General features: G+C 47.1%; 53 protein-coding genes and 3 pseudogenes (1 of these 56 running past the window's edge). 17 read left to right on the top strand and 39 right to left on the bottom strand.

The window, feature by feature from the left end:
- The 3 genes from HPY81_06895 to HPY81_06885 all read right to left on the bottom strand — a co-directional run.
- Positions 1 to 1,026: the 5' portion of a VWA domain-containing protein gene (locus HPY81_06895; protein NPV27166.1), read on the bottom strand. It extends 729 nt beyond the left edge of the window; the window shows 1,026 of its 1,755 coding nt (coding positions 1-1,026); the start codon lies at positions 1,024 to 1,026; the stop codon falls past the left edge of the window.
- A gap of 8 nt (positions 1,027 to 1,034) precedes the next feature.
- Positions 1,035 to 2,390, bottom strand: a complete 1,356-nt coding sequence (locus HPY81_06890) for a magnesium chelatase (protein ID NPV27165.1) — start codon at positions 2,388 to 2,390, stop codon at positions 1,035 to 1,037.
- 143 nt (positions 2,391 to 2,533) lie between these two features.
- Positions 2,534 to 3,082: an isochorismatase family protein gene (locus HPY81_06885; GenBank protein NPV27164.1), complete on the bottom strand. Its 549-nt coding sequence runs from the start codon at positions 3,080 to 3,082 to the stop codon at positions 2,534 to 2,536.
- Between the two features lie 181 nt (positions 3,083 to 3,263).
- On the opposite strand from HPY81_06885, the pseudogene HPY81_06880 reads away from it, so the two are divergent.
- A pseudogene (locus tag HPY81_06880) lies at positions 3,264 to 4,136 on the top strand (radical SAM protein).
- On the opposite strand, the gene HPY81_06875 reads toward HPY81_06880, so the two are convergent.
- The 7 genes from HPY81_06875 to HPY81_06845 form a co-directional block, all read right to left on the bottom strand.
- Positions 4,133 to 6,124, bottom strand: coding sequence for an FAD-dependent oxidoreductase (locus tag HPY81_06875; GenBank protein ID NPV27163.1), 1,992 nt, complete (start codon positions 6,122 to 6,124; stop codon positions 4,133 to 4,135). The pseudogene HPY81_06880 and the gene HPY81_06875 sit on opposite strands and share 4 nt — an antisense overlap.
- 106 nt (positions 6,125 to 6,230) lie before the next feature.
- A complete protein-coding gene (locus tag HPY81_06870; GenBank protein NPV27162.1) occupies positions 6,231 to 6,662 on the bottom strand; it encodes a DUF1285 domain-containing protein in 432 nt (143 codons plus the stop codon).
- 95 nt (positions 6,663 to 6,757) lie between these two features.
- Positions 6,758 to 8,122: a hypothetical protein gene (locus HPY81_06865; GenBank protein ID NPV27161.1), complete on the bottom strand. Its 1,365-nt coding sequence runs from the start codon at positions 8,120 to 8,122 to the stop codon at positions 6,758 to 6,760.
- A 24-nt stretch (positions 8,123 to 8,146) separates the two neighbouring features.
- Positions 8,147 to 8,923: a photosystem reaction center subunit H gene (locus HPY81_06860; GenBank protein ID NPV27160.1), complete on the bottom strand. Its 777-nt coding sequence runs from the start codon at positions 8,921 to 8,923 to the stop codon at positions 8,147 to 8,149.
- Positions 8,924 to 8,973: 50 nt separating this feature from the next.
- Complete coding sequence (locus HPY81_06855; protein NPV27159.1) at positions 8,974 to 9,948, bottom strand: hypothetical protein; 975 nt, start codon at positions 9,946 to 9,948, stop codon at positions 8,974 to 8,976.
- Positions 9,949 to 10,174: 226 nt separating this feature from the next.
- On the bottom strand, positions 10,175 to 11,152 hold the full coding sequence (locus HPY81_06850; protein NPV27158.1) for a L,D-transpeptidase family protein: 978 nt from the start codon (positions 11,150 to 11,152) through the stop codon (positions 10,175 to 10,177).
- 162 nt (positions 11,153 to 11,314) lie between these two features.
- On the bottom strand, positions 11,315 to 11,629 hold the full coding sequence (locus tag HPY81_06845; GenBank protein NPV27157.1) for a hypothetical protein: 315 nt from the start codon (positions 11,627 to 11,629) through the stop codon (positions 11,315 to 11,317).
- 250 nt (positions 11,630 to 11,879) lie between these two features.
- On the opposite strand from HPY81_06845, the gene HPY81_06840 reads away from it, so the two are divergent.
- From HPY81_06840 to HPY81_06830, 3 genes are all read left to right on the top strand, one after another.
- A complete protein-coding gene (locus HPY81_06840) occupies positions 11,880 to 12,158 on the top strand; it encodes a YqhV family protein (protein NPV27156.1) in 279 nt (92 codons plus the stop codon).
- 307 nt (positions 12,159 to 12,465) lie between these two features.
- Positions 12,466 to 13,776, top strand: a complete 1,311-nt coding sequence (locus HPY81_06835) for an HlyC/CorC family transporter (GenBank protein ID NPV27155.1) — start codon at positions 12,466 to 12,468, stop codon at positions 13,774 to 13,776.
- 174 nt (positions 13,777 to 13,950) lie between these two features.
- Positions 13,951 to 14,946: a sodium:calcium antiporter gene (locus HPY81_06830; GenBank protein NPV27154.1), complete on the top strand. Its 996-nt coding sequence runs from the start codon at positions 13,951 to 13,953 to the stop codon at positions 14,944 to 14,946.
- A gap of 9 nt (positions 14,947 to 14,955) precedes the next feature.
- Here the strand turns inward: HPY81_06830 and HPY81_06825 are convergent, their stop codons facing one another.
- Positions 14,956 to 15,663: a DegV family protein gene (locus HPY81_06825; GenBank protein ID NPV27153.1), complete on the bottom strand. Its 708-nt coding sequence runs from the start codon at positions 15,661 to 15,663 to the stop codon at positions 14,956 to 14,958.
- 108 nt (positions 15,664 to 15,771) lie between these two features.
- Between HPY81_06825 and HPY81_06820 the strand changes: the two genes are divergently transcribed.
- Positions 15,772 to 16,242 (top strand): NUDIX domain-containing protein, encoded by a 471-nt coding sequence (locus tag HPY81_06820; protein NPV27152.1) that lies wholly within the window; start codon positions 15,772 to 15,774, stop codon positions 16,240 to 16,242.
- 3 nt (positions 16,243 to 16,245) lie between these two features.
- Here the strand turns inward: HPY81_06820 and HPY81_06815 are convergent, their stop codons facing one another.
- The 3 genes from HPY81_06815 to HPY81_06805 all read right to left on the bottom strand — a co-directional run bounded on the left by HPY81_06815 (position 16,246) and on the right by HPY81_06805 (position 19,275).
- Positions 16,246 to 17,451 carry a DUF401 family protein gene (locus HPY81_06815; protein NPV27151.1) on the bottom strand — a complete coding sequence of 402 codons (1,206 nt, stop codon included), beginning with the start codon at positions 17,449 to 17,451 and terminating at the stop codon, positions 16,246 to 16,248.
- Positions 17,452 to 17,477: 26 nt separating this feature from the next.
- Entirely contained in the window at positions 17,478 to 18,557 is a 1,080-nt protein-coding gene (gene ytvI, locus HPY81_06810; GenBank protein NPV27150.1) for a sporulation integral membrane protein YtvI, read from the bottom strand.
- A 76-nt stretch (positions 18,558 to 18,633) separates the two neighbouring features.
- Complete coding sequence (locus HPY81_06805) at positions 18,634 to 19,275, bottom strand: peptide deformylase (protein ID NPV27149.1); 642 nt, start codon at positions 19,273 to 19,275, stop codon at positions 18,634 to 18,636.
- A gap of 140 nt (positions 19,276 to 19,415) precedes the next feature.
- Between HPY81_06805 and HPY81_06800 the strand changes: the two genes are divergently transcribed.
- Positions 19,416 to 20,324, top strand: coding sequence for a hypothetical protein (locus HPY81_06800; protein NPV27148.1), 909 nt, complete (start codon positions 19,416 to 19,418; stop codon positions 20,322 to 20,324).
- A 35-nt stretch (positions 20,325 to 20,359) separates the two neighbouring features.
- On the opposite strand, the gene HPY81_06795 is transcribed toward HPY81_06800, so the two are convergent.
- Positions 20,360 to 21,889: a phosphoenolpyruvate carboxykinase (ATP) gene (locus tag HPY81_06795; protein ID NPV27147.1), complete on the bottom strand. Its 1,530-nt coding sequence runs from the start codon at positions 21,887 to 21,889 to the stop codon at positions 20,360 to 20,362.
- Positions 21,890 to 22,099: 210 nt separating this feature from the next.
- A complete protein-coding gene (locus tag HPY81_06790) occupies positions 22,100 to 23,776 on the bottom strand; it encodes a nucleoside kinase (protein ID NPV27146.1) in 1,677 nt (558 codons plus the stop codon).
- Between the two features lie 247 nt (positions 23,777 to 24,023).
- On the opposite strand from HPY81_06790, the gene dat reads away from it, so the two are divergent.
- Positions 24,024 to 24,878 (top strand): D-amino-acid transaminase, encoded by an 855-nt coding sequence (gene dat, locus HPY81_06785; GenBank protein NPV27145.1) that lies wholly within the window; start codon positions 24,024 to 24,026, stop codon positions 24,876 to 24,878.
- A 16-nt stretch (positions 24,879 to 24,894) separates the two neighbouring features.
- Here the strand turns inward: dat and HPY81_06780 are convergent, their stop codons facing one another.
- Positions 24,895 to 25,350, bottom strand: a complete 456-nt coding sequence (locus tag HPY81_06780) for a hypothetical protein (protein NPV27144.1) — start codon at positions 25,348 to 25,350, stop codon at positions 24,895 to 24,897.
- A 130-nt stretch (positions 25,351 to 25,480) separates the two neighbouring features.
- Here HPY81_06780 and HPY81_06775 point away from each other — a divergent pair, with 130 nt between their 5' ends.
- Positions 25,481 to 25,678 carry a hypothetical protein gene (locus HPY81_06775; protein NPV27143.1) on the top strand — a complete coding sequence of 66 codons (198 nt, stop codon included), beginning with the start codon at positions 25,481 to 25,483 and terminating at the stop codon, positions 25,676 to 25,678.
- A gap of 153 nt (positions 25,679 to 25,831) precedes the next feature.
- Entirely contained in the window at positions 25,832 to 26,071 is a 240-nt protein-coding gene (locus HPY81_06770; protein ID NPV27142.1) for a zinc ribbon domain-containing protein, read from the top strand.
- 80 nt (positions 26,072 to 26,151) lie between these two features.
- On the opposite strand, the gene HPY81_06765 is transcribed toward HPY81_06770, so the two are convergent.
- The 3 genes from HPY81_06765 to HPY81_06755 are packed head-to-tail and all read right to left on the bottom strand — an operon-like array spanning position 26,152 to position 30,655.
- Positions 26,152 to 27,534 (bottom strand): SpoVR family protein, encoded by a 1,383-nt coding sequence (locus HPY81_06765; GenBank protein ID NPV27141.1) that lies wholly within the window; start codon positions 27,532 to 27,534, stop codon positions 26,152 to 26,154.
- Between the two features lie 15 nt (positions 27,535 to 27,549).
- The gene (yhbH, locus tag HPY81_06760) at positions 27,550 to 28,719 is read right to left on the bottom strand and encodes a sporulation protein YhbH (GenBank protein ID NPV27140.1); all 1,170 of its coding nucleotides are present in this window, start codon (positions 28,717 to 28,719) and stop codon (positions 27,550 to 27,552) included.
- A gap of 10 nt (positions 28,720 to 28,729) precedes the next feature.
- Complete coding sequence (locus HPY81_06755) at positions 28,730 to 30,655, bottom strand: PrkA family serine protein kinase (protein ID NPV27139.1); 1,926 nt, start codon at positions 30,653 to 30,655, stop codon at positions 28,730 to 28,732.
- 150 nt (positions 30,656 to 30,805) lie between these two features.
- On the opposite strand from HPY81_06755, the gene HPY81_06750 reads away from it, so the two are divergent.
- Positions 30,806 to 31,036, top strand: a complete 231-nt coding sequence (locus HPY81_06750) for a hypothetical protein (GenBank protein NPV27138.1) — start codon at positions 30,806 to 30,808, stop codon at positions 31,034 to 31,036.
- 44 nt (positions 31,037 to 31,080) lie between these two features.
- Here HPY81_06750 and HPY81_06745 read toward each other — a convergent pair whose 3' ends face one another.
- The 4 genes from HPY81_06745 to HPY81_06730 all read right to left on the bottom strand — a co-directional run bounded on the left by HPY81_06745 (position 31,081) and on the right by HPY81_06730 (position 34,128).
- Positions 31,081 to 32,133 carry a PAS domain-containing protein gene (locus tag HPY81_06745; protein NPV27137.1) on the bottom strand — a complete coding sequence of 351 codons (1,053 nt, stop codon included), beginning with the start codon at positions 32,131 to 32,133 and terminating at the stop codon, positions 31,081 to 31,083.
- Between the two features lie 322 nt (positions 32,134 to 32,455).
- Complete coding sequence (locus tag HPY81_06740; GenBank protein ID NPV27136.1) at positions 32,456 to 33,175, bottom strand: hypothetical protein; 720 nt, start codon at positions 33,173 to 33,175, stop codon at positions 32,456 to 32,458.
- 72 nt (positions 33,176 to 33,247) lie between these two features.
- A complete protein-coding gene (locus HPY81_06735) occupies positions 33,248 to 33,451 on the bottom strand; it encodes a hypothetical protein (protein NPV27135.1) in 204 nt (67 codons plus the stop codon).
- 62 nt (positions 33,452 to 33,513) lie between these two features.
- A complete protein-coding gene (locus HPY81_06730) occupies positions 33,514 to 34,128 on the bottom strand; it encodes a hypothetical protein (GenBank protein NPV27134.1) in 615 nt (204 codons plus the stop codon).
- Between the two features lie 207 nt (positions 34,129 to 34,335).
- Between HPY81_06730 and HPY81_06725 the strand changes: the two genes are divergently transcribed.
- Positions 34,336 to 36,195 carry a molecular chaperone Hsp70 gene (locus HPY81_06725; protein NPV27133.1) on the top strand — a complete coding sequence of 620 codons (1,860 nt, stop codon included), beginning with the start codon at positions 34,336 to 34,338 and terminating at the stop codon, positions 36,193 to 36,195.
- A gap of 4 nt (positions 36,196 to 36,199) precedes the next feature.
- Here the strand turns inward: HPY81_06725 and HPY81_06720 are convergent, their stop codons facing one another.
- The 3 genes from HPY81_06720 to HPY81_06710 all read right to left on the bottom strand — a co-directional run bounded on the left by HPY81_06720 (position 36,200) and on the right by HPY81_06710 (position 39,003).
- Entirely contained in the window at positions 36,200 to 37,405 is a 1,206-nt protein-coding gene (locus tag HPY81_06720; protein NPV27132.1) for a VWA domain-containing protein, read from the bottom strand.
- 13 nt (positions 37,406 to 37,418) lie between these two features.
- Positions 37,419 to 38,291: a MoxR family ATPase gene (locus tag HPY81_06715; GenBank protein NPV27131.1), complete on the bottom strand. Its 873-nt coding sequence runs from the start codon at positions 38,289 to 38,291 to the stop codon at positions 37,419 to 37,421.
- A gap of 178 nt (positions 38,292 to 38,469) precedes the next feature.
- On the bottom strand, positions 38,470 to 39,003 hold the full coding sequence (locus HPY81_06710; GenBank protein ID NPV27130.1) for a rubrerythrin family protein: 534 nt from the start codon (positions 39,001 to 39,003) through the stop codon (positions 38,470 to 38,472).
- A gap of 209 nt (positions 39,004 to 39,212) precedes the next feature.
- Between HPY81_06710 and HPY81_06705 the strand changes: the two genes are divergently transcribed.
- Positions 39,213 to 39,488: a hypothetical protein gene (locus tag HPY81_06705; GenBank protein ID NPV27129.1), complete on the top strand. Its 276-nt coding sequence runs from the start codon at positions 39,213 to 39,215 to the stop codon at positions 39,486 to 39,488.
- A 110-nt stretch (positions 39,489 to 39,598) separates the two neighbouring features.
- On the opposite strand, the gene HPY81_06700 is transcribed toward HPY81_06705, so the two are convergent.
- From HPY81_06700 to HPY81_06675, 6 genes and pseudogenes are all read right to left on the bottom strand, one after another.
- Complete coding sequence (locus HPY81_06700) at positions 39,599 to 40,591, bottom strand: hypothetical protein (protein ID NPV27128.1); 993 nt, start codon at positions 40,589 to 40,591, stop codon at positions 39,599 to 39,601.
- A gap of 63 nt (positions 40,592 to 40,654) precedes the next feature.
- On the bottom strand, positions 40,655 to 42,154 hold the full coding sequence (locus tag HPY81_06695) for a threonine synthase (GenBank protein NPV27127.1): 1,500 nt from the start codon (positions 42,152 to 42,154) through the stop codon (positions 40,655 to 40,657).
- 170 nt (positions 42,155 to 42,324) lie between these two features.
- Positions 42,325 to 42,900 (bottom strand): annotated as a pseudogene (locus HPY81_06690) (2-oxoacid:ferredoxin oxidoreductase subunit gamma).
- A 64-nt stretch (positions 42,901 to 42,964) separates the two neighbouring features.
- Positions 42,965 to 43,228: a hypothetical protein gene (locus HPY81_06685; protein NPV27126.1), complete on the bottom strand. Its 264-nt coding sequence runs from the start codon at positions 43,226 to 43,228 to the stop codon at positions 42,965 to 42,967.
- Positions 43,229 to 43,270: 42 nt separating this feature from the next.
- Positions 43,271 to 43,465, bottom strand: a complete 195-nt coding sequence (locus tag HPY81_06680; protein NPV27125.1) for a hypothetical protein — start codon at positions 43,463 to 43,465, stop codon at positions 43,271 to 43,273.
- A 202-nt stretch (positions 43,466 to 43,667) separates the two neighbouring features.
- Complete coding sequence (locus tag HPY81_06675) at positions 43,668 to 44,879, bottom strand: transposase (GenBank protein ID NPV27124.1); 1,212 nt, start codon at positions 44,877 to 44,879, stop codon at positions 43,668 to 43,670.
- A gap of 362 nt (positions 44,880 to 45,241) precedes the next feature.
- Between HPY81_06675 and HPY81_06670 the strand changes: the two genes are divergently transcribed.
- Positions 45,242 to 46,000 carry a tRNA threonylcarbamoyladenosine dehydratase gene (locus HPY81_06670; protein ID NPV27123.1) on the top strand — a complete coding sequence of 253 codons (759 nt, stop codon included), beginning with the start codon at positions 45,242 to 45,244 and terminating at the stop codon, positions 45,998 to 46,000.
- Here the strand turns inward: HPY81_06670 and HPY81_06665 are convergent.
- The 6 genes and pseudogenes from HPY81_06665 to HPY81_06640 all read right to left on the bottom strand — a co-directional run bounded on the left by HPY81_06665 (position 45,994) and on the right by HPY81_06640 (position 50,118).
- The gene (locus HPY81_06665; GenBank protein ID NPV27122.1) at positions 45,994 to 47,100 is read right to left on the bottom strand and encodes an NAD(P)/FAD-dependent oxidoreductase; all 1,107 of its coding nucleotides are present in this window, start codon (positions 47,098 to 47,100) and stop codon (positions 45,994 to 45,996) included. The two genes, HPY81_06670 and HPY81_06665, sit on opposite strands and share 7 nt — an antisense overlap.
- 18 nt (positions 47,101 to 47,118) lie before the next feature.
- Complete coding sequence (locus HPY81_06660; protein ID NPV27121.1) at positions 47,119 to 47,676, bottom strand: O-acetyl-ADP-ribose deacetylase; 558 nt, start codon at positions 47,674 to 47,676, stop codon at positions 47,119 to 47,121.
- A gap of 14 nt (positions 47,677 to 47,690) precedes the next feature.
- On the bottom strand, positions 47,691 to 48,017 hold the full coding sequence (locus tag HPY81_06655) for a hypothetical protein (GenBank protein NPV27120.1): 327 nt from the start codon (positions 48,015 to 48,017) through the stop codon (positions 47,691 to 47,693).
- 160 nt (positions 48,018 to 48,177) lie between these two features.
- Positions 48,178 to 49,019 (bottom strand): annotated as a pseudogene (locus HPY81_06650) (hypothetical protein).
- A gap of 261 nt (positions 49,020 to 49,280) precedes the next feature.
- A complete protein-coding gene (locus HPY81_06645) occupies positions 49,281 to 49,583 on the bottom strand; it encodes a hypothetical protein (GenBank protein ID NPV27119.1) in 303 nt (100 codons plus the stop codon).
- A complete protein-coding gene (locus HPY81_06640; GenBank protein ID NPV27118.1) occupies positions 49,519 to 50,118 on the bottom strand; it encodes a CBS domain-containing protein in 600 nt (199 codons plus the stop codon). The genes HPY81_06645 and HPY81_06640 overlap by 65 nt, the downstream gene beginning before the upstream one ends.
- Before the next feature lie 1,679 nt (positions 50,119 to 51,797).
- Between HPY81_06640 and HPY81_06635 the strand changes: the two genes are divergently transcribed.
- From HPY81_06635 to HPY81_06620, 4 genes are all read left to right on the top strand, one after another.
- Complete coding sequence (locus tag HPY81_06635; GenBank protein NPV27117.1) at positions 51,798 to 52,259, top strand: hypothetical protein; 462 nt, start codon at positions 51,798 to 51,800, stop codon at positions 52,257 to 52,259.
- Between the two features lie 65 nt (positions 52,260 to 52,324).
- Complete coding sequence (locus HPY81_06630) at positions 52,325 to 52,819, top strand: PadR family transcriptional regulator (GenBank protein NPV27116.1); 495 nt, start codon at positions 52,325 to 52,327, stop codon at positions 52,817 to 52,819.
- A gap of 223 nt (positions 52,820 to 53,042) precedes the next feature.
- Complete coding sequence (locus tag HPY81_06625) at positions 53,043 to 55,448, top strand: sodium-translocating pyrophosphatase (GenBank protein ID NPV27115.1); 2,406 nt, start codon at positions 53,043 to 53,045, stop codon at positions 55,446 to 55,448.
- A 382-nt stretch (positions 55,449 to 55,830) separates the two neighbouring features.
- Positions 55,831 to 57,012: a class I SAM-dependent rRNA methyltransferase gene (locus HPY81_06620; GenBank protein ID NPV27114.1), complete on the top strand. Its 1,182-nt coding sequence runs from the start codon at positions 55,831 to 55,833 to the stop codon at positions 57,010 to 57,012.
- Positions 57,013 to 57,671 lie beyond the last annotated feature (659 nt).

Here is a 57,671-nt window from a genome sequence, read left to right as displayed (position 1 = left end):
GCCGAACCGGGTGTAATAGCGGGAACTTACCGGGGTACGACGAATCAATTTTCTTAACTGCCCTTCTAATTCACGCTCGTGATTTACTAGGTAGGTGTTGAGTTCTTTCCCTAGCGGAGTGAGACTATACCCAAACCAGCTTTTTTTCACGACCCCTAATTCCTTTAACTGTTCCATGACCTCAGTCAGATCACCGTGTTTTTTACTCAGGAAACTCTGCGTAGATGCCTTCTTAAATAAGTTGGAATTGAGGGCCTGTAAAAACTCCTCCACCTCTTCAAGGCTCCCCAGTCGGCTGGCCAGATTAATCAACAACTGCCGCTGGTTCTGTTCGTAAACCATGTCCCGATCTACGCCCTCACAATGGGCCGGTAAAGCGAGAACGATTCCCGCCCCCAGTTTCTCCCTGGGGCCCTGTCCAAAACCATGGGTAACCCCAAGAATTTTGCGAATTTCTAGACCCTGAGCCTGAATGGCCTCTTCTACGGCTTCGACCAGGTAATAAATGAGCCCATAATCCTCTTCCCTTAATTCGGCCAGAATATGAACATGATCGCTACGGGACGGATTACCCTCCTTTATTTCCCGGTACTTCACCAGCCTGGCGATAGAACCTTCACCTAAGGTCGTCCCCAAAGTGATTTTTTCAAGCAAGAGATTGACCTCACGGGCTGGCTCCATCTGTCCTGGCAGAAGTGCATCCCGGTCCTGGAAATAATGGTGAACCGCTTCGAGAACCACGCTGGCTGCTCGCCGGGGATCAACCTGTCCCGGTTGATGATAGACATCAATATGGACAACTTGATTGGGTTCAAAATACTGCCAGTATGTCTGGCCGGCGTCCCGATCAATAACTATCTTAATCTCTCTGGAACGTCGGGATTTTTTTTCATGTACCTTCCGGCTGACCACTGCCGTCTCTCCCAGGCGAACACCTTGATTTTGATTAAAATAGGCCCGCAGGTAATTACAAATAGTGACCATCTTGGTATGCGGGCTTACTCCATCCTTTTCCAATACCTTCACATCCTAAATCACTGATTTTCCGTCCGTTTAAAATCATTTTCTGAGCGGATCAGTTCTTCTTTTCCAAGCGCCCCCAACCTTCTCGCCCTTGGCATTGGCAGCCCACTGTCCAGTTGTTGTGAAGCACCGCCCCCACCAGAAAAGAATGAGCGGATCGGTTCCAGGAGAGATCGATTTCTTTTAGGCGGCGTAGACTGGACCTGCTCACCAACCGTTGTCTTCACTCCTGTCTGGGATTCGTTTTCAAATTCAGAAACCGCGGGGTAACCCTGGGTAGCAGCAGCCAGCCCCGTTCCGGGAAAGCTGATTACCGTTTCTTCCCGGGCATCAACATTATTTAAGACCCGGGTCAGGGTATCTCCATCAACCCGGTGCTTGAGGGCCAGCGGGATCACGCGCAAAATATCACTGACCAGCACTTGTTTTCGTCGGCGGAGGGCACAGTGCAAAATCGCCCCTTGCTGAATCGCTTCGATTGCCCGCAGGCTTTCAATATTGTATTTAAGATAGAGACGGGAAATAAAGTTGCGGAGGTAATCAGGCATGGTCAACCCTTTAAATTCTTCAGCGATCTTGCTCAACTGCTGCCCATACTTGGTATCACCCTCCAGTGGCTGCTCAACCAATTCCAGGCGTTCCTGACGCGAAATTTCGCTCTGCAGCAGGATATTTGACACAACTTCTATGGAGGTCGGCCGTCCCATGTAGAGCACCAGATCAAACCTGTCGGACAATTGCTTGCGATTCTCCTCTAAAGGTCCTGGCTCCTCATCCGGGTTTGAAGCCGCCCAGACCGAAACCTGGACCGGTATTTCCACGTGGGAGAGACCGGCTTCCTCAATCTGGATCCGACCAGGTTTTGTTCCCATCACATCCAACAACACATCGGTAATCTCCGGGGAAGTATCAGCCAGCCGGTTGATCTCATCAATAAAAATTATCCCCCGGTGAGCCTGGGGGATAATACCGGGCAAAAGCGCAGCGGTAGGATTAGTAGGATCGGTAATTCTGGCCAGGTCAATGCTCCCGGCAACAGTTGCGATTTTAGCTGAGTGAGAAATCTCTAAAAATGGCATCGGGATCATCTCTGTTCCCAAAGCCTTTACTTCTTCAGGAGACAGGTGCCGGTGATTGGGGCAGTGGGGCCGTTTCGGATCACAGTTATAAAGACACCCCTTGATCCGCTGAATCGGCGGTAGGATATTTCTGGCTGTTCGCATAATGGTAGTTTTGCCTGTGCCCCTTAATCCTTCGGCATGAATATGCAAAGGTTCTCCCCATAGATTAGAGATGATTGACATTTCAACCATGTCAAACAGAGTGCTATTTCCGCTGTGTCTGGCTAACCGGTGGTATGGTTTCATACCTGCCTCACCTCAGTTTGTGAATTTTGGTACAACCCTTTTTCTATATTGGTTATATATTCGACACCTTATATGGGTTTCCCTGCATAAACCATTTCTAACAGCGATAAGTCCACCCTGTCCCCAGTTCCTATGTTGGGTATTTACTTCAAAAGTTTGGACAACTGCTTAAATTCAGGGGTGCCGGCCACCTGGAGGAAATCGAATAACGTGGTTTCTGTATTTGTGATCACTGCTCCCATTTCTTGCATGAGATTCAAACCATTGTAATAGTTCAGAGTAAAGCGAGAAGCTACAGCATCAGAACACACGAAAACAGTGTAACCGTTGTTCAACAGGTCCCGCACGGTCTGGTAGACACAGACGTGCGTTTCTGTCCCCGCCACGATGATTTGTCGGCGACCAGAGTCTTGCAAGAACTGAATCAATTCAGAGGTATAAGCGGAAAAACTCATTTTCTCGATAAGTCTGATGTCAGAACAATTTGTCCAGATTTCTTTTACGGTTCGACCCAGTCCCTGCGGGTACTGCTCCGTGACCACAATGGGTAATCCCAGGACGTGCGACATCTCGAGCAGGATTTTGGTATTCTTTACCACCTGGTCTTGATATTTCATGGCTGCTAAAAGTTTTTCCTGCATATCGATGATGAGCAGCAAAGCCTGCTCCCGCTGTAAATAATATTTGTTCAATTCCACTCGCTCCTTTCTATTTCTTGAGTCTGTTGAGCCTACGAAGCCTCTGGTCAAATGGCCAAATTTTTCGCTATAATGAGTACAGCAAATCACAAGAAAATCGACTTCGTCGACTATATATGGTTGTCGATTTTCTTGCAGAAAGTTATTATTTAATCGACGAAAAGGAGGGACCCGGTTGCGGTACGAAGGCACAGTTTATCGACCGCCCAGCGAAGCTAATAGTCTCTTGATCCAGGCCACGATCGGCTGTCCACACAACAAGTGTACTTTTTGCGGGATGTATAAGCAACAGAAATTTCGGATCCGCAAGGTTAATGAGATTAAAGAAGACCTCTGGATGGCCAGAGACTATTACGGTGACTGGATCAGGACCATCTTCTTCCCTGATGGGAATACGATCATCATGAAAACCAAAGACCTAGTGGAAATCTTTGAGTTTGCCCACCATCTGTTTCCCCGGCTTGAACGGATTACGGTTTACGGTTCAGCCCGGTTCATCGTCCTGAAAACACTGGTTGAACTCAAGCAACTTCGGGCGGCTGGCTTAAAACGGATTCACTCGGGTATGGAAACCGGCGACGATTACCTGCTGCAAAAAATTCAAAAAGGGACTACAGCTGAACAATTGATCCAGGCTGGCCGGCTGGTGAAAGAGGCAGGTATTGAATTAAGCGAATACATCCTGGTCGGAATCGGCGGCCGTCAGTACACGATCGAACACGCGGTTAATAGTGCTGTGGTGCTGAACGCGATTGACCCTGATTTCATCCGCCTGCGGACATAAGTGCCAGTCCCTAACACCCCCCTCTACGCGGAATATGAAAAAGGGGATTTTGTGCTGCTTTCACCCCACGAAGCCATTAAAGAAACCAGACTATTCATTGAAAACCTGCACGTAAACAGCTGGCTGCTTAGTGACCACATCTCCAACTATGTCAATGTTAATGGGAAACTTCCCGCCGACCAGACAAAAATGCTTGAACTCCTCGATTACGCTCTGCGTTTAGACGAGTCACATTTTTCACGAGCAGATCATCGACACCTTTAAATCTGCTGCCCAATCAGGAAGCCTTCGTGGATCGCCTCAAGGGCTTTACGCGGTTTCACCGCGTCCCCGATCAGGTAAACCTCAGGCACCAGGGTCTGCAATCTGGCAAACAGGGCATTTTCTGCTTGGGCCCCGACCGCCAGCACCACCGTATCCGCTGCTAATTCCTCCACCACATCGCCCCGGCGTATTTTCACTCCGCCGGGGGTGAGGGCTTCCGCCCGGGTGTTGGTTAACACCCGCACGTGATAACGGTGCAAATCTTGAAGCACAGTCCAGCGCGTCGAACTACCAATATCCAACCCCAGGGCTTTACCCATCTCGATGACTGTCACCTGCTTATTCCCTCGTGTGGCCAACAACATCAAGGTTTCCCAACTCTCAGCGCGGTTCATCGCCAGAAAATGGAAGGCGGCCGGGTCAATGGTTCCCTTCTGGGCCAGGTACAAAGCAGTCTCACAGCCTACCGCTCCCCCGCCAATTACTACCACCCGCCGGCCAACCGGTACTTGTCCAGAAAGCACCTCCCAGGCGGTAACCACGTGTTCGTGGTTACCGCTTAACCACTCGGGAACAAGCGGTTTAGCCCCGGTAGCCACCACCACCACGTCGGGCCGGAAACTCACTACTTTTTTTGGATCAGCACTTTGACCTAAAACGACCTCCACCCCTAATCGCTCTAACTGACCAACTAAAAAGTCAACCAGGCTAGTGAACTCAGCCCGGCCGGGGGGTACAGCCGCCAGAACAAGCTGACCGCCCAGAACGTTGGCCTGTTCCCACAAGGTTACCTGGTGTCCACGTAAAGCCGCCACCCGGGCTGCCTCCATCCCCGCCGGACCTCCACCGATTACCAGAACCCGTTTCCCCTGGTTCGCCGCCTTCAGCGTCCGTTCTTCTTCTTTACCTGCCTGGGCGTTAACTAAACAATGGACACTCTGCTGGGCAAAGATAGCGTCCAGACATCCCTGGTTACAACCGATGCACTTACGGATTTCGCGCAAACGTCCCTGGCGGGCTTTCCGGGGCAATTCAGGATCTGCGATCAACCCCCGGGCTATGCCGATCAGATCCGCCTGCCCGTCAATCAGTATTTGTTCCGCCAGGACCGGATCGTTGATACGGTTACAGGCCACCACCGGAATACCAACTGCTTCCTTGATCCCCTGAGCCAGGTAGACAAAGCCACCCCGCGGCAAATTCATTGTAATTTGGGGCACAGTTGTTTCGTGCCAACCGCCCGTAACGTTAATGGCATTTACGCCAACCTTTTCCAACTCCTGACAAAACACCCTGATCTCCTGATTGGTGTTGCCACCGGGCATGAACTCGTGGCCCGACACACGGTAAATCAAGGGATAGTCTGGCCCCGTCGCCAGCTTAATTCGTCTGGCTACCTCAAGGCCGAACTTCATCCGTCCGGTCAGGTCGCCCCCAAATTCATCCGTCCGCTTGTTAGTAACTGGCGAAAGAAACTGGCAGATCAAGTACCCTGCACTGGCAATGACCTCAACCCCATCAAAGCCCGCCGCTTGCGCTCGCCGGGCAGCCTGAGCGAAACGGTCAATAATGTCCTCAATCTCGGTCAGGGTTAATTCACGGGGAGTCTCACGGGTCAGTTTGGATGGAATTGGTGACGGGGCAACCGGCTGCCGTCCAGTATCTCGAGAGGAGGCATACCGCCCGGCCTGGAAAAGTTGAGCAACAATTCTCGCCCCGTGGCGCTTGACTTCAGTCGCCAGTCGGGTCAAACCAGGCAGATAACAGTCATCGTTGATTTTGATCATCCCACTATAACTAAATTCATCCACGCCACAGCCGCCCACAATAATTAAACCGACTTCTCCCTTAGCCCTTTCGACATAAAACCGAATTAGACGGTCATTGACAAAGCCATCAGGGCAAAAATGTAAATGCATGGCTGGCATTACCAGACGGTTCTTGAGTTCAAGCGTCCCGATCGCGATTGGCGAGAAAAGCAAACCCATTGAACCAACCTCCTCTTTCCAGTTTAGGTACTCCTTAAATCAGACAGAAAACTCAAGCCGCATTCTAAGTTAGAGTAAGCGGCTTGTTTGTTGAGCAGTTCACAGATTATTGTTGAAAAATTAACTTGATCTGGGTATCTCCAAACTTCACCAGATAGCCCTGGTCAGTTTCAACTATATATTTACTGAGCTGCCAGAAGGCGTGTCGGGCAAACTTAGCGTCCCGCTCCCAAAACAACGAAGTATAGGGAATGCTTTTGATAACAACGATGGGGTGGTCAGACAAGTCCAGCACTCGCTCATCATTTAATCGAACTTTTAATTTCCCCTCTTCTTCAATAACCTCGTTAATAATAAACGGGGTATCTTCAACCACAATAGGAAAAACCTGCTGATTCAAACAGATAAAGTACTGATTTTCTCCGTTACGCCAGAGATGGGTCGAAAACAAATTAACAATTTCCTTTCGTTCCATTTTCATCCCATCAGCGTACCAATTACCGTCACGATCTATTTTAATTTCGTTAACCAGCATCATCCATTCACCTTCTCCTGAAAAGATCTATTTGTATTTACCTTCGACAATTCAGCGAAAAATCCCTTCAGGGAAGCAGAGGAATCCTTCTTGATTCTTCACTTATTAAAATTTGGTGGTTTTGGTCCGACCACCACCACCGTCGGTTTTGCCGGATACAGGTCAGTCGAAATCAGTTGCCTGCTTAATTCTTGGCCCGATTGCTCCACCACCCGATACACTTTTACCTCATAACCAGGTTTACCTTCCGTTTTGATCCACATGCTCCCCGGCGTTAAGCTGGGGTCCGTTTCTACAACTACCTTCGGCTCGATCGTCTGTTTTTCAGTCAAGATTTTAACGTGTTGCTCTTTATTCTTATTAACTCCGAAGATCCTCACAATCAACTTATCATTGTCAACCGTAGCTGAAATAAAAATTGGGCCGTCAGTCGTGTTAGAAAATTTCAGGTCGACTTCCTCGCCAGCAATGGTTGCATCCTGACCAGGCGGCACATAGTTAACTGGCTGGGTATGCGGGAAGCGCTGCTGGACCTCAAGGTTAGCCTGCAGTACAGCATTATATAACGTTGTTGCCACCTGACAAACCCCACCTCCCTCAGCCAATATAACTTGGTCATGCCAAAACATTGGTGCTTTCTTGTATCCTCTTTCGGGGAAACGGGGTCCCAACTGTTTATTGAACGAAAATAACTGGCCAGGACCAAGCACTGTCCCATCCACAGCTTTAGCCGCTAATTTGATGTTTTCTGTCCGTTCCCGTTCATTTAAGTCTAAACGAGTTACACAGATTCCCAGCAGATCTGTAATCCCTGCCAGTTCGGCCTTGGTAATCACTGGCGCTATCTCCCGTTCCACCACGGGCACCGGGGAAAGGTCGCCTAAAGCCAGACGAGATTGGATTATGTTTATCGTTGCGTCCAGATCTAGTTCAGAGCCAACCTTTTCATCAGTAATTTCAATCTTATCGTTAATCAGGGTTGCACGGGCATTTATCGGGGGACGGTAGAAGTACTGTTTGGCCTGGGCAAGACTTTGCCAGAGCTGGGCCGGATCATAGCCAATTTTTAAAGGGATATCGATGGGCCTGAATAAAAGCTCTACCCGTGCAAGCATGTTTTGCCACCAGGTCTTTTGACGGCCAATCTGCCAAGCTGCCTCTATAGTCGCCTCAGCATCAACAAATGCCTGTAAGTCCCGGAGGTCGATCACCCAACGTTTTCCATCGGAAGCAACTAGCTCTAGCTTGGCATCGGTTAAACACTGATTGGCGTAAGTGGCGATAGTAGAAATCGCCTGCTGTTCAGTCAATTGCCCAACTTCCATCCCGGCAATGGTAATACCAGCCGCCAGTTTATCGGACCCTGACCATAACAAAAACCCGGCGGTGCCGACAAAACTAATCACCACCTGCAACAGGATCAAAAAGGTAATCGCCCCGGCCCTGTTGGTCTGTACTTGCATCAAAGACCTCCGCTATCTGGGTTACTATCCCTCGGTATTCATTGTTAATTCGGTGAATTTACCAGCTGCCTTGGCCCGGTTAATCAGTTCCTCAGAAATTACTTCGCCTTCTCGGGCGATTACTTCGCCGCTTTCGGCTGTAATTGTTCGACTCACCTTCTTACCCATGATATATTGTCGCTGTCTTTCTTCAAACAACTCGGCAGCCGTGAGTTGTCTGTTTATTGGTTCTGCTTGAACCTGGGATGTTTGAACAGCTTCATTTTCAAAGACAGCCGAGGAAGCAATCACCGGTTTCCCGCTAGTCATCCTGTCTGGATTGGGAGTATTCGCACTCTCTTCCGATATCACCAGGACATCCCGACCAAAAGTGACAACACGGTCAGCCGGAATGATATCTATCCCTTCGCCGTTACTGGGCATTAGTTCACAAGCTGTAATTTTGCCAGTATCTTCGTCGATCATAAATTCAGAGATTTTACCAATAAAACGGCCTTTTCTGGTCATCACCCTGGTACCAATAACTCTGACTCCCCGGGCCAGGAGAATGCTAGCTCCGTTCTGCTCAGTCAATGTTTTAACCTGCTCTGTGTTTTCCGTGGTCACTGCATCTTCACCAATACCCAGAACTGCATCAAAGGGTAAGACTTTTGGACCTTCATACCAACGTTCGCCGCTGATTAAAAGGTAATCAACGGTCCCTCGTTCAGGGTTAATAACCAATTCCTTTACCTGACCAATTTCGAGACCATCAGAGATGCTGATCAGAGGTAGCTCAAGAATATCCTTGGTTTTTTTCATGTCTTATCTGTTCCTCCCTTCATAGTAACCGTTATTTCAATTATCCCCGGTTAGGGGGCTTGGTTTGCCAACTGTTCCTCTGCTCTCATCTTGATCAGGCGCGGCACTTGTGCAATCGGCAGGCCGGGTGTGCCAACCTGTTGTAAGAGTCTATCCAAAATCTCCACGTAGGCCAGATCGTTGATCATCGCCCGTTGTCGTTGAACCGTGATCGTGTCCCTCTTGGCGATTAAATAATCGCGGATAGTTTTCGCCGCCGCCGTGTATTCCCCTAATTCTTTATATATTGACGCAACATCCAACACCAATAGCTCTTCCAGATCTTTTTCCGGTTGCTTGTTTAAAGCGGCTAAAAAGTAATCAATAGCTCTGCAGAGATGTCCTTCCTCTTTAGCCTTGAATCCTTCAGTTATGCACTGCTCGAGATTCATGTCAGTAGGGTTAATGTTAATATTCTCACCTCCGCGGTCACTCCATAGGATCGTATCTTCATTTATTTCTGTTTCTAGTTTAGCTTCATTTGTTACCGGCTTAAGACTCAGTTCTGATTCAACTCCCAGCACAGGTTCCTGTTCGGTTTTCTGTTCGGTTTTCTGTTCGGTTTTCTGTTCGGTTTTCTGTTCGGTTTTCTGTTCGGTTTTCTGTGCTATTTCTTGTATTGTTTCCACCTGGCCCGCTGGCAACTGCCCCACTAACGGCTCTGTTGCATACATGGCTGTCCCTGGAGTTTGAGCTTCAGTTAGTGAGACCTCACTCGGAGTAATAGCATTCGCCGCGATCGGGTAAGGGCAACAATAAACGGCTATGCTCCATCCACCCAGGAAAGCTAAAAACATAACAATTAAAGCGGTCAGGCTACGCCCAACGGTAGTCAAACCAATCGGGATAAGCAAGGCAATCAGAAGAGAAACTCCAGCCATGGCTAGAATAATGGGGCCCGTAAGTTTTAACCGATGTCTATGCCAGTAGATTACTCCAGTGGCCAGCGCATTCAGCAGCACAACCTCAACCACGTACAGGAGCATATTCCACCACCAATAATACATTTAAAAGTAATAGGAGTACTTTCGACAAATGGAATCAAATTCCTTCATATTCAACAAATATCCTAAAAAAGAAACTCTGACCAATGTTTTTAAGTGCTATAATAATCAAAAAACCGACTGCTTGACCCGGAAAAGGGTAAGAGTCGGAGGATTGAAAATCTTTATTATTGAAAATCTTTATTTATAACCCTCGTTGGCAAGACAATTAGCTTGAACTCGTTTCTGACGCTGGCTTCTCCGCCTTTACATATTCAAACAAGATTTGGCGAACCTGTGGGTCCACCTGGCCATCTACAGGCAAAAAGTGGATTGATTCCAGACGTCGCACCGCCATCTCAGTTTCTTGACCAAAGCGGCCGTCAGCATAACCCGCGAACACCCCCGCCTGCCGAAGAGCCAATTGCAGGGCAACAATGTCCTGTCCAATCTGGCCACGTTTAAGCTCTCTACCCAGCTGGACCGAAGGCAAATGGCCAATAATTCTCACCCGAGTTCCGACAGAAACCCACTGATATAATTGTTCAACATCGTGGTTCCGCATCCGAATACAACCATGGGAAGCTCTTCGGCCAATTGACCATGGTTTGTTGGTCCCGTGAATACCGTAGATTCCCCAGGGAACATTCAATCCCAGCCAACGGGTGCCAAAACCGCTCCCCCACTTGGCTCCCTTGTCAACAATTTTCCATTCACCGATTGGGGTCGGGGTTGATTGTTTACCAACGGCCACTGGGAAGGTTTTATATGGTTGTCGATCCACTTCCACCGTCAAGGTGAGCTTCCTGGTGTCAATAAGAACACTAACTTCGCCGGTGGGTTTAGGAATAACCGCATCCGGACCCGCAGCCAGATCGTAAGTTTTTACGAGGGCCGCCCAGGTCTTTACTCCAACCAAACCAGTCACAGGAAGATGATGAGATCGTTGAAAATGGCGGACTGCACGAACAGTCTGCTGATCATATTTCCCATTTAACGGTCCGGTATAATAACCCAATTTTTTGAGTCCTTGCTGTAAACCAATGATATCAGCACATTGCTGCGGTGGATCCTGGGGAACCAGCACAGGCAGTTTCTCATCGTCGCTGCATGCTGGCAGGCTGGCGCTGGCTGAGCTGGCTGAAAAAATAACCATGGTGTTAAATGCCAATAAATAGACTAGTATAATTCGCAGCAGCTTTTTCAAGCAACTTTCACCCCATTTCCACATATAATTTGATTTATTTAACAAATTTATTTTACCCCGGGTTCATCTCTTGATGAGATGAAAATAGTTCCTGTAATTCAGAAATAATATAAAAGCCCTTCCATTCAGTCGGATAGGGCTTTTTAATCTTGAACATCCGCCTTAGCAAATGTTACAAACAATCATCTGCTGCATATAAGCATAAGCTTCATCGGACATACCAGAAACAAATTCCTTAACTTCATCTAACGAAGGATACTCCTTACGTAGAGGCGCTCGTTCGAATATAAGCAAGTTTTCTCCCGTATCAATATAGGTTCTAACTATTACCTGCTTGATCCGGCACTCCTCATCCGGGTAGAGCTCAAGGACTGCCGTAAATTTATCAAGCAAGAGTTCCACCCCTTTTCCATCCTTTGTTTTAGTAAACTCAGTCTCAGTAGCAAAATAGCTTCGCACATCATCCAGGTGAAACATCTCCATCCCTCCCTTAGATGAATAGATGAAAAAATTTGGTAGCCGCAACTTGTCCGTACCTTCAGTAAAAATATTATATCTGATGATGTCCAAAAAGCAAACCTCCACTTCTTTTACCGAAATACTTTTAATAACAACAATTGAACCCAAAACCAGCCCAACGATGATTCGGGGATCGCCTTGGCACGTCTAAACCTAACCTCGGACGCATAAATTACAGTGACTCAGACTTTGGAAAGGAAGGTCGTCAATGATACTGGTAAAAGGAAAGATCGTTACTGCCATGGCTGTAACCCGTTGCTTATCCAGTATAATCGAACTAACCGCAGCTCTATTAATGTTAAAGTTCGACAGCGTGGAAACAGCGATGAAAATTAACGCCGCCCTTGCCTTGATCGGGCCAACCACAATGATTACCGTGACCACCCTTGGCCTGATTGGGTTGGCCGGCAAAATCTCGGTCAGTCGGATGTTACTCATTTTGATTGGGGTCTGCTGCATTTTTATCGGAGTGTCCAAACAAAGTTAACCTGAATAAATTTGCAGCTAAGTCTATCAAAAAAATTCTCGATATCCATGTTTACGAGTCATATCTGGTTTCAACGTATTGAACGCCTCTCTGGCTTGTTGCTCAACTCTATGAAACCTGACGAATAGATTTCACCCTTTAAATTATCTATATTTAAATGCTATACTAATGATATACCAGACAAAAAGGTTCCAAGGATTGGGGGTATAAAAAACGGGAATATTTAATTTTAATTTAACTCAGTAATTAACTTTCCAGGGGCCATAATCAGGCGAATTATCATTAGTAACTGGGAGTTGGTTCAAGCTTGGATTCGAGTTATTGGAACCAGATTATTTTGATCTTCGTGCTAATCTCGTTCAATGCCTTTTTCGCCGGCTCGGAAATCGCGATGATTTCTCTGCGCCAAAGTCGAATCAGACAATTAGTTGATCGGGGCAGTCGGTCGGCTCGAGTTATTGAAAAACTAATGGAAGACCCTAGCCGCTTTCTCGCAACTATTCAGGTAGGAGTCACCCTGACTGGCTTTTTAGCCAGTGCCACCGCTGCTGTCGGCTTAGCTAAATACTTGAGCGAACTAATTAAAATGATCCCGCTACCCTTCTTGACCAAAGCAAGTGATGGTCTGGCGCTGGTCCTCGTTACTCTCTTAGTTTCTTATATTTCGCTCGTGCTGGGCGAACTTGTGCCCAAACGGGTTGCCTTACAAAAAGCAGAAATGATTTCATTGTTTGTGGCTCGCCCAATTGAAATACTATCAACAATCGCCGCTCCTTTTGTTTTTGTCTTGACCAAGTCAACTAATTTCTTGGTCAAGCTCCTGGGCGGAGAAGAAGATCAGACTCCACCAAGGATTTCTGAAGAAGAGATCCGGATGATGGTCGCCGAACAGCCAAATATAATGGAAGTTGAAAAGGAAATGATTGAGGGCGTGTTTGAGTTTGGTGACACAGTAGCCCGTGAGATCATGATTCCGCGGACCGACATTCGGGCAATCCACAGGACAGCCACAATCGGTGAGGCTATCCAGATTATGGCAACAACAGGCTATTCACGGCTACCGGTGTATGAAGAAAATATCGACGACATCATCGGGATAATTACCCTGAAGGACCTCATTCCGTTTATCGTTGATACCCACCGGGACCAGCCAATCACCGAACATATTCGCCCGGTTTATGTAATTCCAGAATCAAAAAACGTGGTTGAATTATTAAAAGAACTCCAACGCAGCAAACAGCACATGGCTATTGTTTTGGATGAATACGGCGGAACTGCGGGTTTGATCACTATCGAGGATTTACTGGAAGAAATCGTCGGTGATATCATGGATGAACATGACGAGTTGGAAGAACATTTCGAAATGATTGGTGACCATCAATACGTGGTTGATGCTCGTCTAAATGTAGAAGAAGCCAACGAAATCCTTGCCATGGATTTACCGCTGGAAGAACACTATGAGACGATTGGGGGACTGGTGCTTCACTACCTGGGAAAAATTCCCCAGGTGGGAGATGAAGTCAAACTTGAACAAACAACAATTTCCGTCACTGATATGGATGGAAACCGAATTACCCGGGTCAAGATCACCAAAGACCAGGTGAATAAAAGCGAGTAGTTATAAAGGATAACAACAAAATTAAACTAAGCCCTGACCGGTGCAAGTTTTGATGACCGATGAGGGTTTTTTATTTTATTTCCCAAATGATTATCTCCAATGATGTCATATTTGCGCCGGGCTTACCTATATTTAGAATAGGCCCTTTGCCTAAAACAACGATTTGAGGGTGGACTGATGTTAATCTTAAGTTTAATAATTAGCCTGGTTATCATCTTATTGGGTGCGGAACTCTTTACCAATAGCGTCGAGTGGTTAGGCCAAAAGTGGCATCTCTCCGAAGGAGCAGTCGGCAGTCTACTCGCCGCGGTGGGAACCGCCCTCCCCGAGACCACGATTCCCCTAATTGGCATTATCTTGGAAAAGGAACCAGCGGCATCAGAAATTGGCATCGGCGCTATTTTAGGGGCCCCATTTATGCTAACCACCCTGGCCCTGGCGCTCACCGGTTTAGCTGCCTTAATCTGCAAATACAAAAGAAAAGGTAAAATCATGATGTTAATTAACCAGAATATTATTCAGCGTGATCTTAGTTTTTTTCTTTTTTTGTACAGTATATCCATCCTGGCAGCCCTACTCGAAAGTCCGGCTTGGCGGCAACTCATTACTGTCACACTCGTAGGTGTTTATTTGTTTTATGTCTGGCTTACTCTAAAATCAAAAAGCACCTCCCCAGCAGTAAATCTGCGCCCCCTCTATTTTCAGCACCGGGCCATAAATCCTCAATTGCTCAGCATCTTAACGCAACTTGCTTTCGGTCTGACGGTCCTGATTGTCGGCGCGCACTTGTTTGTCAAAGAAATCGAAAAACTAGCTGAATTGCTGAACTTACCTCCCCTGATCCTGTCGTTGATCGTAGCCCCGGTGGCGACCGAATTACCGGAAAAACTGAATAGTCTGATTTGGGTCTACCAGGGCAAAGATACCTTGGCCCTGGGTAACATCACCGGCGCGATGGTTTTTCAAAGTTCGCTCATCCCGGCCTTGGGCATTGCCCTGACACCCTGGAAACTTTCACCGCTCGCCCTGTTAAGTGCAGGGCTGACTCTACTTTCCGCCGGTCAAATTTACTACCAAATTCGGGTGAAAAGGCTCCTTCATCCATCCGTGCTTTTGCTTGGAGGCTTTTTTTACCTGATCTTTATAACAACAGTCTTGCTGACAATCTAACTTTGACCCCTACAGCTCCTGGACCGCAACCCCCAGCAAACCGGGACCGGTATGCACTACCATCGCTGGCCCAATCTGCCCAAAAAACACTTCTTCTATCTGAAAATCAGACATCTTAAGCAGCCGTTCAAGAAGCTGTTTTGCTTCATCAAAGGCATTTCCATGCATGACGGCAATTCTGAACCTCTTACCAGTCATCAGCCCTTGAACTATTTCGGCGATTTTATCGATCGACTTTTTTCGACCACGGACTTTGCATAAACTGAAGTATTTCCCTTCTGAATTGATAGAAATAATTGGTTTAAAATCAAATATTGCGCCTAATGTTGCTTCAACTAACCCGATCCGCCCTCCTTTTTTCAGGTATTCCAAAGTCTTCAATACAAAGAAAACCTTGATCTTTGCCTGCGCGCTATGTATTTTCTGCACGATATCTTCAAAGTGTAGCCCGGACCCTACCAGTCTGGCCGCCTCCTGCACCAACCAACCCAGAGCCAGTGATAATGCTTTTGAGTCAATTACCTCAATCTTCAGGTTGTTTATTTGCTCGCTCATCATTTTCACCATTCCATATGTCCCGCTCAGACCACTGGGGTCAGCATATTCTCGGTCGTGGTAAATCACCCGTAACGGTAAGACCCGGATACCGAATCGTTCGATCACCTCTGCTGGCAGATCACAAGTGCTGTCAGTTACCACCGCTATTTTTTGCTCCATTCATTTTCCTCCATAATTTACCAAAATATTGTAATAAACACGAAACCTTAAACAACTTAATTATATTTCCACCCAAGGCATGCTATACTGATAGGAGAGGTGGTCATAATGGAAACCGGATTCGAGATTGGTGTTGGCGGACTGGTCGTAAATGAAAACGGAGAGGTCTTAATGGTCCGGCATACCTACGGTGAACTTAAAGGTTATTGGCTGCTGCCAGGTGGCCACCCAGAACTGAACGAGCCCCTGGACGAAGCAGTCTTGCGCGAAGTACTGGAGGAGACCGGTATAATAGCCAGAGTTCAAGGAATAGTGGCTATTCGGCAGAGAATACTTACCCCCGAACACCAGGAGATTTATATTGTCTTCCTCCTTGAGCACCTAACTGGACAACCGCAATCCGACGGTCGAGAAAACGACGCAGTTAAATACTTTTCACTCCAGGAGGTACTCGCGAACCCAAAGGCAACCCCATTAGCCAAATCAATTATCCACCGAGCGCTGGTCGAGAAATCGCCCCGGCTGCAATTAGCTGAATCTTCTCCCCTGGTCAATTTTACCTATCGATTGTTTTATTAAAAGTTATTTCAGCAAATGGCGCCCTACAGCCAGACCGATTAAAATAAGTTCTGGGCCGACTAACAAACCTAAAACTCTGGCTAAATTAGCCTTAAAAACTTGAACGGTTAGAACCAGGCAAAGATGAACCGGTGACAACATCACCCCGGCAAAGCCGCTGACAAAGGCAAGAGTAACCAGAGAAAGATCCGAGGGATCAAATAGCATGCCCAGCAAGGGAAAAGTTGCGGCAACAAATCCCTGAGTAACACCAGTGGCAAACCCAACAACAAATGGCAACAATGCGGCAATTAAAGTGATAGGTAGACCCCATTGAGCAAATAGACCCGGTAATTCTTGGAAGACACTCGCCTGGTTTAACATTTCATTAAAGATCATCACGCTAACAACCATCAAAATAAGGCCTGGGGAGAAAGCCTCCCGCAGAGTACTACCAATCTGACCGATCGTATAACGAAAAATCAGCCAGAGAACACCGATCACTACCGCCAGCGCACTTACCAGATTAATCCCCCAACCTAATACCGCAACGATCACCACAGCGATCGGGGCTAATCCCTTGACCAGCATACTCAACTGGTTAACCTTTTGTGAGTTGTTTGATGTTTCTCTTGGGCAACGAGTTAGTCCGCGGAAGCCAGCCGGAAATCCAAGCACTACCGCCATCAGGGTATAAATCATCTGGTTGGCAACCAACTGGGTCATTGAAAGGTGAAGAAGTTCTGCCGTTAGCAAGATTCCAGGATAAAGCGGAAAAAAATATTCCCAAATGTGCCGATACCAGTAATTGACAAAGGCCTGCTTTTCCACCGATAACCTGGTATCTCGCCCAACTTCGGCCACTAAAGGTGCAGAAAAAACCGCTCCCCCGGGCGAAGGCAAAAAGCCAATAATCGCCGGTAACAAACCCATCACGATTCGCTGGTCGGGGATCAATTCCCGCAAAGAGTCAACCATTTCCTGAAGTAAACCGCTTTTTCGTAAAGTATTTTCCAAGACCATGACCAGCAGCAGAGCTAAAGTCACCTTGATTGTTGCTGGACTTATTAAAGCTGTCTTTACTCCAGCCCATACTTGGAAGACGGTCAAATGAAATAATAGGGCCACTAAAAGAGTGGCTACGATCATCGCGGCACCAAGACTGTGCTTCTTTCTGAGCAACAGGACGATTGACGCGAAAATAATAATCATTTTTATCGCGATTGTCACGTTGTTTCTTGCCTCACTTTCGTGAACTATGACTTCAACTGTCGAAACATTTCCTTGAGCAGCTGGCGGTTCTGGCGATAAAACATTAACACCAGCATCAAAAATACAGGTCCAAAGATCAGACCCCAGAATCCGGCCGAACGCCAACCAATATAAATGGCCAGCAGAGCCACCAGCGGATCTAGACCGAAGCTATCGGCATAGAGTTTGGGTTGAAGAAACTGACGCGTGACGACACAAACTACATAAATCACGATCAGACCCAGGGTAAATGTTCTTGTCGAGGCGATAAAAGACCAGATAATCCAGGGGACAAAGACTAATCCTAACCCAACAATCGGCATAATATCAATAAAAGTAATGAATAACGCCACCATAATGTAATGCTCAATCCCTAATAACCAAAAACCGACGGTCATCTGCAAAAAACTGGTGCTGAACAGGAGCGCGTTCACCTTGATCACTTTGATTAGGGCAATATTGACATTACTCAGGGCCTGAAGTATGGGTTGCTGCCATTGGTCGGGAATAACACTAATCATTTTGGCCTTCAACTGCTCGTAGTCACGAGAAATGAAAAACGTGGCCACGATCGAAATAATAGAAATGATCAGAGCATCCGGCAGGCCAAAAGACAACTGGACAAAGTACTCCAGAATTTTAGAGAACAAAGTGTTTAATAAGCCACCCAAGTTTTCAATCCCTTTTTGGACGATCCGGGAATATTCGGGCGATATTCCACCGATCCACTGGTTTAACACAAAATTAAAGTGGCTGAACTCTATTTTTGCCAGCTGCGTGTAAATTGGCAGCAACAGAGAAAGTCGCTTCAACTGAAAAAACAGGTAGGAGAACAGGTAAAACAATAACAACGATCCCACCCCGAGCACCAGAAGCATCGCGGCCCAGACACTAAGCGTTTGACCAAAGTAGAATTTGCGTCGAAAAAGCTCGGCCACTGGCCGAACCACCGCACTCAAGATAAAGGCAATAACAAACGGCATCAGCAGCCGCAGGGAAAAGCCAATAACGTAAAGCAAGGTGATGGAGGCGACAATCAGCAGCACCAGCTTGACCAGACTACTGTACTGGTTAAGATTCAACATATTTAAACCTCTTTCTGTTTAAGAATCTCCATATCCTAATTGTTAACTAAAAAACCCGCGTTATAAAGTATCCGCCTCATTCCAGCGGTTTAAGCAACTCGGGTTGTTGTGGAACTACGCGTTCTAGAATGGTAATGCCTTGCAGGTGGTCAATTTCGTGTTGAATAATTCTGGCCTGTAAACCAGCAGCTTCAATCGTGACTGGTTGAAAATCCTCATTCAGGCCGGTGACTGTAACCTCAGTATACCGCGGGATTACTCCTTTGACCGTAAAAGGGATGCTCAAACATTTTTCCGGCAACCACTCAACCGTCTGGCTGTGGTTGACAATACGTGGATTGAAAAGGGCATAAACATGCGCTCCGTCTTTTATCACAAAAAACTGTCGGCTCAGTCCGACCTGAGGAGCAGCAACAGCTAAACCCAGCGGCTTTTTTTCCAGGTATGTCTTAATCAATTTTATTGCTTCTCGGTCAGATGGTTCAGGGTAATCAACCTTAGCCGCTACCTGATGCAAAATCGGATCATCTACCTCCAAAATAGTCAATCCGACCCGCTTAGCTGTTAATTCTTGCTGATAATAATTGGCTAAGATTACGACAGCAGCGATGAGCCCAAACAACAGCTTGATTCGGCGTAGCCGGACCATCTGCCTGGCTATCTCCATCAAGCTCCACACCTTTCGATACATTTTAATCCGTAATTCGCTTTTTTCCAAAAAGAATCCTGCTCATCGCCTGACGTTAGTCCAAATATAACTTCTGACAGCAATAGTTTCTGTCAAGATTAACCATATAATTGCAGGATTTTACTTTTTTTAGTCGAAATATTCCTACTAGTCATTATTTTATCAAGGGGATGAATAACATGAACAAAAATGAGGCAGCAATTCCTGATTTCGGGAACGCAAAAAAATACGGTAAAGATCTTCTGGAATGTTTTGTTGCTATCGCACCTTATATTCCGATAATGTCAACCGCCGACCTGGGAATCTTTGTCTTCGAAGGAGAGACAATCAGGGTCTACTGTCCCTCTAAGACGCTCGACCTGAAACGGAAGCCGGGTCAGCGCGTCTTAAAAGGGACAGCCAGCTACGAATGTATGCAGAAGAACACACGGGTCGTGCAAGAATTCACCCGGGAAAACTCCCTCTTTGGTATCCCCTACTTGGCGACTGCCATCCCCATCTGTGACGAAAATAACAAACCAATTGGTTGTTTGACGATTACCGAAACCGTTGAACGAGAAGTCGCGATCCGGGAATCAGCCGAGAACCTGAGTGCCGTCTCTCAGCAACTGGCCGCCAGCATTGCCCAAATCGCCACCCAGGCCGAACACCTCGCCGAGGTCGCCCAACAACTGGCCACATTTTCCGCTACCGCGGTGCAGCAGGTTAAAGAAACCGATCAGGTCGTTAAGTTTATTCAAAACGTAGCCAGTCAGACCAACCTGCTGGGCTTAAATGCCGCTATTGAGGCCGCCCGAGTCGGCGAACAGGGGCGGGGGTTCGGGGTGGTGGCTGATGAAGTCCGTAAGCTGGCCGTACATAGCGCCGATTCAGCCAAACAGATTACCACAATTCTGCGGACGGTACAACAAACCATCGATTCCATGCGGGACAAAATTGAAGACGCTAAACGGCTTATTGTGGAACAAGCGAACACCATCCGCGAAATTTCTGCGACCAGCCAACATGTCGCTGGCATGTCTACCCAGCTCGGTGAACTTTCTAATAAACTGATGAAGGGAAAAATGGAAACCCGCTAGGGTCTCCATTTTTAACTTTATTTTTTTATTATTTTTTATTGCTTTATTGCCGCCACAATTTCTGGTTCCAAGCCGGGAAACTGGGCCAGCCATTCGATCCGCTCTCGCCGCAAATTGTTTACCAGTTCCTGATATTCTGCCTCGCTGTAGTACTGCCGTGGATCGTACTTAGTAAGATCCAGTCCTGCAACGGCACTTGGCACCAAGTAGCCCCAGTCCGGGTCAGTCTGCCAATAAATGCCTCCTTTAGCAATCTGCTTCATGATCTCCGTCGAAACTTTGATCGTGATTTTCTCTCCCTCGAAACCGTCTTTCGCCCCCACGCTCCCGGTATTGAGCAGGAAACATTCAATATCAGGGTTGGCCTTCAGAATAGACAGGAAGCGGTTTCCCTCTTCAAACTCGGGTCCGACAATAAATGGATTGGTACCGACTTCACGTTTCGACTGACCTGCCTTGGTCGGATCTCCTGCTGAGGTCTCAATAGATTCGCCGAGCATGAAAAAAGCAGCCGCCTGGGCCGGGTTTAGTTTGGCCACTACTGGTACCGTGTCTTTGCGCCGGGTGATAAAAATAATCTTATGGGCCTTCGGTAAATCTATGGTGTCATCCGTATTTTTTACGGAAGAACGCAAGAGCATACCGCGTCCATTGGAGGTCAATTCAGAATTAGCGAAGTCGATCCGGCCATCCGGCTCTACCTTCACGTTCTCAAAAATAGCCGTCGGACTTGTCGCCGCCTCGTAAAGCACCTTTTGCGATTCATCTAATCCTTCGGTCTTGATATAGAAACCATTTTCCGTACCGTAACAGAAGCCGGCCTCATTCATCAGGACTACATCATCTTGCCTGATGACTACCCCCTCTTCTCCAGATAAGCCATGGTTGTGAATCGTTAGGGTAGTCTTTCCCGTGCCGCTTAAGCCAAACATGATAAACCCAACATCTTCTAATTGTCCGGCTGAGTTCTTGATCCGGAGCAGTTTACTGCCAGCGTTAAAACCCAGCCAGCCGCGTTTCTTGGCCACATACATCGCCATCCGCAAAAACGACTTCTTGCATTCACCGAAATAATCCGTTCCCAGGATATAGGTCACCCCAGCCTCAGGATTAGTAAAGATGATCCGTTCCGGCCATTCTGGCACGTAAACACTAATCAGGTCAGGCTCCTTTCCAGGAAGCGGTGGAAATAGGCTATTGTACCACATAAAAGGAATGCGGGCGTATTCCTTCGTGATGTACAGGCGACATGCCAATTGGCTCTGGGGATTTTGCCCCAGGGTGCGGTCCAAACAGATCACTTCTCTATCTTTCAGGTAATCTACAACTTGGCCAATTAGTTCCAGGGCCCTGGCTGGGCTGATCGGCGACTGTTTGACCCCCAGCTTCACGCCATCTTCAATGATATACGTTAACTTGGCACTTCGATTTCTGACCTTGGTCACATAACTGGCACTGCCGTACTGGGTGGTGCGCTCTTCATGGCTTGCCCACTGTCGAAGTTGTTCATACGACGGATTTGTCCACATCTGCTTCGCTCTGATCTCTGGCCGATATTTGTTCATTGGTAATACCTCCAAATATGTTTAATGCTGAAACCACGATAAGAAATTTCCAACCGCCAGGAAATTTCCTACCCACTACCATATACGCATTTTCCAGTAAAAATCCTTCCAGCAGTTAAACTAAAAATAGAAATTTTTTGCCTTTCGATTATTTTATAACTGAACCGGCCAGCTTTTTGAACTTTTATGGACAATTTTTGCTTTTCCTTTTCATACTTGATAAAAACAGCTTCCGCCAATAAATTCACGCAGGATTGAATTAGACGGAACCTCTTCATCCGATACCGGCAGGAAATAACTCAAGAACTTGAGCAGACGTCTAGCCTCCACAAACTCTGGCACCGTAGGCTCGATCTCCCGCAAAAGCGGTTCAGCATATTTTCGCAGTACAGCTAACTCGTAAATCAAAGACGAGTTAAACATTACATCGGCCTCTTCCTGGAAGGGAAAGATATTTCGCTCTTCCCCCCGTCGGACTGAAGGCCACTGCCAGATCGTTTTCAGGGCGCTGTGCCCGCGAAACTGGTGGTCACGGACAATCCGTCTAATAATTCGCGTATCCGTGGTAGGAATACGGTTATGACTATCAATATTTAGTTGGGTCAGGGCACTTACATAAATTTTAAACTTGTTATCCCGAGAGATGGCTTCTGTCAAGCGGTCGTTCAATCCATGAATCCCTTCGATAATAATGGGCTGTTTAGAACTAATGCGAATTCGCCGTCCGTTGTACTCGCGCCGTCCAGTCCGAAAATTATAGACCGGTAGTTCCACTTCCTCACCCTGGATTAATTTTGTTAATTGTTGATTAAATAGGGGAATATCGATGGCATCAAGGGCTTCAAAATCATAGTTGCCATTTTCATCCTTGGGTGTCAATTCACGGTTAACAAAATAGTCATCCAGCGAAATTGAAACCGGCCGGAGCCCGTTGACCCTCAGTTGGATAGATAGCCGCTGAGCAAAGGTTGTTTTGCCGGACGAAGATGGCCCAGCGATGAGGATGAGCCGAAGTTGGGCTTCTCGCGCGGTAATCTCATCGGCGATCTGGGCTAATTTTTTTTCGTGGAGCGCCTCCGCGATGCGGATCAGCTCGCCGATTTTACCCGCAGCGATCACGTCGTTCAGGGCACCCACATCTGTTACCTCAAGAATATCCGCCCACTGTTCCGCTTCCCGAAAAACCTTGGACAACTTCGGCTGCTCAACGTATGGTCTCACTTTATTCGGGTTTTCTTTTTCCGGTGTCTGCAAGATCATCCCGGGCGGATAAAACAGGAGAGCGAACTTTTGCAGATAACCAGTACTCGGGACCATGTGTCCGTAGAAATAGTCATGTAAACCCGCCAGACTGTAGACATTGACCGTATCTACCTCCCGGTACTTAAGCAGGCGGGCCTTATCTGGCTGTCCTTCCCGCTCGAACAGCTCGATTGCTGTCTGTTTAGGGAGAGTCTGTTTAATAAATGGAAGGTCAGCCGCTACAATTTCGCGCATCTGCGCCTCAATCCGCCGAACCACTGCCTCATCGGTCGGGTAATCGCGCCGCAGTTCGCAATAAAGCCCATTACCGAGCGAGTGATGGATGTTCAAACAGCCATCAGGGAACAAGTCCCGACAAGCCTTGATCAAGACAAAGGACAGGCTGCGACGGTAAACCCGCAGCCCATCTTCCGTGCTCAAGTCCAGCCACTCGACTTGACAGTCTTGGTTGAGCGAATATGACAATTCTCGGATATGGTTATCAACAATCGCCGCCACGATCGGAGAAGAATACGCAGGTTGAAACTGTCGGCTGAGTTCGAGCAGCGAAGTTCCCTTGGGTACTTCTACCGTCGTATCCCTCAGGCCGGTAATCTTAATAGTCGCCATGTTTTCGGTCAACATTCTCCCCCCTGTCTATCTTTAAGTAACTTCAATTTCCTCCACATATAACTGTATGAATAACTTAGACGTTAATGATTGAATTCCTGTTTCACCGACACCTTTCTCCTTATCAGGCTAGCAGTTTCTCTTAAAATCCCGGGTGGGACCGGCAGATTATCATTATCAACCTTAACTTTGCGTTGAGGAAAATTTTCGGTTATAATCACTGTTAAGAGGAAGTCAACAAGCATAAGGGAGAGTGACTGGGTTGCCAGAACTAGTTTATTTTAACGGTGAAGTAACAGACTTTACTTCCGCTCGGGTTTCAATTGATGACCGCGGCTATCAGTTCGGGGATGGTATCTACGAAGTAATTCGTGCCTACCAGGGGAAACTTTTTGCCCTCCATCAGCACCTGGAACGTTTATTTCGGAGCGCAAAAGAGGTGTATATTCCCCTCCCCTATCAGCCCGCAGAACTGGAACAACTCTTGCTCGACATTTACCGGCAGAGCGCTCTCTCCGAAGCCATGATGTATATCCAGATCACCCGAGGAACGTTACCGCGCAAGCATATCTTCCCGCTGGATTTAAAACCTAATCTGCTGGTTACAATCCGCCACTTACCGGATTTGCCCTCCAGTCTGTGGGACGACGGCATCTCCGTTATCACCGTACCCGACGGACGCTGGGACAAGTGCCATATTAAAACTATTTCTTTAATAGCTAACATCCTGGCCAAGCACCAGGCCAGAGAAGCTGGTGCCGACGAAGCCATTTTCGTTCGTAACAACGGGATTGTCACCGAAGCGGCATCCAGTAATGTGTTCGCGGTGATCGACGGGACCATCTTTACTCACCCCGCCGATCACCACATTTTGGCTGGGATAACCCGTCAATATGTTCTGGACATTGCCAGGGAGCAAAACCTGGCTGTCCGTGAAGACTTTTTTACCATTGACGACTTGCGTTGTGCTGAAGAGGTCTTTATCACCAGTTCGATCCAAGAGATTGTGCCCGTAGTCAGAATTGACAATCGGGCAGTCGCTGATGGTCGACCAGGAAAGGTCACCCGAAAACTGCTAGCGTATTATCGAAAACGCGTAGCTGCAGAACTTTCGTAGGCAAAAAACAAGAGCATTAAACCCACATCGCCAGGGTCTTCGGATAAACATAAATCTGATTCGGCACTGGCGAAAAATTGTATAGGAACATTTCAGCTAGCAGATCAGTTATCGCCCCTTTATCTGGCCCCGGCTCATCGTTTTCCTCTCCCGAGGAATTCACCACCAGTTCAAAAACAAAAACTGGCACTTCTACCCAGCCCATTAACTCCAGTTCCTTACAGCCCTCTTCCAGATAAGCAAGCTCCGCCAAAGGAACGGAGAAAGGCCCATTTCCGTAAATACCATCTTCAGTGTTCCGGATACGGTCGATAAACTCCTTTAACCGTACCTCTTCCGCTTCATCCTTGGTATACTGGAACAGGACATCAAACAACATCTGGGACTGGACCCGCACAGACAACTTTGGTTTAATCAGGTGTTTTTCTTCTCTGAGAAACTTCAACTGAAACGGGGTTTCATAGTTGGGCACTAAACATCAGCTCCTCAAGTTTTTATTTAAACTTAATGAATCGAAAACATGACTTAAGGGCAGCAGGTTTTGCGCCAAGTTTGCCGAAGCTATAATAAGGAAATAATACACTTCAGGAGGCGAATCAGGCATGGACAGCCTGGATGAGGTTTTCGTGATTGGAGTCATAATCAACAAGGCTAACAACAGATATTATCTGCAATTAGCTGGAGGGAAAGAAATCGAAACCGATGCTCAGACCGCCAAAGACCTCATCGCCAAAGCAAAAGCTGAAGAAATTCCCATCAGCGTGATGTGTCTCATCCCTTTGTCCGAGGCCAGCAGGTGAAGCTAGCCATATATGTAATTTTACACGATCTAAGACAAAAATCCCAGGGATTTATAAACTGTGCGATTATAGCAAACCACCACAGATTTCTCCCGGTAGTTGACAACGTCCAGGATCTGAAGTTTATAATTTGGGTGAAGGGAGGGATCAGACTTGCCAACATACACCTATGAGTGTCCAAAGTGTGGCCGCTTTGAAAAATTTCAGCGGATTAGTGATCCCGTTCTCCAGGAATGTCCTACTTGCTCTGGCCACATAAAACGCCTCATCACAGGGGGCTCGGTTCTACTCAAGGGAGCCGGGGAATTAAAAGGTGGCGACTGGAGCGGGAAAAAGATGGTTGAAGATTATTACAAGCGCAAAGATAAGGAAAAGAGCGAAGGACTTGCCTAATGAAAAGGAAACAAATAGCATAGAAGGGGTGGCCATTAAGCTGCCCCTTCTGATACTTATTGGGCCTGTTGATAACGACTTCAATTCCGCTGACCGACCGTCACCAAGTCTTCGTTGCAGACGAGCATCTTTTCGGACTGACCCAGCCGGGTATACAGGGTCACCCTAGCCCCCCATAGATTAACCAAATACTTCAGGGTTTCACTGGCATACGTGAGTTCTAATTCCCGCCCATCATATTCGTGCTGGAGAATTAACGACCGGTCTTTATTCGATACATCTACCACTTTAATCACCGGCACATTGCCTAGCCCGACTGCCTGAGCCAGACTGTCACGGATTTTTTTCCACCCCTCTTCATCAGCTATTTCCGTAATCAGATAATCTCGACCCTTTTTGCGAAACTCGAACAGATTTAACTCCTGACAGAGTTCATGGGTTAGGTAACGGCGTAAAAAAGACTGATCCCGTTCCAGGGTGCGGACCTCGAAGATTTTCTTGGGGTCATCAGAGAATCGCCTGACCAGGTCCTCGAAGATCTTGAAGCCAATTTGATAAGGATTGACCGCGCCGGTGACTGGCCGAATGATCAGGTTGTGACGGGTAAGAAATTCCAGGTGCAGGCCAGGTGGTAACCCAAGCTGGTTCAAGATCCGGTGGTGCCAGTAACTGGCCCAACCTTCGTTCATGATTTTGGTTTCTACCTGCGGTAGAAAGTATTTAGTCTCTTCAATCACAATATTGATCAAATCTTTTTCCCATGCCTGTAATTGACCAAACTCAACGATAAAAGACAGCAAGTCCTCATCAGGCTCCAGGGGAATCTTGTTCAGATCGGGTAGCAGCTCCTCCTGGTCTGGAAATAACCACTCGTGTTCTTTCCTGGTCTGGTTGTAACGCTCCAGGATTCTTTTTTTCTTTTCCTCGTGGCTGATTCTCTTTTCGCCAATCACCCGGGTGGTCTGCCAGCGCAAAGCATGGGCTGCGTCCAGCACCCTTTCTACCCGCTGGTAGCCAATACTGGGGTCATAAATGTAGCTGCGAACCCGGTCGGCGTGATTCTTGAACATTTCCACGGTGTATTCCGCCCGGGTACCCTGCTTGAACAGCCGGTTGTTCTTGAAAAAGTCGTTGTGTCCGTACACGTGGGCCATGGTTAAGATTTGCAGCAACAGACTGTTGTCCTTCATCAGATAGGCCAGACAGGGGTTCGAATTGATCACCATTTCGTAAGGTAAACCGACCAGATTGTACTTATAAAAGGTACTCAAACGGTCATAGGCTTTCCCAAAACTCCAGTGGGGATAGCGCGAAGGCATTCCAACATAGGCTTCATAACAGAGCATATCCTCATAATCACAAATCTCAAATTCCTGCTCGTAGTAGTCCAGACCGGCAGCCCGGGCGATGGCTTCGATTCGCTCGTTCCACTCGACCAGATCTTTTAAGGTATAATCATTCATGCTTCCACCCCCAGTTCACTCCTGGTCTGCTTCCACCTTGAGCAACTGTCGAAAAGCCGGCCAGACATCTTCCTTGGCGGAAAAAGTTACACAACAGTAATTCCGGTGCTTGACCTTAGTTTCAAACTCGCTCCGCATGGTATTCTGAGGGCTCCAGGATGTCACAATTTCTCCATAACCAAACAGATTACAAACTTCGCAAAGGTGATTGGCCAACCGGACCGCCTTTTCGTTATCTTCTGGCCAGTTCTCCCCATCGCTGCAGTGGAAGGCGTAAATGTTCCAGATTTCCGGGTTATATCTCTCTTCAATAATATCCAAAGCTTTTTGATAACCGCTGCTGATCATTGTTCCGCCTGACTCTCCCCGATGGAAAAATTCATCCTCGTTGACCTCTTTGGCTTCCGTCGAGTGCGCCACAAAGACAACCTCCACGTGCTGGTACCGAAGGCGGACGAATTGATACAATAAGAAGAAAAAGCTTCTGGCCAGATATTTCTTGGTTTGATCCATTGAGCCAGAAGTATCCATGATACATAGTACGACCGCGTTAGATTCCTTTCTGAATTCCGCCTTCATCCGGTGAAAGCGCAGATCATCCTCCTTAAACGGGAACCGGCGCTCTTCCCACTCTTCTCCATGCTCATCTAAAAGACGTTTAGTGGCCTGTTTTCTTTTTATTTTTTCTACCACCGTACGGCGTTTAGCCAGACGGGGTAGGATTCCTTTACGCTGGTAACCCGACCGTTTAAAACTGGTCACTGCCACGATCTCCGCTAGTTTCTTGCGTTCCATGTAAGGTAGCTGCAGGTCTTCAAATAGATAGTTGATCAGTTCCTCGATAGTGACCTCGGTTTCGTAGATGTCTTCTCCCTCTTCTTTTCCCGGCTGGGAACCGGTTTGCCCTTCTTGCACCCGGTCACGACCAATTCGTTGACCTCGCTGTTCGTCACCCGCCCCTGTTCCTACGCCAGGCTTATTGTCTCCGTAGATAAACTGGTATTCTTTCAGCCCCCGGATCGGGATCTTGATCTTCTTATCTTTACTCTGGCCGATAATGCTCTCTTCGGCAATGATCTGGCCAATGTTCTTCTTGATCGAGTCTTCCACCAACTGCCTGTGCCGCCGTCGATCTTCAGCCGACCGGTCACGTCCTTGACCTGAAAATTCTCGAAAAACAGTCATCTCATCCACCCTAATCCTTCCAGAGGTTATTGGCCGCATATTTCAGAACCACATTACAGCAGTGGTCACAGTACCCGTTACGCTTCATTTCCTCCACCATCGCTTCGTACTTCTTGCTCTGCTCTTTATCCCGGACCTTGGCCTGGGTAATCACGCGGGACAGTTCTTTTACCGAAGCAGTAAGTTTTTTCTCGATCGCCTCTTTCAGTGGTTCATAACTGGTGTAGTCAATCATCGCGCCATTACGCAGCATGGCAAACATGTATGCGGTCACATCCTGGCGGAAACCCTTGGCCGCCGTGCCGGTGATGCCGATCTGTTCTTCAATAGACTGCAAGAACTTTTCATCTGGTTCCAGTTCTTCGCCGGTATTGCGGTCCTTGATTTTGGTCTTATTCACAAAGGCTTCCGCATGGTCCAGATAGTTATTAAACAGGGTCTCTGCTTGTTCCTTGTACCCGTGTATAAAAGCCCGGGTAACCTCCTTCTCCAGAATCCGGTTATATTCCTTACGAATCGTATCCTGGAGGAATCCCAGATAACATTTCTTTTCATCATCGGAAACAGTTAAGCCCCGGACTGACTTAATCAGAGACTCGAGCACGAGGATCGGGCTAATGCAATCGTTTTCTGATTCGGAAAAAGCGTTATCGATCGCCTTCATCACAAAACGGGTGGAGATGCCGGTCATGCCCTCACGGGGAGCTTCCTGCCGCAGTTCGTGAATGTCGATCTTTTTGGTGGCCCCCTTCTCCACAATCTCTTCGCCATTATAGATCTTCAGCTTGGTTAATGGGTCTGCCTTATTTGAAGGTGCCAGGCGGGTTAAAATAGCAAACATTGAAGCCACTTCAATGGTATGGGGAGCAATATGGGCAGCAAATTTACTCTGCCGCAAGATCTTCTCGTAGATCTTGATCTCTTCATTCAGTTCCAGGCAGTAGGGCACTTCAATCTTCACAATCCGGTCAAGAATGGCTTCATTGGTATGGTCGGCCTTAAACTTGTTCCATTCCGCTTCATTGGAGTGAGCAAGAATCACGCCATCAAAATAAATCATCGGCCCTTTACCTGGCGAAGGAATCGACTTCTCCTGGGTCGCAGTGATAATCGCGTGCAGGTATTCCACATCGTTCTTAAACACTTCAATGAACTCCACAATTCCCCGGTTACCAACGTTAAAAGCACCATTAAGCGACAGCACCCGGGGATCATGTTCGGGATAGAGATCCATCTTTGAGATGTCCACCGAACCAATCAGCACCGAAGTGTCCTGGTTATTCGGGTCAACGGGCGGCACGACCGCGATCCCCTTCCGGGAACGAATTGAAAAATCGACCGTCTCCACGGGGAAGTTTTCGTACTCGCCGCGGTAATCATTAACCAAACGGTAACGACAGTGCGGGCACAGATCACCCTCAATTTTTACTTTAAGCAGATCTTCAAACTCTTTTCTTAGGTGTTTCGGTACTAAATGGAGTGGCTCTTCCCGCATCGGACAACCCTTGAGCGCAAAGATTGGGGGGCTGGCTTCGAGAGCTCTTTTCAGGCTTTCCATGAGGGAAGATTTCCCTGAGCCCACTGGTCCCACCAGGTACAGCACCTGGCGGGACTCTTCTCCCTTCATTGCCGCCGAATGGAAGTACCGGACAATCTCCATGATGGTTCTGTCAATCCCGAAAAAGTCATCCTGGAAGAATTTATAACGACGAATTACCTCGTTGCCGAAAATTCTTCTCAGACGAGGGTTTTCCTCAGTTCTGATCACCTCGACACCCGGTCGGGTAATCAGTTCATAAATACGCTGGTGGGCCAACATCGTTACACTGGGATTTTCCTTGACTATCACCAGATAATCAAGAAAAGTCCCCTCCCAATGCTCATGTTTTCGTTGGGCCCGATCACCCTTGATCAATTTTGTAAAATCAGCTGCCATTAGATAGCCTCCCCTCTCCTCACCAATCCAGGGTCGAGATTAGGCTGACAATCTCGATAGAAGATTCCTACAAATTGTAGTTATCTATTTATATGCTCCTATACCCAATTTTTGCACCTGGCTACTGGTTTGAATTAAGAGGTGACATTATTGGAAAACTTTTCATATAATGCACCGGGGGTGATTAAGTTGGAATTAGAAGAAATGAAAATAAAACTGGCCGTGATGGATGAAAAAATCTGTGAACTTGAGGAAGGGCAGAAACGGCAGAATATTGCGATTGAGCGAGTTGAAAAAAAGCTGGAAAACATCCAGCATTGGATTTTGGCTGTTCTGACCGGTGTAATTATCAATCTCGCGATTCGCTTCTTCGCGATGTGAAAATAAAAAGGCAGCCACCACTGGCCACCTTATTCTTGCTTCCTTTAAGAAATTACGGGAAGCTTAATCACAAAACACGTCCCCTGATTTATTTCGCTGGTGACTTCAATTCTTCCTCCCAGATCCCGAACAATCCGACAGGCGATCGTCAACCCAAGACCAGTACCGTTTGGTTTTGTACTGAAGAAAGGCATAAAAAGCTTACCCAGGTTTTCTGTTGGAATACCGACGCCAGTGTCTTTGATCATAATCTCCACAAAATTTTCCGTTGGTGAGAGCCGGCTGCTGAGCGAGAGCTTACCGCCATCTGGCATGGCCTGGAGCGCATTGTTCACGAGGTTTAATATAACCTGTTTGATCTGGTTGGCATCACCCTCAACCAGGGCCGGCTGAAGCATGATCTCGGTCTCAAGGCTAATGTCCATAAGCAAACACTGGTTGGTAACCAGCGGTAAAAGATCCCGGAGCAACAAATTTAGATCCAACACCTTGATTTCTTGGGGTTTCGGTTTCGACAGAAGCAAGAAATTGCTGATCACACTGTTAACATGGTCAACCTCTTGAATCATGAGCTTAATCCACTCCAGCTCATCGGGATCGCGGTCTGGCTTAGCTGCCATAAGCTGGAGAAATCCTTTGACCGTGGTTAATGGATTTCTGATTTCGTGCGCGGTGCCGGCCGCCAGTTCACTTACTGTCGCTAGCAATTTCGCCTGTTCAATCGAGTCCTCGTATTTACGCTGCAGGGTCAAATCTTGTAGCAAAATGATCGCGCCAATCAGTTTCCCCTGAACGTCGAATATTCGTGATGTGCTGCACAGAAAATACACTTCTTTCTGTAAAAAAGAACTCCAAGTCAGTTCTTTTCTGCGCAGTTCTTCACCCGCATAAAGAGTTCGTAGCAGCAATGAATCCTCCAGACGAGAAAAATGAAAAACATCACTGTACCGTCGGCCAATTACTTCAGCCGCGGATTTTCCGTAGAGCTGTTCCGCCGCTTTATTAAAAATGATAATATTCTCGTGAACATCTATCCCTACCACAGCTTCGGGGATAGACTCCAAAACAAAGGCGCTCTGGTTAAGGAGATTTTGCAAAGTTATACCCCTGCTCTCCATGGCAGCCACCATTGACTGGCATAACCGGGTGTCCTGCGGCTGCGCTTCCTGAAATAATGTATTGGGAGCCCGCTTTCTCCTGGGAATTAAAGGCACAGATGCTGCTCCATTTCCATCCATAGTCATCATACCTGTCACGTACCTTTCTGCAAAAAAATCTTCGACTAGTTTTACAAAGAAACGGTCAATATATTTTGCTTAACATAGTATTCTTTTATATATGTATATATGATTATTCGACATTTTTCTGTTTTTCCTGCTAAGATTCCTACATAATAAAAAATTTTTATGGATCGCCAGGTTAAAAATTACCCGGGCTGTTGGCCGAATTGTCCAAACTAACTGGTCGGAAGTCCGTGAAGTCACAGGCTACCAGTTTATAGTCAATCCCGTTGATATGGCCAGTGATTGCTTTAGCCTGGCCTTCTGCATGTAAATGTCCGTAGACACAAGTAGTCACCCGGTAAGTCTGCATGAGATCCACAAACCCACTGGGCTGCCCCAGATTGTTAAACGGAGGGTAGTGGAGCATGACCACCGGCGCAGAGTAGCCGGCCCGATGCGCCTGGCTCAAGGACATCTCCAAGCGGAGAAGTTCGCGTCGGTATATTTTTTCGTCATGGGGGGTGAACAGGTCATCGCCAGGAGTAACCCAGCCACGCGTCCCACAGACCGCCACTCCCTCGACCACTACATAATCATTATGGATCGCGACAATCGAAGGTGGAAGTTGAGCCCGCAGCCGATTGATGCTGTCCGGCCACCAGTAATCATGGTTGCCCTTGATCAGCACTTTCAAGCCATTAAGTTCAGCCAACCACTGCAGGTCAACCATTGCTTCCGGTAACTTCATGGCCCAGGAGAGATCGCCACAAACCAGGACAACGTCCGCTGGCCGAACAACTTGATTCCAGTTATTTTTAATCCGCTGTTCGTGGTCCTTCCAGTGTCCCCCGAAGAGATCCATTGGCTTGGGATTAGCGAATGACAAATGGAGATCGGCAATAGCAAACAGCGACATCTTTCCTCTCCTTCTCGTAACACCTTCCCTCACTAGTGTTGACGGCAAAGTCAAACTTCAATCCTCAACTACCTAAAGACCACCGCTTCCAAGTAGGCAGCGCGAAAGTAAGCCAACTTGGTTAAACTGGTTAGCAGTAACGTAAAACAGCAGTTGGCGGGACCCCTGACTGGTAACGTAAATCGGCGTAGCCGTAACGTGAATCAGAATCACGCACAGGCACGCCAGTGCCCGTAAAAATTTCACTTCTGGGATCACCGCCCGGCCGGCCTGCACAGTAAAACACCTCCACCATCTCAGCAACTCGTACTATTTTCCACCCACCAATTCGATTAATACTAGACCACCCATTTTTCAGATAAACTGATTTCCCGTTCGAGAATAACCTGCTCCTGCCGGGGATATCCGGCAAACCGCTCTTCTTCAATCTTTTTTAAGACCTCTTTATACTCCTTCACCAGGACTGCGGTGGCTTTCAGAAAAGATGACCGCAAGTCGACGCCGGCCTGCTTAAGCTTTTCGCGCAGGTGCTGGTTAAACTCCGCCTCGGTGGTCTCAAGTTCTTGGATGAAGCCCGCCCACTGGCTTATGGATTCCTCCTCCCACATTTTGATTCCTGGACAAATAAAGTGCCGGCAAACTGATTCTCTGAACTCTACTGGCAGTGAACAGCCGGTATCAGTATTAAACTGACAGCGATGACCGACCATTGGATCATCCAGGTAGTTTACCGAAATCCAGGTAGTTTCGACTAAAACCCGCGGTCGATTGATAATGAGTAGCAACAAGTCAGGCCGTTTAGCTCCGATATACGCGATATCTACCACATGGAAAGTGGGATTATATGTACAACAGCCTTTAGCCCGACTGAGCGGGCAGTTATAACACAGATCGCACTCGATCCAGCTCCGCAAACCCAGGTTGTGGAAAGTAAGTTTTATTTTCGTTAACAAATTTGTTCACTCCTCAGTTTTTTAAAGATACATTCGCTGGCAACCGCCGATATTCCTGCGCGCTTTCGACACAACACGACTGATTTGCTGGCTGTCCGTTGCGTGTGTTGAACACTCCGTCGATTTAAGCTATACTGAAGTAAAAGTTGTCTAATTAGGCAGTTACTGACATTCCTTGGAAATGGGGAATATTGAGTGCTTGATTCTATCCCACTTGTTTCCGAACAAAACTCAATCTTCGCGCTGGACATCGGCACCCGGACGGTGATCGGCATTGTGGGCGTGCCGCATGAACAGAGCCTGCGCGTCATCGCCCAGGACATAACGGAACACGAGAGTCGGACCATGATTGATGGCCAGATTCATGACGTGGTTAAGGTGGCCGCCGCGGTCTCTAAAGTTAAGGCTAACCTGGAGCAGAAAGTGGGGTTTCCGCTCCAAAAAGTAGCCATTGCCGCCGCGGGTCGGACGTTGCGAACCAAGCACACACAAGTCACCATGGAAATCAACGAAGACATTGAAATCGATCCTCTGCTGGTTAACAGCCTGGAATTGGCTGGGATCCGTCAGGCGCACCAGGAACTCGAAGCCGAACTGGCTGGACCAACCTCAGAACGCTTTTATTGTGTTGGCTATACGGTCGTGACCTACTCCCTGGATAACTGGACAATGACCAGCCTGATCGGGCACCGGGGCAGAGTCATCGGGGCCAACATCCTGGCCACTTTTCTGCCGCAGTCGGTCGTCAATGGCCTCTATTCTGTGCTGAAGCGATGCAACCTCGAACCAATCAGCCTCACTCTAGAACCAATTGCCGCTATCGATGTAGCCATCCCGGAAAACCTCCGCTTGTTGAACCTGGCCCTGGTCGACATCGGCGCCGGGACATCGGATATCGCGCTTACCAGCAAAGGCGCTATCACTGCTTACGGTATGGTACCGATAGCCGGTGACGAAATCACCGAAGTAATCGCCGAGGCCCTGCTCGTGGATTTTCAAACCGCGGAATTCATTAAACGCAGTTTGGGACAACAGCGCGACATCACGTACCGGGATGTTCTGGAATTGGAACAAACCATCTCCTCTCAGGATGTCATGGCCATCATCGACCCGGTGGTCAACAAGTTAGCGGACGAGATCGCGCAAGCAATAATTAATCTTAACGGGGGACAACCCCCTAGTGCTGTTTTCTGTGTCGGAGGAGGTTCCCAGTTGCCTACACTGACCGACAAACTGGCTGAACGTCTGCAGTTACCCCCTCGGCGCGTGGGGATTCGGGGAAGACAGTCCATACCTGGCCTGGTGGTTGATGATCCCGGGATCGCTGGCCCGGAAGGGGTCACTGTGGTCGGAATTGCAACGGTAGCCCTGAAAAAAATAGGACATGATTTTATTAACATCAAGGTCAACGGAGAAGAATTTCGGTTGTTTAACTCCAAGGAGATTAACGTCGCCAATGCCATCGCGCTGATCGGGTTTAACCCCAGAAGATTAATCGGGCATAACGGGCGCAGCGTTGAATTCTTTTTAAATGGTCAGTTGGAAGTTGTTCCCGGTGAGATGGCCAAACCAGCCCAGATCTCAGTCAACGGACACCCGGCTAATCTGTCCACCCCCGTAGCCAGCGGAGACAGCATTGTGATTAAACCGGCTGAAGATGGTCGGGACGCACAACCGCTGATCAGGGATTATTTAGCTTACAAAAATATTGACCTGGCTGAAGTGACCATCCTGGTGAATCAGGTTGAAGTCACTCCCGACTATGTCATTCAAGATGGCGATTGTATTGAACTAAAAAATAAGAGAGAGGTCGAAGACACCTCCCCCAGTGCTGCCAAACATCCACATGTTCCACCTGCTCATAACTCCATCAAGGTCCAGGTCAATGGTCAGGAAGTCACCCTGACTGATCAGGCGAACTACATCTTTGTCGATATCTTCACTGTCATTCAGTTCGATCTTTCTCAACCAAAAGGAAAAATCTATCTCCGGCTTAACGGGCAAGAGGCCCAGTATACCGATCCATTAAAGGACGGAGACATAATCGAGGTAGGCTGGGAAAGTTAACGCTTCAGGCCGACTGCGGGCGGCCGCGTAGTCGGCGCACGGCCTGTTCCAAACCCTCCACGGTCAGTTCGTACATCGGGAAAATCTGTTTGATCAACTTGATCGTGTAAGCCCCCGCGGTCCAGGTCCACTCATCGGCAGGAATCGGATTCAGCCAAACACTGTGTTCAAAATGCTCCGCTAAACGCTTCAACCAGACAATCCCCGGTTGATCGTTATGGAGGCCCCACTCGATAATGCCGCCCACCATGGTCAGTTCACTTGGGGCCATGCTGGCGTCTCCTACCACCAGCAAGCGGTAATTGCTGTCCAGAGTGCGTAAAACATGTTCGGTCTGCACCGAGTTATAGCGGCTGCAGCTTGGGTCCAGATACAGCCAATCATAGACACAGTTGTGGAAATAGTAGATCTGCAAATCCTTGAAGTGGGTTGACTTGTTGACCGCTGTAAACAGTTGGTTGCACAGCCGAATGTAGGGAAACATCGAACCGCCGGAATCCATCAACAAAATAACCTTCACAGTGTTGCTGCGTGGTCTGGTCCAGACCAGTTCCAGTCGGCCCGCATTTTTGCAGGTCGCGGTAATGGTTTCCTCGATGTCCAGTTCGGTCTTTGCCCCATCAAGCCGGGTGGTAAACTGGCGCAGCTTGCGCAGGGCGAGTTGAAACTGACGAATGCTTAAAGTTTCGTCAGTCCTGAACTCTTGAAAACGTCGCTCCCCCGCTACTTTGACGGCAGAACGGTTACGCGACGCCCCACCAATCCGCATCCCGCCAGGATGATATCCCGAATGTCCAAAGGGTGACGTTCCCCCAGTGCCGATCCAGTACGAACCCCCGTGATGCTCTTCATGCTGTTCCGCCAGGCGTTTTTCCAATTCGCGCTTCAGACTTTCCAAATCGAGTTGTTTGGGTAATGGCAGCAGTTGTTGTCTTTCCTGGGGATTAGGCAGTTCCCGGTCCAACCACTTCCAGATCCGGTCCGGTAAACCTTCGGCTGTCTCCACATCGCCAAAATATTGACTGAACGCCAGGTCAAAGCGATCGTAGTGCGCCTCCGTCTTAACCAGGACCGCCCGACATAAATAATAAAAACCAGTCAGGCTGGCCCCGGCCAAGCCCTGGTCAAGAGCCTCCATCAAGGTCATCCACTCGTTGATGGAAACAGGAATCCCGTATTCCCGGAGTAGAAAGAAAAAGTCACTGAACATTTCTTCTCTCTCCCTACCGAGGATTGAAAAAGGAACTGCGCTGACCGCCCGGCACGGACCGACGTCCTTTCACCCGGCGCAGCAAGGCGTCCAGGTCCTGATTTTTTTTAAGCAATACGCCCAGGAAGGGGACTTCTTCGCCGATCTGTTCCGGCCGGATACCACCGATCACCAAGGCTTGGAGCCAATCCAACAGTTCACTGGTGCTCGGCTTCTTTTGCAAATCAGGCAAACTGCGAATCCAATAGAAAGCTTCCAGACACTGTTCCAATAGCCGTTTCTCGATGTGGGGCAAGTGGACCTTGACGATCTCTGTCATCATATCCTGGTCGGGAAAAGCTATGTAGTGGAAAATACACCGCCTTAAGAAAGCATCAGGCAGCTCCTTTTCGGCATTGCTGGTGATGACCACCACTGGCCGGTGTTTAGCCGTAATCGTTTCTTTCGTTTCCGGGATGTAAAAACTCATCTGATCGAGTTCCCACAGGAGATCATTGGGGAATTCCAGGTCAGCTTTGTCAATCTCATCGATGAGCAAAACCACCGGTTCATCAGACACAAAGGCTTCGCCGAGTTTGCCCAGTTTAATGTACTGCCGGATATTTTTCACATCGCCATCACCGAACTGACTATCGTACAGACGTTGGACGGTATCATAATCATACAAACCCTCCTGGGCTTTAGTTGTCGATTTAATGTTCCAGATCAGCAGCTTCAAGCCCAGTGAAGTCGCGATACTTTCCGCCAGCATCGTCTTGCCGGTGCCGGGTTCCCCCTTAATCAACAATGGCTTGCCCAGGGCAATCGCGATGTTAACACTATTGCGTAGTTCATCAGACACGATATATTTGGCAGATCCGTTAAATCGACCAAACTTGTTCTTCATTTCACATTTTGCCTCCGATCATTCCGCATCTTTCATTGGTGAAAGAATAACAAAAAGTTTATCTATAGTCAATCCAAAAAAATCAGCAGTCCCTGGAGATAACCTTCAGATAAAAAGCCACGGACCAATTACGGCCGTGACTCTTTTGCTAATTTCATTAACCGATATTCGCCTGGCTTTAATAATTCTCACACATCGGCTGATAATAAGCCCGAGGATGAGCACACGCCGGACACACTTCCGGTGGTTCAGTCCCCATGTGGACATAACCGCAATTGCGGCACTGCCACCGGATCGGTTCCGTCCTTTTAAACACAGTACCCTCCTGAACCCGCTTCAACAAAGCCAGGTATCTCTTTTCATGCTCCTCTTCCACTTCGGCCACTTCCCGGAAAAAGTCAGCAATGTTGGCAAATCCTTCCTCTCGAGCCACCTGTTCAAATTCCTTATACATGTTTGTCCACTCGTGATGTTCCCCGGCAGCCGCTGCCGTTAAATTCTCGACAGTTGTGCCGATTCCCTGAAGAAAATTGAGAATCCGTTTGGCGTGCTCCTTTTCCTGGTCCGCCGTCTCCAGAAAAATCCCGGCGATCTGTTCAAACCCTTCTTTCTTGGCCTGGCTGGCAAAATAGGTGTACTTGTTACGGGCCTGGGATTCCCCCGCAAAGGCAGCCAGCAGATTCGCTTCAGTCCGAGAACCTTTTAATTGCATTTCTTGCTTACCTCCTTGATTATTAAAGTATAATTAATTTAATTGATTTTAATTATACTTGTTTTTTCGGCATGAAACAGCCCAATGCCTGCTGAAAATGAAAGATTTTAACAAATTCAACCAAAATTAAAGGAAAATCAATATTTGAACAAGAATATAAGTACAGTTATTCCATAGACTACAAGCAGAATGAAAGGAAGATTCTCCACGTGCAAGAATTGATCAAGGCAATCGAACTCGCCATTGAAGAAGAGAGAGCGGGAAAAGAAAGATACCGTCAATATGCTTTGAGCGCCACTATGCCGGAAATAAAATTAATGTTCGAGCAGTTGGCGCAGGAAGAAGCGGCACACGAAAAGCGCCTGGTAGAAAAACTTCAGGCATTGAAGCTGATCTATCTAGAAAATTACCCCGGCGCTCAAGACGGTCATCAGAATGATGGTGGCAAGCAAACTAACCGCGGTGATGACCAAACGCTGGTTTAAGCGACGGTTATGCGCTAGTAGATGGGTAAAGTAGACCGCGTCCCCGGCAAAGGCCACCGCGAGTAGCAGGGTTAACCAGGCGGGGATCCGGTGAAAGACCTCCGGCTCACTCAAGTATTTCCACAGAGAAGCAGTTCTACACTCTCCTTGCTGCGTAAGAGGTCAACCTGGGTGCGGGCCACCTCGATTCCAGCCTTAACATCGCCCATGGTTAACGTCACCTGCTCATTGACCTGCTGCACCAGATTAGCGGTACGCTGGCACAATGACAGGTACCCCGCCAGGTCGCTTTCCGTCGCTGGACCCATGAGTCGGCGAGCAGCCTGAAGCAACTCGGTAAACGAATTATCCAGGATAGTCTGGCTTTCGCGTAAAAGCCGGTAATAACCTGCCAGAGTCCCATACTGTTTCGACAGCTGGCCGATCCCAGCTTCCAGCTCTTCAGCTGTTGGCAACTCATGACCAGTTCCAAAACGCTGGTGCAGGCCGGCTGAGACAGCTTGTTCAATTTCATCGGCAATGGCTGAAATGATGCGGGTGCGCTCGCCAAGATAACGCATCCGGGCATTATGGGTAAAGATCGCTTTTTCCAGCAACGGAAGCCAACTTCTCAGGCCATTTAACCCTTCCTCCGTCAAGTCAGTGGGATTGACCCGATACAAATGCCGTTGCTCCTCAGCAGCTGTTTTAATGTAGGTCAATTGACCAAACCGCGTCGAAAAACTGACCTCCTCGATAGGTACAAGCCAGCCGGTCATCTCTTCAGCCTCAGCCACTACTAAGGTAGTCTCCCCAATTCTCAACGGAAGCTCGTCAAGCTTATTCACCACTGCGAAAAACTCGGCCCTTAGCCAGCCCAGAGTTGAATCAAGACCATCCTGCACCGCTGACGCCAGTTCCAGGATCAAAAAATTCCCCTGACTGAACAGGGTAAGCCATCCCCAGGTAATATCCGCCCGGTCAATCACCATCGGTGAGCTCTGTAGCTTGAAATCAGCAGAACTTACCTTAATTGTCCTTCCCGTCAATTCAGACCAAATCTGCCAGACAATCTGCCGGTCGGTCAGTAAATAATACAGGTAATGGCCCACAAATCTGCTCAACTGTACGCTCACCTACTTCGAATTTGATTTATCCACCCCTATTTTTTAGTGGTAAACTAAAAACTACATACCCAGAAATTCCTCAACAGCCCTTTTCAATCCGTCTTTCTCCACCTGCTTCGTGTGCCAGATCGGCCGGGTTGTCAGACCTCTTAACCCATCGGGAATTGTAAGCCGACAGGACTCTGCCAGCAGTTCTAGCAGTTCAAACTCGTCCCGGCTGCGGGCCGCTCCCTCACCCAAGATGGCCTTAACCACACTGACCGCAAATTTAAAAGGACTGGCCGTGGAGGCGATAATAGTTGGTGTATTGTCCTCCGTCGCCTGGCGATATTTGATGTAGACGTTTTGACCAACCGCGGTATGGGTGTCTACCACGTAGCCATACAGAGCATAGATTTCCTTGATCGTCGCCAAGGTTTCCGCATCGGTAGCAAAATCCGACCAGAATACATCCTGCACCTGCGCCCGGGTAGCCGCGTCCACTGCGTAACGACCGGTTTCTTTTAACTCGATCATCCACTGGCGGACCTGCGCGGCGTTATGGTCGGTCAGTTCATACAGCAGCCGCTCCAGGTTACTCGAAATCAGGATATCCATTGAAGGTGAGATCGTTTTCGCCAAAGGACGGTTGCGGTCGTAGACGCCGGTCCGGATAAAGTCAGTCAACACATTGTTGGCGTTAGCCGCGCAGATCAACTTATTTACAGGCAGTCCCATCCGCCGCGCATAAAAAGCGGCCAGGATATTACCAAAATTACCGGTTGGTACCACCACATTGATCGGGTCACCTTCATTCAGTTCTCCCTGTTTCACCAGGTCCAAGTAGGCAGAAACATAATAAACAATTTGGGGAACCAGGCGGCCCCAGTTAATCGAATTGGCCGAGGATAATTTCAGCCCGTGTCCTGCCAATAAGTCGTTGAAAGCCTGATCGCCAAACAAATTTTTAACTCCGCTTTGGGCGTCATCAAAGTTCCCTTTCACGGCTACCACACTTACGTTATTACCTTCCTGAGTAACCATCTGTCTTTTCTGGACTTCGCTTACCCCCTCGTCCGGGTAAAAAACGATGATTTTGGTCTGTGGAACATCGCGAAATCCTTCTAGAGCCGCTTTCCCGGTATCTCCCGACGTGGCGACCAGAATGACGATCTCCGCGTCCTCACCCGTCTTCCTGACGCTGGTGGTTAACAAGTAAGGTAGAATCTGCAAGGCCATATCCTTAAACGCACAGGTTGGTCCGTGCCAGAGTTCCAAAATATAAGTAGTCTCACTTAACTTAACCACCGGGGCGATGGCCAGGGCATCAAATTTTTGTCGGTTGTAAGCTCCATTGACACACCTAGCAAGTTCCTCCGGAGTAAAATCAGTCAAATAAAGGCTCAACAGGGACAGGGCCCGCTCCTGGTAGGTCGCCCCCAATAAGTCTCGCCACTGGTCAGACGTTAATTTCACCGGGTTACTGGGAACATACAAGCCACCATCCAGGGCTAAACCCGTCTTAATTGCTTCCGCGGAAGTAATTGCCGAACACTGTCCCCGGGTACTTTCATATAACACTGATTACAGCCCCCTCTAAGCAATTAATCTTTTACCGACCATAGTTAAATCAATTATACTATTTTACCCCAGTTTCTTCTAGAGGAACTCGCTCACCTGAATTTCCACCCGGTATACAAACAGCCCCGCCGAAAAGACGGGTCTTGGCTTGCTTAATAGTTCTAAATTAGCTAAGCTAACGCGGCATTTTGTTCTTTTTTTAGCTCGCGAATAAACGCCGCACCTCGCTCAATCACCGTCACATCAACGGCATTTTATCCAGATACTTACCCTTGAAGGTTTTGACCAGACAATCATACATGTGTTCAGTAGCAACTATGCCGGTTGCTTCAATCAAGGCTCCTAACATCGCCATGTTCGTTGCACGGGGAAGGCCGGCTTCCGTGGCCAGTTCGAGGGTCGGCACCTCGTAGACGATCAGGTCTTTGCGCTGGGCAGGCCGGTTGCTGGTTAATAAGGGTTGAATTAATGAAGACAACCCCGCCCGGCTTAACCATTGGTTCAAACTTATCCAGCGAAGGCCGATTCATCGCCACCAGAATGCGTGGGTTAGCTACCAGGGGGGAACTGATTTCCTCATCGGCAATGGTCACCAGACAATTCGCAGTCCCTCCGCGCATCTCCGCCCCATAGGACGGCACATAGGTCACTCTCTTTCCTTCCGCCATGCCGGCATATGCCAGAAACAACCCCATGACCAGAACACCCTGTCCCCCAAAACCAGCCAATAAAACCTCGTTTTTCATTATTCCACCCCTTTCGGGACCTTGAACTCACCCAGCGGGTACACCGGTACCATTTTTTCTTCAATCACCTCAGACCGGTGATCGTCAGGCGGGAAGTGCGCTCAATTTCCCGCGCCATTTTTTCGATGCTGGCCGGGTCGCGCGTAAAAGGTCGGTAAGGATTGATGACCATTACTAGATCGTGCTCAGTCTGACGCAGGTCGGCCCAAAATCCACCGAGCGCGGTCGCCCCGATTTCGTCACCGCCCACATCGAGGAGCATCCGGCCGACAAACTCCTTCACTAGGCCCCTGATCCCGGGGCTCAAGATCGGCAAATCGGCATTCATCCACTCTTCCCGGGGGAGCTACCAGCCGAATCCCCTGTTCGGTTAAAAATCTCTGGCCTCACGGGAGCAAAAATATGGATTCACCACGTCAAGTTCCACCAGAGCGACCGGTTGTCTCGTCCGCCAAGCCAGCGCTATATTGATCGCAATTTCCGTCTTACCGCTTCCAAAACCACTGGTTAAGATGGCTACTCTGTGAAGATTAAATGGAAAATCCGGTTTAATCACATTATCCATATGAGTCGACCATACCTTTAAAATATGAGCCTTTTGCAAAATTAGCTTTTTTGTTAAAGGTAAAACATTGTTAGTCGTTTAGATGTACTCTTTTTTCGCTAGATTAAGGTCAAAAACCAAACCACAATGTAATTTAACATTTTATTCCAGGAAATGGTTGCACGTGCAGAATTTTTGGATTTCCTTAATTTGGGGCTAATTTTTAAGCTGCTTTTTGCTGTTGTGACTTCTTATCTTTACATGATGCCAAAGCCGAAGCTAATAACACGATGGCATTTATGTAGACATGCGTTTTAACTTTCTCAATTTCCCTTACGTGAAGGTCGTTGGCTGTAAGATTTTCTTTGAGTCGAGAATGGCAGCGTTCCACAGATGTTCGCTTGTCGTATAGTTCTTCCCACCGTTTTGATCCACGGTGGGGAAGAGAAAAGCGTCTTAGATCATCTTTAACATTAATTTTTACAACCATCCCATAGTTTGAAGAAGAACACCAAGTCATTCCATTGGGGCAATCGACTTTACCAAGAGCATGGGGGCAGCGAAACTTGAGATAGTTCTTTTCGCAACCCCAATAGACCATGTCGTATCCCATAGAGCACCTGGGAGTACCATTGAATGAAAAACCTTCGGGTGGTTCCTTTGCATTTCTTAGGTTTAAGGGAATAATGGCCTGTGCACCGTGAGCTTTCGCTGCCTCATAGTTCTTCAGTTGATCATAACCTGAATCAGCAAGAACATAAGCTAACTTTCCTTGAGAAGTCTGAGAAGCGACTTTTTCAACTAGAGCAGGCCCCATGTCTCCATCATTAATGTTCGCTGGAGTGACTTCAAGGGCTACTGGTAATTCGCTCGCAGTATCAACAGCTAAATGAACCTTGTAACCAAACCAAGTAATCTTGTTCATGAAGGTATCATATTTAGCTCCCCATGTGGCATTGCCGGTTCCCTGGCTCTTTGATTTGGGTTGCTTCTTCTCGTAGGCATCAATTGCTGTGCTGTCAATTGCAATGGTATCGCCGACAATAATACCTTCATCCCGACACTGCTCTACCAAATCATCAAACAGCTTTTGAGCGATTCCCTTCTCGGTAATTTGCGCAAAGATTCTACTAAATGTGGAAATTGAGGGAACCCTCTTAGCGAGTTCGAAGCCGCATTGGTACCGAAATCTAATATCTTTGACCAACCGATCACGAAGGGCGGTGAACTCTGAAATGTTTTCAAAAGGAGCTGCAAGGAGTGCTCGAAGGATTGCTTCCCGGCTTTGCCCTTTTCTTCCACGGGGTGAAGCAGATCTTAACTCCTTGACATATGGACGCAAATCCAAAGCACTAAAAAATAGTTCCAAGCGGCCTTGAGATTCGATTTCTAACCATTGCTCGAAGGAAAATAAGTTTTGTTGGAGAATATACAAGTGACTCACTCCTTTATGGGGTTTTCGGTTTGGTTACTTGAAAACTTCTCCAAATTGGGGTGAAGTCCTTTTTTATGGCCCTAAAATCCTTAGTAAATCAAGTGTTGGAAAATTGCAAAAGGCTCAATATAGTAAAGATGCCTCTCGATTTTCGGCCATATATGTGATGTGGTCAACCAATTTTAAATTTAGGCACAATATATTCTCGCCTGAACCTAAAAATTCCTGTTAAAAGCTCAAAGTTTTTATTAAAAATAATCAGCATTTGCCTCGTATTATTATGAATGGTATTCTGGGATCAGGCAAACTGATAACTGAAAAAGCAACACTGTTCTCAAATACCCGTCAGGAGGCCTGAAAAAATGAAACACCTGCACTCGTTTTCACGGACGGAACTATTATTGGGCAGTAAAGCCCTGGACATTCTCTCCAAAAAGCGCGTGGCCGTTCTCGGGCTCGGTGGGGTAGGCAGTTTTACGGTCGAGGCCCTGGTTAGAAGCGGGATCCAGAAGTTTGTGCTGGTGGATCATGATCTGGTCTGTGTGACCAACCTCAACCGCCAGATTCATGCCACCACCCAGACTATCGGTCAGCCAAAGGTCGAGTTGATGAAGGAACGGATTCAGTCAATCAATCCCCGGGCTGAGGTCAGAACATGGCAGACTTTCTTCACCGAGGCTAACGCCGAAGAAATAATCACTCCGGACATCGATTACATCGTTGATGCCATCGACACGGTCTCCAGCAAAATCTCCCTGGTTCTGAAAGCAAAAGAGAAAAACATCCCGCTGATCAGTTGTCTGGGAGCAGGCAATAAACTCGACCCGACAAAATTCAGAGTCACCGATATCTATAACACACGAATTTGTCCCCTGGCCCGGGTCATGCGGCATGAATTACGGAAAAGAGGGGTTACCGGCCTCAAAGTGGTTTACTCGGAGGAAGAACCCTGCAAACCAAAAGAAACAGGGGTCGCCAGTTGTCCTGGTAGCTGCCTCTGTCCCAATAAAGAACACACCTCTACTGTACGCCGTCAGATTCCTGGCAGCGTGGCCTTTGTCCCACCCGTAGCTGGACTCATTGCCGCGGGCGAAGTCATTAAAGACCTGATCCACTATTGACAGCGGTCCTTAATCAGACTGGCCACATACTGGGCAATGGCCAGACATGACGTTAACCCGGGTGATTCGATGCCAATCAAATTAACGAACCCGGGCAGGCCCTTTTCCGTTTCCTCACTGATGACGAAATCCCGGAAGGTCTCTCCTGGCCCTTGCAGTTTGGGTCTGATCCCAGCAAAACCGGGCTGCAGGTCCTCCCACTGGAGATCAGGAAGGTAGCTCCACGCGGCCGTATAAAATTCCTGACGATGGGTTTCATCCATCGCGTAATCAATTTTATCTACGTAATAGGCATTCGGCCCCAGGCGCTGTCCTCCGTGCAAGTCGAGCGTAATGTGAATTCCCAGACCCGCATGCTCCGGGGGAGGGTAGACCAGGTGATTGATCTTGAGCCGGGGAGTCAACCGATAGTACTCCCCTTTGCAGTAGTGAAGACGATAACCATACCGGTCTATATCCAGGCCCACCATAGCCGCTACCCGGTCACTGGCCAGTCCGGCCGCGTTCACCACTACCCGGGCAAGCAATCTTTCCCCGCCCGTCTCTAGTCGGTAACCCCTGCTGGTAAAATCGATCCTGGTCACAGGAGAACGAAAAACAGCCAGCACTCCCTGATCAAGGGTCAAGCGGTACAAACAACGCATCAGGTTGTCCGAATCGATAATCCCAGTATTGACGGAAAGAAGCGCCGCGATGGCCGAAATATTCGGCTCCAGTTTATTAAGCTCTCTTGCTTCAATCACCTGAAGCTGTACCCCGTTGACCGTCCCCTGCCGGTACAATCTCTCCAACACCGGCAGATCACCGTCGTGCGTAGCCACGATCAGTTTACCGATTCGCTGATGCCTGACCTGGTACCGAGCGCAAAATTCATACAGTAATTCATTTCCCTCAACACACAGTTTGGTCTTCAGTGACTCCTGCGGATAATAGAGGCCGGCGTGGATCACCTCACTGTTGCGGCTAGAAATCTCCTGCCCGAACCGGCTGTTCTTCTCCAGAATGGCAATGGCTTGCCCTGGAAAGGTGCGCGCTAGTTCATAAGCCACCGCCAGCCCGACCACACCCGCCCCAATAACGGCAATATCAACAGTTTCCATCACATTTATCCCCTTTATTTATCTCCTTGATGAATAGCTGACCAGAGTGCGAAGGGTTTCCTCATAAACAGCCAGATCAGCATCACTGAAAAGCACAAACCGCACCTCAGTAAAATCATTGGTCTGAAGGTAGTCAATCACAGTCGATAGGGCGATCTCGGCCGCCTGCCGAACTGGGAATCGATAAGCTCCTGTACTGATCGAAGGAAAAGAAAGCGAACGAATCCCCTGCCGCGTAGCCAGAGATAGGGTGTTGTAATAAGCTTGCCGGAGAAGTTCAGGTTCATTATTCGTCCCACCTGACCAGATTGGCCCAACCGTATGAATGACGTAGCGGGCTGTTAAGTTACCACCGCTGGTAATTACTGCCTCCCCGGTTGGGCAACCACCCTGTCTGGCCCGGATCTGCTTACACTCCTCAAGAATCTTGGGACCACCCGCCCGGTGGATCGCCCCGTCCACACCACCGCCCCCCAAAAGCGTCGAGTTGGCCGCGTTTACAATGGCCTCCGTCTCCTGCTGCGTGATGTCACCCTTAATCAGAGTCAGTCTAGTTTTTCCGATGACAGTTTCCATGGTTAACCACCCCGTTAGACGTACTGTTGCCGAAATGCCGCATATTCTTCTTCCATTTTCGCTAGAATATGCTCAGCCTGCTGCAGCCGTTTCAGATTATCCTCTCTGAATTTCTCATTACCCGGTCGATTCAAAAAGCCCTTCAGGTTATGGACAATTTTCTTTTGAATGGCGATGGCCTGCTCGAACTCGGCTTTTTCATTCTCGATCCAGGCCTTCATCTTCCCTGGATCCGCTGCTGCTTCTTTTCTTTCCTGCTCTACCCGCCGATACCATTCTTCCAGAACTTGTCCCCCGTTTCTTAACTGCTGCTTGATTTTTTCCAGGTCTGACTTTTCCATTGTGTCCTCCCACGTTTTATCAGTTAGCTGTTTTTATTAAAGTATTCACTAGTTAAGAAAAAACTCCTCTTTTTATCCCAAATTATGCAAAGAAAACCCCTCGTTTCCGTACAGGGGGGTAAACAGATTGATATTTCATTGGCTTTTTTTAATAAAAAGGCTATTCGATTTTATTGCTTCGCTGCCAAATCCCAATCTCCTCTGCCTCTCTGATCAATTCCTCCCGGAAATCCGGATGAGCTAAAGAAATCAATGCTTCTGCCCGTTGCCAGGTCGACATGCCTTTAAGATTCACAATCCCGTACTCGGTTACCACATAGGACACCATAGTTCTGGTAGTGGTCACAATCGCCCCGGAGGTAAGCGTTGGTCTGATCCGAGAAGCCAATTTATTACCTTTATTGTAGGTCGAACTCATACACATAAACGCCTTACCACCATTAGACCGATATGCCCCATAGGTAAAACAGACCTGACCGCCGGTCCCGCTGATCTGCCTGATCCCCGAAGATTCGGAACACACCTGGCCAAACAGGTCAATCTCAACGCAATTGTTAATGGACACCAAATTATCGTTCTGGGCAATAATAAATGGGTCATTTGTATAATCAACAGGGTAAGTAGCACACATTGCATTATTGTGCAAAAAATCATAGGTTTTCCTGGTCCCCAAAGCAAAGGTGTACACGATCTTATATTTGTTAATGTTCTTTTTTGCTCCGGTAATCCGACCAGATTCCACCATATCAAACATCGAATCAACAAACATTTCGGTGTGGATCCCCAGGTCTTTCAAGTCTGACTGGGCAATCATCATTCCCACCGCGTTGGGCATTCCACCAATACCCAGTTGGATACAACTATCGTCCTTAATTTCGTTCATAATCAACTTCGCGCGATTTGTTGGTCAATGTCGCCGCTTGGCGGCACCGGTGGCAGTTCGGAAATTGGCCAATCGGCTTCAACGATGTAGTCAACCTTGGAAATATGGATCACTCCCATGATCAATACCGTTGACGACGTTCGCGCAGCGCGCTGCGCCAGATTTTTGGCAGCCTTGATTTTTTCACTCTCCCTGATAATCTGCTCAAAAGTATAGTCCGAGCTGTGCACCTTTCGCAGCTCTTCCTTTATATATAATACTCCAAATCGTTTTCTAACTGAATCAACTTCTTAGCAAACACCCGGGCCAGCCCCATATCCTTAAACAAGGTTTTCCGATTGCTCCGATGATCTTCCCATCCTTTTTGATCGGAACCCGCATCACCATAAACTCGTGGTGGCCCACCCTCCACAATTCCCCGGACTGTGTGACCCCGTTTTAATGGTTTCTGGTAATTGCGAATGGGGAGTAATTTCCCAGATGTGCTTGCCCAGAACCTCGTCCAAAATGCACCCCAACACGTCTAAATAGAACTTGTTCATCATGATGACCCCGGCGTTCTCATCAACAGCAACCAGCCCTTCGTAGGGATTTTTTACCACCACCTCCAGGGTAGCCTTAAGCTTTTTGGTATTGTTCAATTCCTCGGAGATGCTCTCCAACTCGGTCACATCCTGGAACACCGCCACTGCCTCCATTGTAAACCGATTCTAAAACCTTGCCAAAAATCTCCGGCAAGTTAGCAATCTCTTTCCAGACAGCATTCGTGACATCGTTTAAGACAAGTGCCCCAACAAAACGATTTTCGGAATCAACCACCAGTACTTCCTGAACCCCCTGCTCCAACAGCATGCCTAAGGAAAGACTGGCAGCCTCCTCACTGACAATCAGTTGCGGCTCCCGGACCATATCTCTAATCGGCATCTCTAAAATTGGGTTAAAGGTCAGAGCTTCTGTCTCTATCTGTCGTTCTTTCCGCTGGGCCCCATCAACTATTGGTATGAGCTCGCATATCCAGCTGTAGACTACCCCTAGCAAGTCGTTACTGTTTAACACCCCCAGTAGCCGGTTATTCACGTCGACCACCGCCACCAACAGTTCGCGGGTTCGTTGAAAATAAGAAACCGCAGAGGCTAGGGAACATTCCGCCACCAAGCGGGGATAATCGGGGTTGGCTAGTGACTTAATACTCATCTGCTGCAGAAACAAGTTGGTCATTGGGAATTCTTCATAAATATATTCGGTTCCTCTCTACAGTTAACGCAAAATTTATACCAGTATATACCAGTTTACCTGTTTCCTGTTAGTGCTTGGAATATCAGGTAATTTATTCTGTCATGCTATTTGGTGCTTTGTGTTCTTCTTGCCACCACTGTCTCGTTTTACAGACACTCATTTAACTAACCTTTTCCAATTACGGCTCCGATAAACTGTCTCTGTCTTGAGACACAGTCTTCAATTAAAGATATATTTTGTATTTGTAAATATTGTAACAAAATTCTGAAATATTTGGCAGTCCTATTTATTGGAATCTCCCGAGTCAAAAAAAGCCGAGGCTAACACCTTCGGCTTTTTTACGCAGGAAAAGAGGAGCAGCAACAGACTACTCCCCCATTTAACACTTTACATTTTTTAGAAGAAACCAAAAAATCCAAAGCAGTGGCAAATTACCGCAAGAATAGCCACGCAAGCGGCTAAACGACAAATTCCAAAGCTGGACCCACCAAACCATTGTTCAGTTTCTGCCATTATTTCATACCCTCCTTTTCCAAAATAGATTTGTCATTGGATCTCGCTATATTATATTGAACAATAAGGAAGAAGGTTCCACTGCTGAAAATAATTTGCTAAGATATTAAATCGCCAAAGAAAAGGGGTAGGAGGAGTGCTTGAACTACCTCCTCCCACATTGATAACCCTTTTAGCATAATTAGAAGAAACCAAAGAACCCAAAGCAAAAGCAGATTACTAGAAGAATAGCTATACAAGCAGCCAACTTGCAAATCCTCAATCCGAAGAAGCCAGGATCCGGAGCAGTAACTTCAGCCATTAATAACCCCCCTTTCCTTGCAGCTTATGTTTACTTCGCTTTTCACTACATTATATTGATTAGCTAGGAAAAGGTTCCAAAGTAAAAAGAAATGGCTCTAACATGTGAATTTGATATAAAGTTGTCGATTTCTTTGTCAGGATGGGCTGAACAAAAAAATAGGAGTTGTAGCCTATTGCTACTCCTCCTATAATTGATAACTCTCAACATTTTGTTAGAAACAGAAAAACCCAAAACAGAAGCAGATTACCAGAAGAATGGCTACACAGGCAGCCAACCTGCAAATCCCCAATCCGAAGAAGCCAGGATCCGGAGCAGTAACTTCAGCCATTTATAACCCCCCTTTCCTTAAAGCCTAATGGTCTACCTCAAGATTCACTACATCATATTGGATTAGTGAGAAAAAGGTTCCAAAAATTAATAGGGAAAATCTGATTGATTTTAAAAACCCCCTGTTGGAAAAGTCCAACAGGGGGGATGAAAGGGGTAGCCTGATTTGGCAAAGATCAGGCTATTACCAATATATGCTGGGATGAAAAATTTGACACAACCCTGGTTATATTCAGTTCAACCAGGGTTTCAAATGGAACACTAATCCTGATCTTGAAATATAATATAGTAAAAATCAATCATAACCGAAGGGGGTATTTAATAAATGGCTGAAACTGAACAACTTGTTGGAAGATTTGGATTTGGTTTCACTATCTGTCATCTAGCCGCCTGTATCGCTATTCTTCTGGTAATCTGTTTTAGCTTTGGTTTTGTCTTCGTTTGTTAGTGAAACTAACGAATCAAAGGTCTTGGAAAAAGGGGGCCTCAACGGCTCCCTTTTTTAAGGGGGGTACTTATGGCCGATGAACACGTACATCGTTTTTGTGGGATAACTTTTTATGATAATCAGCACCGACACCGCTATGGAGGAACTACCGGTCCACCTATTGGTGGTGGTCCTGCCCATATCCATAATATCATTGTAAGAACCACAGTGGATCTCGGGCATGACCATGAAATAAAGATTGAGACGGGTCCGGGAATCGCCATCCCAGGAGGGCACGTGCACAGATTCAAAGGTATTACCAGTAAAAGTGGCGAAACACCTCATACTCATCGCTTTCTCCAAGCAACTGGCCCCCAGATATACGCTCGAAGCAAGTTCATAGCAAGTCAGTTCAATCTACCCACCTTACAGTCACTCATAGAATTTTTCACGTTTCAGCTATTCAAGGGGATCAGGATCAATAAACATAATTCCCGGTCGAAAAAAGTAATAAAAAAACTGGTCAGGAATTTGCGCAAACTCTTAATATAAAAAAGCTATAGTAAGGGGGGTTTCTAGCTATTAGCGAGTTAGAGTTTATCATTTTGGGTTGTCTGATGAAGAATAGTTTGAGTGGTTATCAAATACAGAAGTTTATGAACATAACAACAAATTTCTGTAACTCTGTAAAATATGGTAGTATTCACCTGGCTTTAAAAAACCTTGAAAATGAAAATTTAGTCACCAGTGAAGAAGTAACCAATAACGGAAGGTTAACGAAAGTATATACAATAACTGAACAGGGAAAAATAGCATTTATCAATTATTATAAAGAACCTATAAAGTCAGATATATTCAGAACCGATATGGGTAACCGACTATTTTTTGTTGACAATCTATTTTCCCGGCAAGAGATTATGCTTTTTATAACAGAATATATTAATCAATTGCAACATGAAATAGAACAATTAGAGCAGATAAAAAACAAAGAGTTGTATTTAATGGATAATTATCAGCTTTTTTGTTTTAAGTTGAGTGTTGAGCGCCGTAGATGCTATATTCAGATGTATACAAGATTATTGAAGGAATTACAGCAACAAGATAATGAATAAAGGCTAGACTGAATTGTGCTCAAGGAAAATCTTTAAGTCTCATAATAGATGAGAATCTGGGTTGAATAATTCAACCACCCGTATTATAATAACGTTTAGTGGTGTTTTCCCTGTCTGGATAACTCAACTATTAAGGGAGTGATTGACTAAAATGGATGTTCTATCAACTGTTTTTGGGAAAATAAACTTGGACGGGAGCTACAAAAAGAAACTGGTAAAAGCAATGTCTGGTGGTTTACTGGGTTTATTTACGCTCCTGCTTTTACCAGCAATGGCCTTGGCCAGCGAGGCCAATCTTCAGATTCCCAATTTAACCCCGGAGCAGAACAATTTGCTTTTAGGCGGTATACTGGTTTGTCTATTGGGAATGTTGTTTGGATTTTATCAGTTTATGAAAGTTAGGAGCCTGAAAGCACACCAGTCCATGCTGGATGTGGCAAATACCATTTATGAAACCTGTAAAACCTATCTTATCCAGCAGGGGAAGTTTCTTGTTATATTGCTTACTTTTATTGGTATCTGCATAGCCTTCTATTTTGGTTATCTTCAGGGAACACCAATTGGTGGTGTATTACTGATCCTGGCGTGGACTGTGATCGGCATTCTTGGTTCTTATAGTGTGGCTTGGTATGGCATTCGGATGAATACACTGGCTAACAGCCGGATGGCCTTTGCTGCTCTGGAAAGAAAACCGCTGCGGCTTCTGGATATTCCGCTCGATGCGGGAATGAGCATTGGGGTGCTTTTAATCTGCGTTGAACTTATAATGATGTTGATTATCATGCTGTTTGTTCCTCGTGAACTGGCTGGGGCAAGTTTTATCGGCTTTGCCATCGGTGAATCCCTGGGAGCCAGTGCATTGCGAATTGCTGGGGGGATCTTCACTAAGATTGCTGATATCGGTTCTGACCTGATGAAAATCGTCTTTAAAATAAAAGAGGACGATCCGCGCAACCCTGGTGTGATCGCGGACTGTACGGGGGATAATGCCGGGGACAGCGTTGGACCCACCGCCGATGGATTTGAAACCTATGGTGTTACTGGTGTAGCCCTAATTTCGTTCATTGTTCTGGCTGTAGACAAAACACTTCAGGGCAGCCTTCTTACCTGGATTTTTGCGATGCGTATCCTCATGATTGTTACCTCTATTGTGTCATTCTATGTTAATAAAGCATTCAGCCAGGCTAAATACAGCCGCAACGATGATTTTGATTTCGAGCAACCTCTTACCAACCTGGTGTGGATTACTTCAATTCTTTCTATTGTTGTTACATTTATTGTCAGCTACTTTATGTTAGGACCAGGTTCACTCGTGGCGAGTAAGAACCAGAATCTGTGGTTTGTTCTTTCGATCATCATTAGCTGTGGTACCCTGGGGGCGGCTTTGATTCCTGAATTCACCAAAATATTTACCAGTGGTAAGTCGGCCCACGTGCAGGAAGTAGTAAAATCTTCCAGAGAAGGTGGCCCTTCGCTGAATATTTTGTCGGGTTTTATTGCCGGCAATTTCAGTTCATTCTGGCAGGGTATGGTGTTCTTCGCCCTAATGTTTGCCGCTTACTTTGCCAGCGGATATGGTTTGAAAGAGATCATGATCTATCCTTCCATCTTTGCTTTTGGTCTTGTGGCTTTCGGATTCCTGGGCATGGGTCCTGTCACAATTGCTGTTGACAGTTATGGACCGGTAACCGATAATGCCCAGTCTATTTACGAACTATCACTGATCGAAACCATACCGAATATTGAGACGGAAATTCAGACCCAATATGGTTTTCAACCGGATTTTGAAAAGGCCAAGCATTATCTTGAAGCAAACGACAGTGCAGGAAATACCTTCAAGGCAACGGCAAAACCGGTTTTAATCGGGACGGCTGTCGTTGGCGCGACGACAATGATTTTTTCTTTGATTTTAGTTATTAAAAATGTGCTGGGGGTTGAACCCGAAAACATTCTCACTATACTCAATCCCTATACAATTTTGGGCTTTTTATGTGGAGGGGCTGTTATCTACTGGTTTACTGGCGCCTCGACCCAGGCAGTTTCAACTGGTGCTTACCGGGCGGTCGAATATATTAAAAAGAATATTCGGCTTGACGAAAATGCGAGCCAGAAAGCCGCGACGGAAAACTCCAAAGAAGTGGTTAAGATCTGCACCCAGTATGCGCAGGCCGGTATGTTCAACATCTTTATCGCTATATTCTCATTTGCCCTGTCCTTTGCCTGTCTTTCAGCGCCCTCTGGCGGCAATGAACCAGTTGCGTTCTTTGTTTCATACCTCATTTCGATCGCGACATTCGGTTTGTTCCAGGCTGTATTCATGGCCAATGCCGGTGGCTGCTGGGATAATGCCAAGAAAGTTGTTGAAGTGGATCTGAAGGAAAAGGGCACCGATTTGCATGCAGCTACAGTAGTGGGGGACACTGTTGGCGACCCATTCAAAGATACGTCTTCCGTTGCGCTCAATCCAATTATTAAGTTTACGACTCTATTCGGTTTATTGGCCATGGAGATTGCTATCTCTGAATCCTTTAAAAATATTGCGCCCAATATTGGTCTCGTATTTCTTCTGATTGCCTTGATCTTCGTGTGGCGTTCATTTTATGCGATGCGCATAAATCATAAATATTGAAAAGTAATAGAAATAAAACTATTGGCATGAAACTATTAGAACCGTATAATTGCCGCAGGTTCCTTAAAGACTGCGGCAATTTGTTTTTTACAATGGTTTTTCTTTTATATTCGGATCAACTGGAAAGTTTGTTGAGGCTGGCTTGTTTTCATAATGTCGCAATAATGAAACTTGTTTTGAACAATGTAGCGATAATGAAACATGAAAAAAAGAGCCCAAAATATAGTTGGGCTTGAAAAATAAGGGTTTTAGGAAGTTAGAAAAAAGGATGGATTGATGTGTCAATCCAGAATAGTGCAAAAATTATGCCAACTTACACTTTAATAAAAAATGCTATACTATATTTTTCGGATTTAGTGTAAATTAATGTTGTGGTGATAATATGGCAAGAGTAATACTTAAGAAAGGTCAAGAGCAAAGACTATTAAAAGGTCATCCCTGGGTTTACCGCAATGAGATCGCCGATATTGCTGGTTCTTTTGCGCCCGGGGATGTGGTCGAGGTGGAGGATTGTCGAGGGAAGTTTATAGGACGGGGTTATATTAACCCGATCTCTATGATCACGGTGCGCCTGCTTACACGGGACAGGTTAGAAGAAGTAAATGAAGCCTTTTGGCGAAAACGCCTGTATGACGCTTGGAATTACCGGCAGCAGATATTGGCCGGGGCGGACACTGATTCTTTTCGAGTGGTTTTTGGCGAAGCCGATTTTCTCCCAGGTCTTATTGTAGACAAGTTCGCCTCCTATCTGGTGGTGCAAACACTGGCCCTGGGGATCGACCGTTACCAAGAGCTGTTAGTGGCTTTACTGGACGAGTTGATTGAACCTCGAGGGATATATGAACAAAACAGTGTTTTGGTAAGGGAACTAGAAGGGTTGGATCTGCGTGCCGGGTTTCTCAAAGGGCCCTTTGACCCACTGGTGATTATTCATGAAAACGGCCTTAAGTTCTTTATCGATATTGCGCAGGGGCAGAAGACTGGTTACTTTCTAGACCAGCGTGAAAACAAGGCAGCTATTCGTCCCCTGGTTAAGAACGCCCGTGTCCTGGATTGTTTCTGCTACACCGGGGGGTTCAGTGTTCATGCGGCCAAATATGGCGCTGCGCAGGTACTGGGTTTTGACATTTCGGAAGAAGCGGTTGAGATGGCTCGGCGTAATGCAGCGCTTAATGGATACCAGGATATATGCTCTTTTGAGGCGGTCAATGTGTTCGACGCTCTGAGGGAACTGGAACGCCGAGGCGAAAAGTATGATGTGGTGATTTTAGACCCACCGGCTTTTGTGAAGAGCCGCAAGGCTTTGGAAGGAGCTATAAGGGGGTATAAAGAGATAAACTTGCGCGCGATGAAGATAATTAAGCCGGGTGGGTTCTTGGTGACCTGCTCCTGCTCCTACCATATGCTGGAGGAGTTATTCATGGAAGTGGTAGAAAGCGCTGGTCTGGATGCCCGCCGGCGACTGAGGCTCATTGCCAGGAGAGGCCAGGCCCCTGACCACCCCTGGCTGTGCGGTTATGATGAATCACACTATCTTAAGTGCCTGTTCCTTCAAGTGTTGTAAAGATTAAACTACATTTTATTATTTATTCAATGTACAAAAATTACCAGGTTATTGAAAAGTAAAAGAAGATAATCCAGAGTGAAAAAATTAGTGTAAAGATTATCGATTTACTGTAACGATCAGTTTTGCGTCGGTGGCGTTTCTTATTAACTATCAGCGAAAATATTGAAAAAATACACATGAAAACACTTAGATAAAAGGCGTAAGTTAGCAAATCTAGATCCCATCTCTGTCTTAGGGTAACATTGAACATGTGGCTGAAAAAGTTTTCTAACTCCGGTTTGGCTTGCTCTATAATCAGCAATGTAATTAACATAAAACCCCAAACCAGGACAGATGCCGTTTGTAAGAACTTAACCCAAAAATCCGGCCCCTGTCTTCTATTGTTGACATAATTGCCTTTTTTAGGATCCATGGTCATCATTGCCTCCACTTTTTTTTAAAGAATATTATACCAGGGAATTCGCAAATAGTGAGAGACTGGATTAAAATGGCTTCCTCAGAACATCACCGCAAAATTAAGGTGGTACCCTGTCAATATTCTGAGAAAATGTCACCTAAAAATGGTTAGTTTTATTCTGATAAAATGTCACCCCCTCCAAGGCAAAAAAATCAATAACACAAAAGAAGGTGCGGCTGCCCTTGACATTGTGGGCTAT

The organism is Bacillota bacterium, from assembly GCA_013178045.1.
Classification (GTDB): Bacteria; Bacillota; Ch66; order Ch66; family Ch66; genus Ch66.
The sequence above is the reverse complement of the archived record's forward strand: the minus strand, read 5'-3'. Positions and strand labels throughout refer to the sequence as shown.

What these genes read in the sequence shown, in the direction of transcription:
- HPY81_06860 (NPV27160.1), bottom strand. Translation starts at nt 8,923, where the DNA reads ATGAAAAAAACCAAGGATATTCTTGAGCTACCTCTGATCAGCATCTCT.
- HPY81_06800 (NPV27148.1), top strand. Translation starts at nt 19,416, where the DNA reads ATGAATAACATGAACAAAAATGAGGCAGCAATTCCTGATTTCGGGAAC.
- HPY81_06825 (NPV27153.1), bottom strand. Translation starts at nt 15,663, where the DNA reads ATGGAGCAAAAAATAGCGGTGGTAACTGACAGCACTTGTGATCTGCCA.
- HPY81_06635 (NPV27117.1), top strand. Translation starts at nt 51,798, where the DNA reads ATGGCCGATGAACACGTACATCGTTTTTGTGGGATAACTTTTTATGAT.
- HPY81_06670 (NPV27123.1), top strand. Translation starts at nt 45,242, where the DNA reads ATGAAACACCTGCACTCGTTTTCACGGACGGAACTATTATTGGGCAGT.
- HPY81_06775 (NPV27143.1), top strand. Translation starts at nt 25,481, where the DNA reads ATGGACAGCCTGGATGAGGTTTTCGTGATTGGAGTCATAATCAACAAG.
- HPY81_06870 (NPV27162.1), bottom strand. Translation starts at nt 6,662, where the DNA reads ATGATGCTGGTTAACGAAATTAAAATAGATCGTGACGGTAATTGGTAC.
- HPY81_06665 (NPV27122.1), bottom strand. Translation starts at nt 47,100, where the DNA reads ATGGAAACTGTTGATATTGCCGTTATTGGGGCGGGTGTGGTCGGGCTG.
- HPY81_06685 (NPV27126.1), bottom strand. Translation starts at nt 43,228, where the DNA reads ATGAATGCCGATTTGCCGATCTTGAGCCCCGGGATCAGGGGCCTAGTG.
- HPY81_06765 (NPV27141.1), bottom strand. Translation starts at nt 27,534, where the DNA reads ATGAATGATTATACCTTAAAAGATCTGGTCGAGTGGAACGAGCGAATC.
- HPY81_06845 (NPV27157.1), bottom strand. Translation starts at nt 11,629, where the DNA reads ATGTTTCACCTGGATGATGTGCGAAGCTATTTTGCTACTGAGACTGAG.
- HPY81_06680 (NPV27125.1), bottom strand. Translation starts at nt 43,465, where the DNA reads ATGGATAATGTGATTAAACCGGATTTTCCATTTAATCTTCACAGAGTA.
- HPY81_06625 (NPV27115.1), top strand. Translation starts at nt 53,043, where the DNA reads ATGTCTGGTGGTTTACTGGGTTTATTTACGCTCCTGCTTTTACCAGCA.
- ytvI (NPV27150.1), bottom strand. Translation starts at nt 18,557, where the DNA reads ATGTTGAATCTTAACCAGTACAGTAGTCTGGTCAAGCTGGTGCTGCTG.
- HPY81_06710 (NPV27130.1), bottom strand. Translation starts at nt 39,003, where the DNA reads ATGCAATTAAAAGGTTCTCGGACTGAAGCGAATCTGCTGGCTGCCTTT.
- HPY81_06890 (NPV27165.1), bottom strand. Translation starts at nt 2,390, where the DNA reads ATGAAACCATACCACCGGTTAGCCAGACACAGCGGAAATAGCACTCTG.
- HPY81_06875 (NPV27163.1), bottom strand. Translation starts at nt 6,124, where the DNA reads ATGGGTTTGCTTTTCTCGCCAATCGCGATCGGGACGCTTGAACTCAAG.
- HPY81_06790 (NPV27146.1), bottom strand. Translation starts at nt 23,776, where the DNA reads ATGTTGACCGAAAACATGGCGACTATTAAGATTACCGGCCTGAGGGAT.
- HPY81_06820 (NPV27152.1), top strand. Translation starts at nt 15,772, where the DNA reads ATGGAAACCGGATTCGAGATTGGTGTTGGCGGACTGGTCGTAAATGAA.
- HPY81_06620 (NPV27114.1), top strand. Translation starts at nt 55,831, where the DNA reads ATGGCAAGAGTAATACTTAAGAAAGGTCAAGAGCAAAGACTATTAAAA.
- HPY81_06840 (NPV27156.1), top strand. Translation starts at nt 11,880, where the DNA reads ATGATACTGGTAAAAGGAAAGATCGTTACTGCCATGGCTGTAACCCGT.
- HPY81_06640 (NPV27118.1), bottom strand. Translation starts at nt 50,118, where the DNA reads ATGACCAACTTGTTTCTGCAGCAGATGAGTATTAAGTCACTAGCCAAC.
- HPY81_06795 (NPV27147.1), bottom strand. Translation starts at nt 21,889, where the DNA reads ATGAACAAATATCGGCCAGAGATCAGAGCGAAGCAGATGTGGACAAAT.
- HPY81_06630 (NPV27116.1), top strand. Translation starts at nt 52,325, where the DNA reads ATGAAGAATAGTTTGAGTGGTTATCAAATACAGAAGTTTATGAACATA.
- HPY81_06740 (NPV27136.1), bottom strand. Translation starts at nt 33,175, where the DNA reads ATGTCGCTGTTTGCTATTGCCGATCTCCATTTGTCATTCGCTAATCCC.
- HPY81_06660 (NPV27121.1), bottom strand. Translation starts at nt 47,676, where the DNA reads ATGGAAACTGTCATCGGAAAAACTAGACTGACTCTGATTAAGGGTGAC.
- HPY81_06655 (NPV27120.1), bottom strand. Translation starts at nt 48,017, where the DNA reads ATGGAAAAGTCAGACCTGGAAAAAATCAAGCAGCAGTTAAGAAACGGG.
- HPY81_06755 (NPV27139.1), bottom strand. Translation starts at nt 30,655, where the DNA reads ATGGCAGCTGATTTTACAAAATTGATCAAGGGTGATCGGGCCCAACGA.
- HPY81_06720 (NPV27132.1), bottom strand. Translation starts at nt 37,405, where the DNA reads ATGTTCAGTGACTTTTTCTTTCTACTCCGGGAATACGGGATTCCTGTT.
- HPY81_06865 (NPV27161.1), bottom strand. Translation starts at nt 8,122, where the DNA reads ATGCAAGTACAGACCAACAGGGCCGGGGCGATTACCTTTTTGATCCTG.
- HPY81_06715 (NPV27131.1), bottom strand. Translation starts at nt 38,291, where the DNA reads ATGAAGAACAAGTTTGGTCGATTTAACGGATCTGCCAAATATATCGTG.
- HPY81_06855 (NPV27159.1), bottom strand. Translation starts at nt 9,948, where the DNA reads ATGCTCCTGTACGTGGTTGAGGTTGTGCTGCTGAATGCGCTGGCCACT.
- yhbH (NPV27140.1), bottom strand. Translation starts at nt 28,719, where the DNA reads ATGACTGTTTTTCGAGAATTTTCAGGTCAAGGACGTGACCGGTCGGCT.